Origin of the sequence: Paenibacillus sp. FSL F4-0243, assembly GCF_037963295.1 — a bacterium.
Taxonomy (GTDB): domain Bacteria; phylum Bacillota; class Bacilli; order Paenibacillales; family Paenibacillaceae; genus Paenibacillus_AQ.
In genome coordinates this window covers 5,070,958-5,128,628 of record NZ_CP150151.1, presented here as the reverse complement: position 1 = coordinate 5,128,628, position 57,671 = coordinate 5,070,958, and the positions used below count along the sequence as shown (strand labels likewise).

The window sequence follows — 57,671 nt, the reverse complement described above, 5'->3', positions numbered from 1 at the left end:
CTTCATACTAATCTTAAGCATATAATCTACAGCGCCAAGAACTAATGCTTCACGAACCAATTCATACTCCCCGTGGTTACTTGCCACCAGGATTTTCCCGGCAAACCCTCTGTTATTGAGTTCTTTTATCAGCTGCAAACCATCCATATTAGGCATTTTGAGATCTGTAATGATGATATGGGGATTAAATTTCTCAACAAGGGTTAAAGCTTCAACTCCGTCAGAGGCTGTAGCACAGATCATATATCCAAGCTCTTCCCATGGAATCATGGTTCTGAGCGCGACTTTTACAATAGGTTCATCATCCACCAGCATTACATTATACATTGGATACACTAGTATCACCCCTTATCTTCTTCGTAGGTTTGTTTGGGGATAATCAGGCGGCAACAGGTTCCTTGACCCACCAAGCTTGTGATGAATAGTCCGTAGCTCTCACCATATTGAAGCTTAATGCGATCGGCTACATTAGAAATTCCGATACCGGACAGCGTATCAGCCTTTTCCGATTTTTTCGTATCAAAGCCTTTTCCGTTATCAATGATTTCTATAACAAGTGTGTATTCATTTTTTGCGTAAGCCTTAATGCGGATAAGAACTTTTCCTCCAATATCCGTAACCCCATGGATGATAGCGTTCTCAGCGATCGGCTGCAGAATAAGTTTAGGGATCAGACTATGTAATACCGATTCATCTAGATCATATTCAACGTCAAATCGATCAGCATAACGTATTTTTTGAATAGCAAAGTAATTGTCCAGATTATTAAGCTCTTGTTTGATGGTTATTTCCTCATCTTGATCGATGATGGTACTGCGCAGTAATTCTGCGAGAGAGGAGATACCATCACTTAGCACCGGAACCTGGTTAATCATTGCGAGCCATCGCAAGGAATTTAGAGTGTTGAATAAAAAATGAGGGTTAATCTGTGATTGTAGCATTTGTAATTCAAGCGAACGCTGCCTCTTTTGATCTTTCTGTTGATCCTCTATCAGTTGCTCAATCCGGCTGACCATGCTATTAATCCTATTAGCAAGAACACCCATCTCATCGTTGCTGTGATCTTCTATACGATTGGATAAATTGCCATAAAAAATTTGATTACAGAAGACAATAATTTGTTTGATAGGCTTTAGGATGCTTTTATACAAGACGATGATAATTAGGATACAAAGGATTACAATGATGCTGACGACGATAAGGAGTCCAGTGGTGATTTTACTTGTCTCAGAATTAATATAAGAGAAAGGAACCGTAGAAATCATGTACCAGCCTAATTGATTATTATTGATATAGGAGATCTGATGCATTTTGCCATTGACTAAGCCTTGAAAGGAATGGTTCTTCTGTGCCTCTTGTTCCTTGATTTGCTTAAACAGTTGACCTTTATCATACGCTTCTCCAAGTGTTGTACCCTTTAGGTTGGAGGACATCACTATTCCTTCTCTATTCATGATAAGCAGATTAGAACCTGTTCCTAAGTCCACACTGGAAAGAATGACTTTTGAGAATAACTCCCCACCGATAAAAACAAACACATAACCTAATGGAACGCCAATGTCTTCTTGATCAAAAATTTTACGCCCCAGGACAATCGTATGGGAAGCACGATAGCTTTTTACATAATTAAGACTGTCATAAGGGGCATTCAGATCTACCTGTTTCATGATTTCCCCATACTTTGGATTGGGAATGCCATCATAGCCTAATTCATAAATAGGTTCGTTCTTGGAATCTATGATCCGAACGTTCTGAACATATCCCGGATAAATGGTTCTGTACACATTATCCATAGCGTGGTTAATGGTAGCATTGCTAGGAGCGGGTTCATTAGGTGCTGCCGTTAAACGCTCCTGAATAATAGGATTGGTAGAAACAGATCCGGCAAGATATTGATAGTTATTAAGCTCGCTTAACATCGTTCGATTGAGCAGTGTCAAAGCCTGAAAGGTAGATTTGCTTAATTTATTGTTAATGGATTTGGAGTAGATAGTATAGGAATAGAAACCTATAAAGATGATTGGAATCACGGAAACGATTAAGAAGATAACGGTTAAGCGATTTTGAATTTTAATTTTTCTTATGATTTGTGGGGGACTAGGAAAATACCGCTTCCCTTTGTTATGACTCAGGTGGATGACCTCCCATTCGATATCCTTTACTTACAAGTTAACATAAAAAGAAGAATGGAATATATATGCATGGGCGAAAAGCAAGAATAATCTATGGAATCGTTAGTATTATCCATTCCTTTAACCGCTAAGTTTACAAGTCATGTGATTCTGATAAATAAGCATATCTGAAACCTGAATGAGAGATGGATAAAATAATACATAGGTACGTTTGTATTGTAAATGTAAATAAAACGTAAACACTTCTATACTTAAGTCATCAGATAAAGCGTTTTCAATATTTAATCTGTGGTTGGGTCATTAGTAAGAACATCTTAAGGAGGGCGTTTATGAGAAAGACAATGAGTACGTTATTAGCAGTTTCGCTGCTGGGTGTGGGATTGATTGGCTGTGGGAATAGCACGAATACACCAGCTGCCTCAAAGGATTCGAATTCTACAAAAGCTACGAGTACAGCGGAAGCGACAAGTACAACGAACGCCGAGAATACTTCTAAAGAGGATGCTAAGAAGGATTTTGATAACAAGGAACTGAGTATTGCTGTATTCCAAGGGGGATATGGCGCCGATTATTGGAATGAAATTGTCAGTAAATTCGAGAGTACTTATCCAGGGGTAAAAGTGAATATGACGATCAACCCTAAGGTTGGTGAAGTGATCAGACCACAGATTGTTGCCGGTAATCCTCCTGACTTCCTATCTGTTACGGATACAGAGCAAAGTGGGATTATGCTTTCCCTCATTAAAGAAAAAGGACTTCTAGATATCAGTGATGTATTCGAAAGCAAGGCCTTAGACAAAGATGAGACGCTAAAGGATATGATTCTTCCAGGAATGCTGGACAGCACAAGATTTCAGCCGTATCAAGACGGGAAGATCTATCTGGCACCTTTTAACGCGGGACCGATGGGCTTGATTTACAACAAAACTTTGTTCGCGGAAAAAGGCTGGAGTGTTCCTGAGACTTGGGACGAGTTCTTTGCATTAGGCGATGAGCTGAAAAAAGAAGAGAACTTCTTGGTCAATGCAGATGGAACGAAAACGAAAAGAGCGTTGTTCACTTACCAAGGTATTTATCCGGACTATTTGGAAGAAATTCTGTATCCTGCGATTGCTAGTGCGGGCGGTAAAGAAACGTTGGATAAAGTCTTTGCTTATGAGGAAGGTTCATTTAAGAACGACACGATCAAAAAAGTATTGGATATATTCTACAAAATATCTAAAGACGGATATCTGATGGATGGCACGGTCGCCTTGAACCATACCCAATCGCAGACCGATATGATGATGGGGAAAGCGTTGTTTATTGTAAACGGCAACTGGATGGAAAATGAAATGAAGGATTCACCAAGAGAAAATGGCTTTGAATTTGGGATGACAACCGTCCCTGTATTTAATAAAGGAGATCAGAAGTACGTGCTTTCCAGCTATGAGCAATTCTCCATTCCAGCAAAAGCTAAAAATCCAGAGCTGGCTAAAGAATTCTTAAAGTTCCTGTATACGGATGAGTCCGTTAAATTATTCGCGGAAAAAGCTAATGGTGCGTACGCACTTAATGGTGCGAAGGAGCTGTCGAAGCCATACTTGACCAAAGGTGTATATGACATGTTTGAGGCTTACAATGGTTCCATTTCAATTCTGCAAGGCTGGCAATCCTTACCGAAGGGCTCCAAAGTTAGTGTAGTCACTGAAATGTTCAAAAATACGATGACGCCAGTCATGACAGGTCAAATGACCACTGACCAATGGATGGATAATGTTGAAAAAGCTTTTGCACAGATTCGTAAAGAGAAAGCAGCTAGTAAATAATTTATAGCATCTCATGCCAATGCATCCTGTTAAGAATGGATACAGACATCTATGAACAGGATGCATTTTGCATGAAGAGGAGTGAGAAAGATGTCTGAGATGCAACTAACGGAAGTAGCTCCTAGAAACAGAAAATTAAAGACTAAGTCAACGAAAACTAAAAATCCGAAGCTATTCATAGCCGTATGTACCATTCCTGCGCTCCTGTTGACTCTCGTATTTATGATCATTCCAACCTTTCGGGCATTCTTTATGTCTTTTACGGATGCAACCGGGATGAGTGATGAGAACAAGTTTATCTTTCTGGATAACTATAAATATATGTTCCAAGATGAGATGTTCCTCAAAGCGCTTAGTAATACGTTCAAGCTGATGCTGGTCGTGCCGGTGGTTACCTTAGCCTTTGGCTTAGTGCTTGCTTTTCTATTGACGCAGACGAAGCTGAAAGAGAGAGGCTTTTACCGGACGGTATTCTTTTTCCCCAGCATTATCTCTTTGACGGTAGTCGGGATCATATGGTCCTTTGTGTTTCATCCGAACATGGGGATCTTGAACAATATTCTCTCAAGTATTGGGCTAGATCAACTGACTATGACTTGGCTTGGGGATAGCCGAACTGCATTATGGTGCGTAGCGGTCACTCTGATCTGGCAGGCGGTTGGTTACTATATGGTGATGTATATCGCTGCAATAGATGGGATTTCTGCGGATGTGTTCGAGTCGGCGACCATTGATGGTGCAGGATATTTCCGGAAGCTTGTCAGCATTACGATCCCACTGTTAAAAGAAATCATTGGTATAACCTTCGTGCTGTCCCTGGCGGGTACGATCAATTTAAGCTTTATAGTCGTAACAATCATGACCGGCGGTGGACCGGCAGGTGGTACTACTGTATTACTCCATTACATGTACACTCAAGGGTTCCAAAATGCGAACTTTGGTTATGCCATGGCTATCGCAATCTTTACGCTTGCGTTTGCCTTTGTCCTTTCTTTTCTGTCTAGACTACTTACAAATCGAGCAGAAGGGTAGGGGAGAAGGGTGAATAGTAATCAACAGAGTCTTATAAAAATGAACATTATCAATTGGATCACTCGGCTGTTTCTGATTGTAGCTACTATTGTTTTGTTATATCCGTTTGTATGGAATCTTTTAGCCTCATTTAAGAGCAACACGGAATTTCTAACCGATCCTTTCTCCTTTCCACAAGCCTTACACTTGGATAACTATGTACGTGCTTTTCAGAAATCTAAGATGGGAAGTTATTTCCTGAATTCTATCTTTCTAGTGGTACTTTCCACTGCGATTCTAGTTATTTTTGTGGTCCCTATAGCTTATGTATTAACGAGATTTAAGTTTTGGGGTTCCAAAATGATTCTTAATATTTATATGGCCTGTATCTTTCTCCAAGCTTCTTATATCATGGTTCCTTTATTTATTCAGGTGAATTCTTTCGGGATGCTGGACAATCGCGGGATGCTCGGTTTGATCTATGCTGTCCTTCAGTTTCCTTTTGCGATCTTTGTGTTAAGCGGATTTCTGCGATCTGTCCCTAGAGATTATGAAGAGGCCGCCAAGATTGACGGTTGCGGGAATACAGGGGTACTCGTCAGAATCATTGCGCCACTAGCTAAGCCGGGAATTGTAACGGTCTGTATGCTGGCAGCGATGGGCTTTTGGAATGAGTATCCACTGGCATTAGTTCTAATTCAAACGGATAGCAAAAAAACATTACCGGTGGGTTTAGCCAATCTGTTTGAGGTTCAAAGGTATGCTACAGATTGGAGCGCACTATTTGCCGCATTGATCTTGGTACTCATTCCAACGATTCTCCTATATGTGGTAGGACAAAAACAATTGCTCCAAGGAATAAGCGCTGGTGGAATTAAGGGCTGAACTACAAAGTATGGAGGGAATTTGTGTGGACAAAGGAAGATTTACACTACCTGGTGAAACAGGAATGGAAGAGGTCATAGCCGATCTTGTAGAGAGATGGGGCGTAGATGCTGTACGTGACAGTGATGGCACGAGTCTATCGCAGGACATTCTTGATATGGGTCTGCAAATCTATTCAACGCTTTGTCTGGTACGTGAGGACAACGAGTGGGCAAAGCAGCATCCACAGTATAGACAGCAGATTTATCTGATGTCTGCACCATTGATTGCGACATCGAAGGTGAAGACCATTGATATTATGGCAGATTTTTTTGCAGATCAATTTGTTCCTAACACAGATGTGGATATTAAAAAGTATTGGCAGGTTGTAAACCGGACCACAGGAGAAATAGTACCTTCGGCACATTGGAGTTATGCAGAGGGGATCGTCACGCTTGAGCAGGCGGAACAGTTTCACAAATATACCGTCAGTTTCTTGGCCTATCAGATTTGGGAACCGGTCTCTATGTACAATCACATCACGAATAACTGGACGGAAGAGCATCGCTTACCACTGGATGTTCGTTATCCCGAGGCTCAAGAGCATGTATTGAAGGTGCTGAAAGATTGGCTAGCAAAGCATCCGAAGACTGATATCGTTCGTTTTACTACCTTTTTTTATAATTTCGACCTGATTTTTAATAAGGAAGGTAAGGAGAAGCAAGTGAATTGGTTTGGCTATCTAAGCTGCGTAAGTCCATTAGCTTTAGATCAGTTTGAACAAGCTTATGGATATCGTCTGACTGCGGAAGATTTTGTGGATCAAGGACGATATAACACACCGTTTATGAATCCGACGCCAAGGTATTTGGACTGGATGGAATTTAATCAGAAATTCATTGCAGGTTATGCCAAACAATGTGTTGATATGGTGCATGATTTCGGTAAGAAAGCCATTATGTTCTTTGGGGATCACTGGGCAGGGACAGAGCCTTTTGGTAAATATTTTTCCGAGATTGGGCTAGATGCAGTGGTCGGGGCTGCCGGAGATGGGGTTACGACCCGTATGATCGCGGATATTCCTATTAAGGATACCGAAGCCCGGTTCTACCCTTACTTCTTCCCAGATGTATTCTTTGAAGGTGGAGATCCTGTTGGAGAGTCCATGCCGATCTGGATAAAATGTCGCCGGGCACTTATGCGTAAATCGGTTGGAAGAATGGGGTATGGCGGATATCTAAGTCTGGCGTACCAATTCCCTAATTTTATTGATCATGTGACGGAGATTGCGACTCAGTTTAAAGGAATTCATGCAAATGCTGAAGGGACTCAGCCGTATAAAGCATCGTTTAAAGTGGCGATTCTTAATACTTGGGGCTACATTCGCAGCTGGCAGACGCACCAAGTGGCTCACTCTTTATGGAATCAAAGATGTTATTCCTACATAGGGGCACTGGAGTCACTCGCAGGCTTGCCTTTCGACATTGAATTTATAAGCTTTGATGATATTAGACAACACGGGATTGATCCTAGTATCGGTGTGATCATTAACGCGGGTGATGTCCATACTTCTTGGAGTGGCGGAGAGCATTGGAGCGATCCAAAAGTGGTTTCTAGCATTCGTGAATGGGTGTATCAAGGCGGCGGTTTTATTGGAATTGGTGATCCAACGGCATATGAGCATCAAGGGGTTCTTTTTCAACTAGCGGATATTTTAGGTGTTCAAAAGGAGATGGGTTTTACAGCAAGCGTTAATAAGCCTAAGGTAACGCCAGTAAAGGAGCATTTCATTACGGTAGATCTGGAAGGCGACATTGATTATGGTGAAGGGATGACCATGATTTATCAAGCGGAGATTGGAGCACAAGTCTTGGATGTACACGACAATAGCTGCAATCTTGCCGTGAATTCATTTGGGCAGGGTCGAGGCGTTTATATTGCAGGGCTGCCGTATAGTATCCAGAATACTAGATTACTGAGCCGGGCGATCTTTTGGGCTGCACATCAAGAGGAACAATTGTATTCTTGGTTCTCATTGAATCCGAATGTAGAGTGTCATGCTTACCCTGAAACTGGCCGCTATTGTGCTGTAAATAACACAGCGGAGACCCAAAAGACGACAATCCTGATGGAGAACGATTTGAGAATAGAGCTGGAATTGAACGGAATGGAAAGTGTGTGGCTGGATATGAATATGTAACTTCACTTTAAGACATACATTTAAGGAGTCAGTCGTAACTACGGAGAACATTTGGACTTGCGGCCGCTGTTGTCTCAAACTTTCCTGAATTGTACCGCTTCGATAAGAGTAATTGAGGAATTTCTCCCTGAAATTCCGGGATTTTTGGTCATTAGATTAATAATCAGGGAAAACCTCCCTAAAGTTTTGCTGATTCGATAGCAATTAAAGGAATCCCCCTTATTATTAGGGAGGAATTCCCTGATTTCGTTCGTTTAGAGCGAATTTTGATTATTTTCAGGGAGTTTTTCCCTAATTAGTTTTAGAGCCGCCCCCTTCTTCGATTTTTCAGGGAAGGGGGCTTTTGCTTTTTAATCATAAGCATGAATCCATCAACCGCAATGTTTTTGGCGAGTTCTTCTTACTTGGATTGAGATGTTCTGGGGTTTCCGTATCTAGAGAATCCGGGACAACTTGCGATACGCCCGCGGAGAAATCCCCTCATTCGCCGTGAACACCCTGCTGAAATAATGGATATCGGGATAGCCAACCTGATCGCCCACCCTCTCAATCGGCCAATCCGTTTCTCGCAGCAGCTTACGCGCTTCCCTATGCCGGATCGAGCGGAGATATTCTCCGGGAGGCATACCTGCGACCTCTCGAAAGAGCTTGGCAAAGTGGTCCTCATGCATATTCATGGACGTGGCCATGGATTTATTGGTCCAGCGTTCTGCTAACCGCTCTTCTATCTCGTCTATTAATGCCCTGATCCGCTCGGTGTGAACTGAAGACTTAGCTGCATCTCGGGAGCTTTGCGTTCGAAGCAGCGAAGTCAGAATACCAAGTAGTAGCCCTCGACAGACCCACTCATAGCCGGCAGGCCGCATAGTGAATTCATGAACGAGCTGTTCCATGGCATGAACACATTCGGGTGGCGGGGAGTAGATCGGTTCTTGTGACAATGGCATGAAGGGGACAGTTACGGCTTCAAAGGCGAATTTATCGTGTATGACTTCATCCTCATTAACTACCATATCTTCATCATGTGTAATAATTGATTCCCCAAAGAAATCAAAATGGATTCCAATAAGCTTAGTATCTGAATCTGACAGGATAATATTCTGATGATATACCCCAGATGAGAGGAAAATTAGCTGCCCAGCGTTCAGTATATATTCTTCCGTATCCATCTTTGTTAATAATTTGCCCTGGCGAACATATAGTAGCTCGAAGTCATATAGCCTTCTTCTTTGGAAGGTGCAAGGTGGAAGTGTCTGCAATTGTGCATAGTGAATTCCGGGTGCCCAATCACGAGAGGGTACCTGCTTTCTCAGTGGGTAAGAGGGATCTTTGTCAGACATGTCACTGCCTCCTGAATCTTTAATAGAATAGACCGGAATAATGCAAAAAGTCTCTTCTTCGCCTAAATAAATCGAATTTTAAATCTAGTATAATATAAATAATTAAAGGATACAAAGTGCATCTAAGCCTAGGAAGTGGAAAACGGAAAAGAACAAATAGGAGGAGGATTCAAATGAAAAAGGGAATAAACATCTGGTCGTTTCGCGAAGGAACTGAAATTAAAGAATGCGTACGTCTAGCCAAAGCGGCTGGATTTGAGGGGATCGAGCTGTCATTAAATGAGTCAGGTGAACTTGGCCTGCAAACCACTGAGAAAGAAGCGCGTATCCTTCGTGATTCTATTAATGAAACGGGTCTGGAGATCGCGGGGCTGGCAACAGGTCTATATTGGTCTTATGCGATGACTAGTGAATCTGAAGCGAATCGAACCAAGGCAATCGACGTATGCAAAAAGCAACTGGAGCTGGCGGCTGCGCTAGGTGTAGATACAATTCTTGTCATCCCTGGCGCTGTTGGTGTGGATTTCATCGAGGGCTGTGAGGTTGTTGATTATGAAAAAGCTTATGATAGAGCGCTGGAAGCGATTAGTCATTTAGCCAAGGATGCTGAGCAAGCAGGCGTTTCTATTGGTCTTGAAAATGTGTGGAATAAATTCCTGTTGTCTCCGCTTGAATTACGTACTTTTATTGATACGGTCGGTTCCAGTTATGTAGGTTCCTATCTTGATGTTGGAAATATCGTGCATTCCGGTTATCCAGAGCAGTGGATACGGATTCTAGCCCATAGAATTAAAAAGGTGCATTTCAAGGATTACCGTCGGACGGCTGGTGGGCTTCACGGATTTGTTGATCTGCTCGCTGGGGATGTGGATTATCCAGCAGTCATGAAAGCGCTTGAAGACATTGGATACAACAATTATGTTACCGGTGAAATGATACCGTCATACACACATTATACGGAGCAAATTATTTTTAATACTTCTGCAGCTATGGATGCCATTCTCGGACGTACCACTTTCAAAGCTTAAAGTAAGGGGGAAGGTGATGCTCAGTCTATAGCAATCATTGAGGTTGAGATACAATCCGCTGGGCTGGAAGGTGCTTGGATAGAGCTTGTTTAATTATTAATCATTTAGCTGGGGAGGCTTCACTATGTTGAAAATAGGTTTGATTGGCTTTGGATTTATGGGCCGGATGCATTTTGATAATTATGTTCGCTTAACGGAAGAGGGGCATCCCATCGCCCTTAAAGCCATCTGTGACTTGCGAATTGAGGAATTGAAAGACGGTAAAGCGGACGGCAATATGAGTACCGCTCGAGAAGTGTATGATTTAACAGCTTACAGTCTCTATGATGATCTGGAGAAAATGATAGCGAATGAGGAACTGGATATGATCGATATTGCAGTTCCTACTTACCTGCATGCTGAAATGGCTTGTTCGCTGCTGGAACGAGGATATCATGTCTTTTGTGAGAAGCCGATGGCTAGAACTTCAGTAGAAGCGCAGAAAATGGTAGACGCAGCAGAGCGCAGTGGAAAGAAATTGATGATCGGGCAGTGCCTTCGTTTTTGGCCAGGGTATGAATATTTGAAAGAAGTTGTGGAAACTGAGCAATTTGGTAAAGTGACAGAAGGGTATTTCTACCGTGGTTCAGGGGCTCCTAAAGATTGGTTTCTGGATGAGAAGCTAAGCGGTGGATGCATTGTGGATATGCATATTCACGATACGGATATGATTAACTATCTGTTCGGCAGACCGGATAAAGTATCGACTTTGGGACGGAATGTTCTACCGGGAAGCGGATATGATATTGCTTCTACACACTATTTTTATAAGGATGCAAAGGTGATCAATGCTCAGGTGGACTGGACGCTGGAGGGCGACTTTGGATTCTACATGGGGTACAGGGTTAACTTCGAGCGAGGAAATATTGTATTTGATGGTAGTGGAGTCAAGGTGAATCCCAATGATGGAGCAGGCTTTACGGTAGAGCTTTCCCCGGATGCGGGTTACTACAGAGAGCTGGTCTATTTCTTGGATGCGATTATTCAAGATAAGCCGATTATCATTTGTACGCCTGAGAGTGCAGCAGAATCTTTGGAAATCATAGAGGCGGAAGTACAGTCAGCGAATGCCGAAGGGGAATGGATTGTACTTAACTAGCAGGACATAGAGGATGCAAAGGCGTGACGGGAGGAAAGATCATTGTAGATGATTTCTCCAGTCACGTCTTTTTGGCATGCATTCTCATCTAACCTTTATTGCGCTGGAATTTTGTGTTGTCCCTAGCATAGTGTGATACGGAGCCGTCATATCTTCTAAGGCGTACCTGTAAATCGGAGAACTCTTCAACGATTCCTGAGGCAACCTCAGAATACATTCCATCAGGGTCAAGCTGTAGGGCAGTGATATAAGTTTGGGATAAAGCGGCTATGAAAAAATCAATATTTTTATTAAGTGTATGTGGCATGGTATTCCCTCCGGTGATATCTTCAACATGTATGAATATAAATAATCCTAAGGAACTATTTTACCACGATTTGCGGATGAATTTGAGGAGGAATTACTTGATTTCGGTCGAAAATATGCGAAATTTGGTTGTAATTGTATTAAAATCCGAAGATCATCCGAGGGCAGGTAGCGAAGTTGTTTCGCTGGCTGTCTTTTTTTTACTTTCTGGTTTGAAAAGAAACCTGCGGACGGATATGATTTGTGTAGTGAAAGGATGATCGCCAAATGACTGAACAGCTACAAAGAGCCAAGGAGTTATACACACGATTCCTGGGTCATTTTTTAGATATGCATAAGGCAGGTTTGCTTAAGGAGTATAAGAGTTTTGAAATTCCTAGAGAACAAGAGATAGAATGGCTCAATGAAATGGCCTTGGCGTACGCCGAGCAGTTGTCAATCCGAGATTGGGATGCAATTACTGCACTAGACGCTTTATCGAGAAACTATCAAGACAGCTGGATTGTGGAGAAGGTATCTTCTTTTGCCTCGCGGAATATGATGAGTGCGGATAGTCTGGTTAGATTGATCTACGCAGAGAAACTGGTAGGGATTATTGGTTCTCATAAACAAGTGATCTCAAAAGAACTATTATTTGAGGCCTGTAAAGTTGCTGTGCAAATTCTCGAAAATGTAATCTCACAGCCGCTGGTCATTGACCCTGGACATGAGCTTAAGGAGCTTGGCCTTAAAGATAAGAGAGCTTTGAACAGTCGTGCAGAGCAAAGCTTAGAACAGGTGAAGGTGCTAATTAATTAACCGTTGGAGGGGAAATATGAAATTACTCGTAGCGCAACCTAATCACGAACCCCATTTGGAGCATTTGCTCAAAGAAATGAGCAGACAGGATTCTTTTGACGTGGTGTTGTATCCAGAAGGTTATGTAGCAGATGAAGCCAGTGTGAAGACTTTATGTGAAGTCGCCAAAACATATGAAAAGCTGATCATTACAGGATATAGGAACAGCAATAACAAGGATAGAGCGCTAATGATTCATCCTTCTGGGGACATCATTTTGGAACGAGCCAAATCGCCGATGGATGAACAGTTGTATCGCCCGTCAGTTGCGGAAGCGGATGGCCTTAGTATTGGTTATTTGCTGTGTGTTGAGCTTCTGCAAGGATACGCTGGTTTGGAAGGACAGGCTAAGTCGTTAGATTTCATCGCACATCCGATTGGGGTAGGCATGTTCAGCGAAGAACAATTTGAATTATGGATCGAGGAAGCCACTAGGATTGCTGTGAAATATAACACGATGATTATTGGGACAAGCCATGCTGACGGATCTTACCGAAATTGTGGAATTTCGATTCCCATCTCATATTGGATCGACTCTACCGGACAACCTATTTATATTTCGCGTAATGATACGAGAAGTCGAATGATTAATCTCGATACTAGGCAGGTTTATGTTCTAGATTAGGGAATAGCCGAAGTTGACACACTGTTGTCAAATTGGGTGTGCTACGATTTCATAACAGATTAACTTCTGATGATTTATAGAAGAAAATGAGGGATACACAATGGCTGAACCTTTAAAAGCGATGTACAATGAACAATTTCTGCATGGTTTTGGCGAAAAGATTCGCAGTGTACATAGTGTTTTCGACACTGATGCATTTGTAATTTCGGCTATGGCTGAACCTTGGGATACGCTCGAACTGAAGGCAAGGATGCGGCGGATTACGGAGACACTGGGAAGTCATTTACAGCTTCCTTATGAGGAAGCACTGGCGATTCTGTTCGCTATTACTGAGGATTGTGTGGGATTTCCATACTTGATCTTTCCAGATTTTGTAGAGGTATTTGGTCAAGGGGCTGAGCATTGGGAGCTGTCTATGCAGGCGCTGGAAAGGTTCACACCGAAATCATCAGCAGAATTTGCGGTTAGACCGTTTCTCTTGCGTGAACCGGAGCGGATGATGGCGCAAATGCTAGTATGGTCGAAGCACCCCGATGAGCATGTGCGACGATTAGCAAGTGAGGGTTGTCGCCCTCGTCTACCATGGGGACAGGCGCTCCCAATGTTTAAGGTAGATCCAGCCCCTGTGTTACCTGTACTTGAGCAACTGAAGAAGGATTCCTCCTTATATGTGCGCAAAAGCGTGGCTAACAATCTGAACGATATTGCTAAGGATCACCCGGAGGTGGTACTTGAGACAGCTCGCCGCTGGATAGGTATAGATCCCCTCACAGACTGGATTGTGCGGCATGGTTGTCGTTCTTTAATCCGTAAAGCTAATCCGGAGATTATGGCTTTATTCGGATATGCGGAGCAAGCAGACGAAGCAACACCACTCATAACGAGTGCTTCTATAACGATTGATCCTACCCAATTGCGAATTGGAGAAAACTCTGAATTACAATACGAACTTCAAGTTTGTGAAGGAACTCCTGCCCGTGTTCGAATAGAATATGGCATCTATTTCGTGAAGGCTACAGGTCGAACCTCTCGTAAATCTTTCTTACTATCGGATAAAACAGTACCTGGGGGTACATTTCTGTCAGGCAAACGGACGCATCGCTGGGCGGATTTAACCACTCGTCGTCATTATCCCGGGGAACATCGGATTGTCCTGTTGGTTAACGGGCGGGAAGTTGCAGATACGTTGTTGAAACTTGAGGGGGATCAGTAAATGAAAAAAGAAGTATTGATTTTTATTTCTAATGGATATGCAGATTGGGAAGCTGGCTATATAAGTGCCGAACTAAACAAGCCAGAAAGTGAATACAAAGTTAAGACAGTTTCTTTAAATAGCGACAATGTACAATCTATGGGCGGATTTACTGTTATTCCAGACTATACTATAGATAGTTTACCCGCCCAGTTTGAAATGTTAATTTTAATTGGAGGTACGAGCTGGAAAGATAATTCAGCGATTACTCCAGTGATTGAAAGTTGTATACAGAATAGAACTCCTATAGCGGCTATATGTGACGCATCAACCTTTTTGGCAGAACATGGCTATTTAGATGAGATTCCTCACACTGGAAATTCATTAGATTACTTAAAAGAGTTCGCCCCTAATTATAAAGGACACGCAAATTTTTTAGAAAAACAGACCGTTTCGAGTGACAATATTATTACTGCTAATGGTACGGCTTCTTTGGAATTTACAAGGGAAGTCTTGAAGAAGTTAAAGGTTATGCCATTAGAACAAATCGATGGATGGTATACCTTTTTCAAAAATGGGTTTTATCAAGAATAATGAAGTCATGAAAAAAAGGTGTTCTCAGGTCTTATCGACTTGAGAGCACCTTTTTACTTATTTTTTCACTTCTGTAACACCCGTTACTTTTCCTTGATCCGAGGTATCGAAGGTGGATTGATACTTAGCATCTGCGAAGTAAACATTCCCTTCAACCGTTGCATTTACTAAACTGAAGCCATCTGCTTCGACGTATACATCACCAATAAATGTGCCGCCTTGAATACGGGCGTTTTTACTTTTGATCGTAAGTTTTGGTGCAGTTAGTTTATAGGAGTTAGTGATATTGTGCTCTGCATCTTGTGTGTAGAGAGCGATTTTTCGAGCAGGTTCATCTTTATTCGTGAATTGCCCGTCCAGTACGAGATCTTCGGTGAAGGTTAAGTCTTTCAGCGTAGCAGCAATCCAAGTACCGTCCGCACTGATTGCCTTTTTAAAGGCCTCTTCATTATCCACTACCGACGCTGAGGTTACAGCATCAGTGGTGTTATTAGTGTTGCCAGCGTTATTTGTGTTACCAGGTGTAGTAGTGGCGGTAGGGGGAACGTTGGCATTGTTATTGGTTGAGTTTCCGCATCCGACCAACAGCACAATTGCAAATACTGCGGCTACGCTTGCTATCTTTCTCATCTGTATAACCTCCCTGAGTAATTGTACTGATATCCTACGAGCTTAATATAGACTGATTAGTTAGTATTAATGTGGTGTAAGCACAAACGCTTACCGTCCTTGAGGGAAGCTGAAGGCTTTTCTGCTTGAGTACACAATAATATTTACCGATCATTCTACAAATGGTAATATAGGCCTGGACATCTCTGGCGTATAGTATGACCTGGAAAATATGAATTATTCGAAGGAATTCACGAAAAATAACATTCTTCTTTTGATGAAGAAGCATTTTGGATTACAATAAGTTAAGGTGAAAAAAGGAGCTGTACCAATGGCTAAACAGAAATATTATGTAGTATGGGAAGGCAAGCAGCCGGGAGTCTATAGCACTTGGGCGGAATGCCAGGCGCAGACCGATCACTATACCGGAGCCAAATATAAATCGTATGAATCTAAAGCGGCGGCAGATGCGGCTTACACAGCGGGCTGGAAAGGTAATTGGGGTACAGGGTCATCAGCATCCGGTGCGGCTAAGTCTAAGGGGACAAGTTCTTTTAAACGAAGCGCTACAGTGGAGACCTCAGCAGAGATCGATTACAACAGCATTTCTGTGGATGTAGGAACGCGTGGCAATCCGGGTCCCGTCGAATATAAGGGTGTGGATACGCAAACCGGAGATATTATCTTCTCTTGTGGGCCGATCAAGAAGGGCACTAATAATTTAGGTGAGTTTTTAGCGATTGTGCATGCCTTGGCGCTCCTGAAGAAAGAGGGAAGTAATAAGACAGTCTACAGCGACTCTGTGAATGCAATGAAGTGGGTAAAGCAGAAGAAAGTAGCGACAACCTTGCCACGCGATGCTTCAACAGAGGAAATATGGGTACTTATTGATCGGGCAGAACGTTGGTTGCAAACCAATACATATGACAATAAAGTGCTTAAGTGGCAGACTAAAGAGTGGGGCGAAATTAAAGCAGATTATGGTCGGAAATAGTTAGAGTAAGGTTCTGGGTTTCGGCTAGAGGAGGAGAATTGGGGATGTTCGGCAACGATTGGGATGAGATATTACAAGATGAAATGCAAAAGCCCTATTTTCTGGAGCTAATGGCTAATCTGGAAAGAGAATATAAGGAACATACAGTCTATCCGCCAAAAGAATTACTGTTCACGGCGTTAAAGCATACACCTTATAGTGAGACAAGGGTTGTTATTTTGGGACAGGACCCATACCATGGAGCGGGACAAGCACAAGGTTTAAGCTTCTCGGTAAATCCGGGGGTGCGTATACCGCCTTCACTGCGTAATATATATACGGAGCTATCGGAGGATATCGGTGTACCAATTCCAAATCACGGATCCTTACTGCGATGGGCAGAACAGGGAGTGCTTATGCTCAACTCGGTACTAACGGTACGTGAGGGAGAGCCGAATTCTCATAAAGGTCTAGGCTGGGAGACATTCACAGACACTATAATGAAGAAGTTAAATGAAAGAACTACGCCGATGGTGTTTATTTTATGGGGAAGTCATTCACAGAAAAAGGGTGCCTTCATAGACCAAAGTCGTAATGAGGTTATTCAGTCTCCACATCCGAGTCCGCTCTCGTCGTATCGTGGATTCTTTGGTAGCCGTCCTTTTTCGAAGGTCAATCAGTTTTTGGAGTCGAAGGGAATGAAAGGAATCGATTGGTTCATTTCGGACATATAACTAATGGGATGTTGGGAAGGGGGAGGGAGCAATGAAGCATTGGGTTGGTAAACCGGTTATCATGTACTGCGGGGACGAACCTTACACGATCATGAAAGGCATTCTTCGCAAATGGGATCTTTCCGCTTCTGTAGCGGTCATCGGTCATCAGGAAATTGCTGTGCCATTTCGGGATATTGTGGTCATTAAAGCTTTGGCTCCTAGAGAAAGAGCACTGCCTCCAGTCTTGCATTCTGTGGGTTATGTGATGAGGGAACGGCAGCAATTTGATAATGCAGTATATTTTAAATCGGCTGTAAGTGTTTGGAAAGAAGATCGGCTGATTGCTCTGAATACGACCATCATTTCGCATACCAAAGGTTCAGTTACACTTCAGGATGGACAGAACCTTATGAAAGGCAATCATATATTTGTAGTTCGTTCTTTGCGAGGTTAATTTCAGTAATCCTATAAAGAAGCACGAAAAGGTACATCTCCAATTGGAGACGTACCTTTTTTTATTTATGGAACCTCATTCAGTTCGTAAGTGCTATAGATTCTCATGCTTGAGAGGCTCAGCCTCTTCCTCTCGATCTGCAACAATAATCTCATATACTCGCAGAAAAATAATTTTGGCAATCATGTAGACGGGCAGCGCAATAAGCACACCAATAATACCGTAGAAATCCCCACCTATAAGAACAAGAAGGACCGTGGTCAGAGGATGCACATCTAATGATTTGCCGTAAATGATCGGTGAGAGTACATTATCTTGGATTTGCTGTGCAATGAATATGACGACCAGCGACCATATTGCCATCGTGGGTGATTCAATGAATCCAACAATAACTACCGGTACTCCCGCAAGGAAAGAACCCACATAAGGAATGAAATTGAGCGGTACTGAAATTACTGCGAGCAGCAGTGAATAAGGCAATCCGATGATAAGGAAACCGATATACAACATAATACCGAGTACGACGTTTAGCACCACACGTGTGACGATGAAACTGCTCAATGCGCTGTCGATATCCCCGAACATTTCTTTGCCTTCTTTACGGTACTTTCTAGGGATTAAGCCCTGTAGTTTTGGTGACAGCTTATAGTCATCTTTTAGCATGTAATACAAAATGATGGGCAAGGTAGCGATTAGAATAACAATGCTGGAAACTACGCCGATCAAATTGGACATCGAATTGGTTACCCAAGTAATAGCCTCGCTAAGATATTCTGATATACGGGCAGCTATGTCGGAGTCCCCTTGGAAAAAGCGTGAGAGTGTCGGATTATCCCTTAAAGCATTGAACTGATCCTGTAATCCCTGAACAAGGTAAGGCGTGTTATCAATAAAGTTCTGAATTTGTTCTTGCAGTGTCGGCCAGACTAGAACCCAGAAGAGAATAAACAATCCTGCAAACAAGAAATAAATGAGCAGGATGGAGAATGCCCGGTTTAATTTTCTTTTCTCAAGAACTCTTACTAACGGTCGTAATAAGTAGTACATGAAACCTGATAGTACCATGGGAACGAGTAATAATCTGATAATGGCAGCCAGTGGTGCGAATAGAAACATTACTTTGGAGCCCAAGTACAAAATAAGTAAAAAAGCGATAATAGCAAGACTTGTCCGAAAATACTTCTGTTGTTGCAATAGGAACATCCCCCAAGTTCAAAATATAATCTATGTAGTTTAATAACCCTAATTCACATGACTTGATTCAAAAGAATGGATTACTCTCCTATAGGTAGTTCTTGGCATATCCGTGGAGGATGACCCAATGACTGAGGCTACGCCAAGTAAGTTGTTCACAACACATAACTGTACATCATCATATAAATCACTCGGGGGCTTTGTGGATCATCTTAACTTTCGTCTATAAGGTTTCTTCTTCGTGGAAAGGGTGAATATTTCTGGTACTTCAATCTCGCCTCCGGTTTCCTTCGTAACTTGTCTTGCCTTGACGAGAGATAAAAAAGCAAAAAATTCCCCTAAAGTGGCCAGTGCGGCAGCAATGATTTCATAATCTTCAGCACTTAATTCTGCTGTTTCCTCACTATTACCGTTCCCGTTGTTTTTTCCATTACTATTTCCGTTACTCTTAGCGTTGCTGTTACCGCCCATTTTTTTGTTGTTTCTTCCGTTGGCCATTTCTGATCACCCGCTTTTTCCTATATGTAGTATTAATATGTTTTAAACACCAGTGAGGAGATAGGCAATTGGTATGTAATTTTCTTATGGGCCTGTTTCACCTTGAGCGAAGCATGAAATCATTCCATTTATTACATTTTGCCGGAGTATGATTTTTAATGTTAAAGCGCTTTACAGATGATGAAAACGCTGTTAAAATCATAAACGAGCACAAATGATCAATAACAGTCAGATATAATCAAATAATGGTCATGGATTTCCAAAGATAAGCGCATTTAATAAATGGGATAGCACTGTAACTTAAAGGAGCGAACCACGATGTTGTTTGAGGAAGAGAGAAAACAAAGAATCGTGCTTTTTGTGGAAAAGAATTCAAGAGCTTCGGTACAGGAGCTAAGTCAGGAACTGGGCGTGTCTGAGTCTACTGTGCGCCGTGACCTGAAAGAGCTTGAAGAAGCCAAGTTGCTGAAACGAACGCACGGCGGGGCAGTTTCCCTGCAGAGCGTTAACTTTGAGGCGACTTATCCAGATAAGGAAGATCGATTGTTGGATGAGAAGCAGAGGATAGCACGCAAGGCTGTAGAGATGATTCAGGAAGGCGATGCTATTCTGCTGGATGCTGGAACCACAACGCTACAGATTGCCAAAGAGCTGAGGGCTTTTTCTAATATCAAAGTCATTACGAATTCGATTATGGCGCTTAATGAACTGCGGGATTGTCGCAATATAGAAGTCTCGATTACAGGCGGAATGTTGCGGCCGGATACATTGGCTTTTGTAGGACCGATGACAGAGCGCTCTTTAGAGATGGTAAGAGTTGATAAAACCTTTCTTGCAACCAACGGATTAGACTTACGAGAAGGAATCACTACACCTAATATGCTTGAAGCAGCGACCAAACGTAAGATGATTTCGGTTGCGAAGCAAGTAATTCTTCTGGCTGATCATAGCAAGCTCGGTCAAGTATCCTTCTGTAAGGTTGCCGACGTGACGGAAATGGATCACTGCATTATTGATTCTGGTGCGTCAGATAAGTTCATCCGTGAGATTACGCAAATGGGCGTAGATTTCTCGCTGGTATGACCTTTAGGTGGAGGATGTTCTACGGTTAGAAAATGTCTTAATTTGAGTGGTATGGAATCATTGTAAGATCGTTTGGAGAAATTACATTTGCCGCATGTTTAGCCGGTAATCTATGGCTTAGAAAACCAAAATAATTGAGGGATAATTATGATCTATACAGTAACGCTTAATCCTTCCATCGATTACATCGTGGAAGTTGAAGATTTGAGACTAGGTGGCTTAAACCGGATGAAACGTGATTTGAAGCTTCCTGGAGGTAAAGGGATCAACGTATCACGCGTGTTAAATCAACTTGAGGTTCAGAATAAAGCTATAGGCTTCCTTGGTGGATTCACTGGACGATATATTGAGGAATGGTTGCGGAAAGAGTCGATTTTAAGTGATTTCGTATTTGTTTCTGATGATACCCGAATTAATATCAAGCTTAAGCATGGGGAGGAAACGGAGATTAATGGTGCAGGGCCCGTCATCCGAGATACGGAGGCAGAGGCATTATTACAGAAGATGGCTGTTCTGAATGCAGGCGATGTTGTGATATTGTCCGGAAGTGTTCCTCCTTCACTGGGTGCTGATTTCTATGACAAGTTGATATCTGTATGCAAGCAAAGAGGGGCCGAATTTGTCATTGATACTACAGGTTCAGCGCTGAAAAAGGCACTCCCTCATCAGCCGTTGCTCGTTAAGCCTAATCATCATGAGCTTGCAGAGCTATTCGGCGTTACGATACAGACTAAGGAAGAGATTATTACTTATGGCCGCAAGCTGCTCGAAGCTGGCGCGAAGCATGTGTTAGTTTCAATGGCTGGTGAAGGTGCCTTGTTCATTACGGAACAGGGGGTATATCACGCCAATGCTCCAAAAGGAGCAGTAAAAAATTCTGTAGGCGCAGGCGATTCTATGATCGCTGGATTCGTTGGCACATTTTCTTTGACTGGAGATTTAATGGAAGCTTTCCGTGCAGGTGTTGCCTCAGGTAGCGCAACAGCTTTCTCTGATGACCTGGCAGATAGAGCATTCATTGAGCAGCTGAGACCGCTGATCAACATCTCAGAAGTGTAAGCTAACAGCATTCAAAGTACTCAAGGGAGTTGGAAGATATGAGAATTACGGATTTGATGATAAAAGATACAATGATTATGGATTTAAAAGCAACCACTAAGGAAGGTGCAATTGATGAATTGATTGCCAGTCTTGCCGCAAGTGGTCGTATCAATGATTCTGTTCTATTTAAAGAGATGATCCTCAAGCGTGAAGAGCAGTCCAGTACTGGGATTGGTGGCGGTATCGCAATGCCACATGCCAAGACTAAAGCGGTGAATGAAGCGACCGTTGTGTTTGCCAAGAGTGCGACGGGCGTCGAATTCGAATCGCTTGATGATGAGCCGGCTCGGATCTTCTTTATGATTGCCGCCCCAGAAGGAGCGGGCAACATGCATCTTCGTACATTGGCCTCGCTGTCCAGACTGTTGATCGATAGCGAATTCATTGAACAGCTGATGAATACCCGAACGCCAGATGAGGTATCCGCCTTGTTCGATGCGAAGCAGGCGGAAGGAGAAGCCAAGGAGAAAGAGAGCGAAGCTGCTGAAGCTGTCAAGAAGTCAGAACCTGAAAAGCTAATCGTCGGCAACCCGGATTCCCAAGCATTCGTCGTAGCTGTTACTGCTTGTCCTACTGGAATTGCGCATACCTTTATGGCTGAAGATGCGCTCAAGAAGAAGGCTCTGGAAATGGGTGTTAATATCCGTGTAGAGACAAATGGTTCAGAAGGTGCCAAAAATGTCTTAACACCCGATGAGATTCGGCGTGCAAGTGGTGTAATTGTGGCAGCAGATAAACAAGTGGAAATGGCCCGTTTTGATGGTAAGCCAGTACTGCAAAGACCGGTTAGTGACGGTATTCGCAAATCGGAAGAGCTCATTCGCAAAGCAATGAACGGCGATGCACCGATTTACCATAATGAAGGTCGTAGTGGTAATGAAGGAGAGTCGAAAGAGAAGTCCGGCAGTATCGGGAGTAAAATATACAAGGACTTAATGAACGGTATCTCCCACATGCTGCCGTTTGTAGTCGGCGGTGGTATTCTGCTGGCGATCTCCTTCCTGATTGAACAAGTCGGTGGAGAGAATCACCCTCTGTTCCAACTGCTGCAGACGATTGGTGGCGGTGATGGTGCCTTCCATTTCCTAATTCCGGTTCTTGCTGGATTTATTGCGATTAGTATTGGTGACCGTCCAGCCCTGATGCCAGGTATGGTTGGCGGTTACATGGCCTTGAATTCCAACGCTGGATTCCTCGGCGGTCTGGCTGCAGGTTTCTTGGCTGGTTATGTTGTTATCGGTCTGCGCAAACTGTTTGCAGGTCTGCCAAAAACGCTCGACGGATTAAAGCCGATTCTGTTATATCCGGTATTTGGTCTATTGATAACCGGTGGATTGATGTATTACCTGTTCGATCCGATCTTTAGCTGGATGAACGTAGGACTCATTAATTGGCTTAACGATCTTGGAACCGTTAATGCAGTAATTCTGGGTCTCGTTCTCGGTGGAATGATGGCTATTGATATGGGAGGTCCTTTCAATAAAGCGGCCTACACTTTTGCCATCGGGGTATTCACTACCAGTGGAAATACTAACGGATTCATGATGGCGGCTGTAATGGCAGGCGGTATGGTTCCTCCACTTGCAATAGCGCTGGCTACTACCTTCTTCAAGAACAAATTTACAGAATCAGAACGTAAATCAGGGTTAACAAACTATGTATTGGGCTTATCGTTCATTACAGAAGGGGCGATTCCATTCGCCGCTGCCGATCCACTGCGTGTCCTGACTTCTTGTATCCTAGGTTCAGCTGTAGCTGGTGGTCTCACTCAGTTTTGGAATATCAACGTTCCAGCACCGCATGGTGGGATCTTTGTAGCCGCGCTTTCGAGTCATGCGTTGTTGTTCCTATTGGCCGTTCTGATCGGATCTGTTATTTCCGGATTAATGCTCGGATTATGGAAGAAACCTCTTGAGGCAAAGTAATAAAATAAATAATTTGAACTGCTGGGTGCCAGACGCTTCTTCTGGTGCTCGGCAGTTTTTTTGAAATATAAGAATTTTTATACTTACGCTAAAAACTATTCTTCTATTTTTCGCAGAAAAGATCATCGTCCCTAAGAGGAAGCCGAAGGCGTTCTTCTTACCTAAACTTTGACCACGTATGCCCCTCAACCCTAGCAAGAATAATCTCCTTCATTGAGGTTTATTTTTGTATAATTGAAAATATATATAACAAGAGGGCAAAGGAGCGAGCGAGATGATACTGCACAAGGGGGAAGTCTTGTTCCGTCAAGGGGACAGCTGCGAATTCTTATATAAGGTGAAAAATGGGCTGTTCAAGGTAACAAGGCTTCATGAAAATGGGAACATGGTGTTGTTCAACATCTTGTATCCTGGTGAGATGGTTCCCCATCATTCACTCATTTCGCCAAAGGAGGCGCATGGAACAGCGGTTGCGATGATGAAGAGCGAGGTGGAGGCAGTTCCTTCAGCGGAATGGTATCAACAGGTACGGGATGAGCCAGGTCGAGCGATGGAGATCGCTATCCTTCTTCAGGAGAAGGTACGGTTTATGCAGACTCGGCTTGATCACCTTACTGTTGGAACACCCGCAGAACGTATGGAGCTCTTAACCCGTTGGTTCAATGACTACTCTCATGGCGCAGCGCTAACAGAGCTTTTGACACAGGAAGAAATTGGACAATTGATCGGTGTGAGACGCGAAACAGTCAATCGTTTGTTGCGTACCGTGGAGTGATTCCTGCCTATTTTTATAACGAAGTGTTTAGAGTAGGGGATCTCCGTGGTATAATGTATTCAGAACTTATTAAATTACAGAAAGGATCAGGATACCATGTGTCCCCGAAGGACGATTCCCCAAAGGACGATTTGGAAACGTTATGATCTGTCTTATACTTAGCTTCCCTGTAGAAGGTGCGTGAACCGTTGTTACTCGACGAACCGCCTCTGCGAGGGGAAGGAGTATATATATGCGAAGGAGCAATACCTCCGGTTTTACCCGTCGTAGAGGTTGGTGGGACGTTTAGCCGCCATATACGATAAGGGGAGACCTGTATGAGGAACCACAATTACGGAGTGAATGTACTGCTCCGGTTGACAGTCATTTTGTTTGGAACATTTTTGCTTGCATTTGCTTATTATCACATCAATTTTCAGAACCATTTGTCTGAGGGCGGATTCGTAGGATTATCGCTACTCGGCAAATATGTATTAGGAATTTCACCTTCAATTTCAACTCTGCTTCTAGACGTTCCAGTACTCTTGATTGCATGGATGTTCAAAGGGAAAGCGTTCGTGTGTAACACCTTTGTTTCTGTAGGAGCTTTTACAATCTTTTACGGACTCATGGAACGTTATTCCGGTTTGGTCATCAACTTGCAGGGCAACTTGGCATTAGCAGCCCTTTTGTCTGGCGTACTGACAGGTTTAGGCGCGGGAATTATTCTGCGAAGCGGCGGCGCAAGTGGTGGAGACGATATTTTGTCGCTGCTGATCAGTGAATGGAAGGGAATTAAAGTAGGTACAGTATTCATCATGTTGGACGTAGTCGTTCTGGCATTATCACTCTTTTATATGCCTGTTAGAGAAACGATGTATACGGTGATGGCGGTAGTTGTCGCAGGTTATGTGATCACCTTTACAACCTCTTTAGGCAAACCAAAGTTAGTGAAGGCGCCAAAGATTCAGTCTACGCTGCGTAAACCGCATGATGGTACGGTAATGTGAATAAGGCTGTATAAACAGCTTATTTCGGGGATATACTACATTTAAGGTCAGCCAGAATTTCTGGTTGACTTTTTTTTGTTGGATAAGTGACGTAATTAAAAGGGTTGAAGATCTCAGGGGCGTTGCTTGGACGTTTCGCTCATAACAAAAGGTGGCGTACAGTGAAAATCCTGTGCGCCACCTTTTAGTTAATTTAAGACTCTCTTGTGCTCGTCTTTGAATCGTGTAGAGAAATTTGCGACCAGCTTGCCCTTTTATTTAGCCCACGGCATTCGTGATAGCTTCGCATTCGTCCGAGCAATGACCACTGTGCTGTGCTTCACAGTCCTCACAGCAAATATGCTGAAGATGGCAAGCATCGTTGGCGCAGTTGATGAATTGGTCAGCTGGCTGACCGCAGTGATGGCAACGTCCGACAATGATATCCCCGTCGGTATGATTAATCTGTACGGAGATCCGCTCATCGAAGACATAACATTTTCCATCGAACAGTTCTCCCTGTACCTCAGGGTCTTTACCATAAGTCACAATGCCGCCATCCAGCTGGTACACCTGCTGGAAGCCTTCCTTCATCATAAACCCGCTTAATTTCTCGCAGCGGATTCCACCTGTACAGTAGGTTAGAATTGGTTTATCTTTTAGCTCGCTCATATTCTCGCGAATCCAGTCCGGGAATTCTTTGAAGCTGTCTACTTCAGGGCGGATGGAACCGCGGAAATGACCAAGATCGAATTCGTAGCCGGTACGACCATCCAGAATTACCACATCATCGCGCTGCATCATTTCATAGAAATCTTTAGGCGCCAGATGCTCTCCGGTGATCACGTTAGGGTCCAGTTCATCCTCGACCCGGAACGTCACGAGTTCCTTTTTATAACGAACGAAGATCTTTTTGAAGGCATGACCATCAGCCTCATCGATCTTGAAGACGATATCGCTAAACAGCGGATTTGCGCGCAAATCCTTCATGTATTGCTCGGTTTGGGCAATCGTACCGGACAGTGTCCCGTTAATGCCCTCATCTGAGATGAGAATTCGTCCCTTTACGTCAAGCTCTTTGCAGTAAGCCAAATGCTCCTGAGCGAATTGTTCGGCATCAGGCACTTTTACAAATTTATAGTATAGCAGAATTGCATATTCCGATTGTGGTTTCATTCTTTTCACCTTTATCATTAGAATTAGACTACTAAATAAACGTTTAAGTATAAAAAGTATTGTAACATATTATCAAGACTTGAAAAAGATACTCTTGATTGGGTAATGGTTGAAACTTGGATATTAGTAAGAAAAACAGCGCAATGAATATGTCTGAATCATCATACCTATGGGGGATTAGTCTGCGAAGTGGCGGCGCGAGTGGATAAGACGGTATTTTGTCGCTGCTGATCAGTGGATGTAGTCGTTTTGTCGGCTGGGATAACCTGCATTTTTCGGGGATACTACGATTAAGGTCAGCCAGAATGTTGGTTGACTTTTTTTGCTGGATATAGGCGAATAACATGGATAGTTATGATTGGCGAAACCGTGAATCACAACGCGCGTATTAATTTTCATTCGAAGAGTCACATGGTGACTTTAATAATAAGGAGGAACTGCGGGATGAGTGCTCACGAGATTGATTATGTCATTATGGGCGAGGAAATTCAGTGTGTGGAGGTGCAGCTTGACCCAGGAGAGAGTGTAATTGCCGAAGCTGGAAGCTTCATGATGATGGATCAGGAAATTACGATGGAGACGATCTTTGGTGATGGTAGTGGGGGGACGCGCGGAAGCGGACTGATGGGTAAACTGATGGGTGCGGGCAAGCGTCTGTTGACAGGGGAAAGCTTGTTCATGACCGTATTCACACACAGCGGTTCTTATGGACGAAAAAGTGTCACCTTTGCTGCCCCATATCCAGGGAAAATCATCCCGCTCGATCTTCAGCAATACGCTGGAAAAGTGATCTGTCAAAAGGATTCATTCCTCTGTGCGGCGAAGGGAGTCTCGATCGGTATTGAATTTCAGCGCAAGCTGGGCACCGGATTTTTTGGTGGAGAAGGCTTTATTATGCAAAAGCTGGAGGGCGACGGTCTTGCATTTGTACACTCTGGCGGCTACGTTATGGAACGCACACTGCAGCCGGGAGAGACGCTCAAGTTGGACACAGGTTGTCTTGTCGCTATGACGTCTTCCGTGGATTATAATATTGAATTTGTAAAAGGTGTCAAAACCGCCCTATTCGGCGGAGAGGGCCTGTTCTTCGCCACACTGCGCGGACCCGGTAAGGTGTGGGTGCAGTCACTGCCATTCAGCCGTATGGCTGACCGCATTCTGTCCGCAGCTGGTAACAGCGGACGCAAAGAAGAAGGCAGCGTACTTGGGGGACTCGGCAATCTGCTGGATGGCAGATAGCTTTGGGCGAGGTTGATGGGTAGAACTTTCGAGGCAGAGAATGAGCGGTTTTAGGGAGTGGGCTTATTAGGGGGAGACAAGGGCAGAAGTACCCTTGTCTTGTGCGTGTTGGCCCGAATAGAGCGAAAGAGGGGCAAAAATGCCCTGGATTTGTGGGAATTGGCCCAAATGGAGTGAAAGAAGGGTAAAAATGCCCTGGATTTCTGGGAAATGGCCCAAATGGAGCGAAAGAGGGGTAAAAATGCCCTAGATTTCTGGGAATTGTCCCAAATGAAGTGAAAGAAGGGTAAAAATGCCCTAGATTTCTGGGAATTAGCCCGAATAGAGCGAAAGAGGGGTAAAAATGCCCTGGATTTGCACGGATTGAGTGGATCCGGCCAAATGAACGGTATAAATCCCGTAGAATGGGCCGGATTGAGCGAATCCAGCCAAAAGAACGGTATAAATCCCGTAGAAATGGCCGGATTGAGTGAATCCAGCCAAAAGAACGGTATAAATCCCGTAGAAATGGCCGGATTGAGCGGATCCAGCCAAAAGAACGGCATAAATCCCGTAGAAATGGCTGGATCCAATTCTAATTGCTTCAGCAAAACATTGGTTACTTATGTTCGATGTGATATCACCATTCGACGTTTGTATTATCGACTCTGTGATGTTCACCGCTACTGTATCTGCAACTAACTATATAGTGAGACCCGTGAATGATTATGCTCATTCACGGGTCTTTTTTTAGAGGTTGGGCTTGGGATAGTTTAATTCATAACCATTATATATCTGCCTCACGTTACGCTTGGCGAACTGCCTAGCTTTACGCTGATGATCTATCGCTCAATCCCCTTAACAATTTGACTAACCCTGTCCGCGATGTATATATTATTTGGCAAAGCCCTTATAAGAGGTTGTTCAAAAAGTCCGCTTTTGATCACGAAGTATTCCAAGAAGATTATTCGACATCGAATATTGAATTCAGGCGAAACTTCCGGTGCTCACGTAGCTTCCACTACGCTCCGCTCCTCAGTTTCTACCTTCATCCAATCTTCTCGGTGCTGAAAACCGTACTTTTTGAACACGTACTATAATGTTAAGGCTGTGACCGGAGGCATGATATGTTCAAAATATTTATTATAGAAGATGACCGTGGACTGGTGGCTCTGCTGCAGGATTATTTACATAAGTTTGGATATGAAACACAGGCTGTGAATGATTTTGAGCGGGTTCGTGCTCAGTTTGAGACGTTCGCTCCGCACCTGGTTCTTTTAGATGTTAATTTGCCAAAATACGATGGGTATTACTGGTGCCGCCAGATTCGTGGGATTTCCACCTGCCCTATCCTTTTTATATCTGCCCGCGATGGCAAAATGGATCAGGTGATGGCGCTGGAGAACGGAGCCGACGATTATATTACGAAGCCCTTTGATTACGAAATTGCGATGGCCAAAATTAAAAGCCAGCTGCGACGCGCCTACGGTACCTATGCGGGAAGCAACAATGAGCGTACTCTAACCGTTGCCGGAATGGCACTTGATGTGGAGCGACTAGTCCTTACGCGAGGAGAAGCTAAGGTGGATTTAAGTCACACGGAAGCCAAGATACTAGATGAGCTGATGCAAAAGTCGGGAACTATCGTTACCCGCGACAGACTGCTCGAAAAAATCTGGGATGATCAAGCCTTTGTGGATGAGAATACGCTTAATGTCTATGTCACCCGTGTACGTAAAAAGCTTGCCGCTCTTGAGATTACGGACGGTCTACAAACCGTTCGAGGTCAAGGCTACCGCTTGATTCCGAATTGGGGGGATGAGGATTGAAGCTATTTTTAAGGGAGCAGATCCCTTTAATTGTTGTCTATCTAGCACAGCTCATCTTGATCACACTAGTATATCGGCTGGATGGGGGCAGTGGTGTGAGTGTTAGTCTGTATGCTGCTCTTCTCAGCACTTGTCTGCTGCTTGGCTACCTCGCTTATCGGTATATCAGCAATCGTACGTTCTATGAACGTCTGGAGACTGTACCCACCTCTCTAGATGAAGCTGGTGGTCCATCACAGGATTCTCCGCTTGCCGTGAGTTTACGAGGACTACTAGGGTCACAATTCCGCCTCTACAAAAATGATTTGCACAGCTACCGCCACAAGCTGGAGGAACATATTCACTTTATTAATCAGTGGGTGCATGGGATGAAGACGCCATTGTCTGTCATCCATTTGATGATTCAAGATAAAGACGGACCGCCTTTTACGGCGATAGGTGATGAACTGGATCGTCTGAAAAAAGGACTGGACACTGTACTTTATACGGCTCGGCTAGATACTTTTGAGCATGATTTTTACGTGGAACGTTTGGATTTGGAAACCCTCGTACGTAGTGTGACCTCAGAGCAGAAGCGTCTGTTCATACGTAACCGTATATTTCCTACTATTAAAATAGATGAGCGAATCGCCGTAACCACAGATGAGAAATGGCTAAGTTTTGTGCTTACGCAAATTATTACGAATGCAATACGTTATACGACGGAAGTCGGCAAACATGTATATTTCCATGGGTACATACAAGAAGAAAAGAGAGCAGTACTGGAGATACGAGATGAAGGAGTTGGCATCCCAGCAGGTGATCTGCCGCGTGTGTTTGATCCTTATTTTACAGGTGTGAATGGACGAATATTTCAAGAATCCACGGGGATGGGTCTATATCTTGTGAAACAGATCTGCGGAAAACTTGGTCACGAGGTGAGCATTTGCTCAGAAGAAGGTAAGGGCACGACCGTGCGGATAGTGTTTAGGGAGTCCTACCTTACAAAAATGTAAGGTCATTGTAAGTTAGAGAAATGGCAGCCTGTGTATACACTTTGTATAATGAAGGCAATCCAGTCGAAAGAAGGAGAGGTAACACTTGCCCATTCTAGATGTTCATAATTTATCAAAAATATATGAGGGTAAAGTGTCCACTCAGGCATTGAATCATATCCGTTTTTCTGTTGAAAAGGGGGAGTTTGTTGGCATAATGGGACCTTCGGGGAGTGGGAAAACAACACTGCTCAACACGATCGCCACCATCGACCAGCCGACCTCCGGTCAGATTCTGATCAACGGCCGAGATCCCAATCTGCTTAGCAGACAAGAAAAGGCACTCTTTCGCCGCCATGAGCTTGGTTTCGTCTTTCAGCATTTCAATCTGCTGGATACGCTCACTGTAGAGGAGAACATTGTGCTGCCTCTCACGCTTGCTGGTGTCCGTGTTACGGAAATGGAGAGCAGATTGAAAGAAGTAGCAAGTATGCTGGACATTGAGCATTTGCTGCAAAAACGGACATACGAGATTTCAGGTGGACAGATGCAGCGGACCGCCATCGCCCGGGCGATGATTCATCGTCCTTCATTGATTTTAGCAGATGAGCCTACAGGGAATCTGGATTCCAAAGCTTCAGGTGAAGTCATGAATATGCTGACAGAGGTGAATCAGGAAGAAGGGGCAACCGTGCTGATGGTCACACATGACGCAGTGGCTGCGAGCTTTTGTAACCGAGTCATCTTTATTAAAGACGGACGTTTCTATAGTGAAATGTACAGGGGGAGCAGTAGAGGCGCCTTCTTCCAAAGTATCATTGATATGTTGTCTCTGCTTGGGGGAACTAGCCATGACCTTTCGGCAATTCGCTTATAGGAATGTTACACGTAACAAGCGTAAATATGCGGCTTATTTTGTCGTCAGTGCTTTTTCAGTGATGATCTTTTTTGTGTGCGCATTGTTTATTTACCATCCGGATATTTCTAAGAGCTTGGTTTATAGTACTGCAGCTCATACAATGATGGCGGCAGAAGCCATTATTTATGTGTTTTGCTCCTTGTTCGTTCTTGTATCGGTCGGATCATTCCTGCAGTCACGTAAGATGGAGTTTGGGATTTTATTGATGCATGGAATGACGAAGCGACAGCTGAACATGATGGTATTTTTGGAAAATATGATGATCGGCACCTCTGCCATCCTGACAGGTACTTTACTAGGGTTAATTCTGGGTAAGTTGTTTTTGATGATCGGATCTACTTTTCTAGGAATACCTCTTTTAACGTTTCATCTTCCATGGCAGGCGCTTGTACTAACGATATGTAGCTTTGCGCTGTTATTTATTCTAATCTCGCTAAGCACGTTCTTCTTTATTGGGAATGAATCACTGATGCGGCTGTTTCAGGGAGAACGAAAAGCAGAAGAGGAACCTAAAGTTTCCCTGGTGTTATCTATACTGTCTGCTTTATTGCTGTTAACGGGCTATTTTATGGCAGCTACAGCACAAGCGGCTTCGGTTGAAAAGGTGATGTTCCCCGTCGTTATAATTACGGTTGCGGGTACCTATCTCTTTTATACTCAGCTCAGTATTTACACTGTTAAACTACTTAAGACGATCCGGCGCCTGTATTGGAACCACACGAATATCATTACTTTATCGGGCTTGTCTTACCGCTGGAAAGAGAATGCCCGAATGTTCTTTATGGTGACGATTGTATCCGCAGTATCTTTTACTTCAGTGGGAGTATTCGCATCGATCCATACGCTTTCCAGAGAGTTGAAATTGGACTATCCCGCAGCAGTTGGTTATGTAGCCAAAGGCAATCAATTGCAGGATCCTTTTGATCAGCATTTGGACGAAATTAAGGAAGAGCTTACAACGCTCGGTTTACCCTATGAGACACTTAGTATTCCGATTAAATACGCAGAGGTGGAATCTCAGACCGGGCCAGATCGCACGTTAAGGCTTCCCTTGATTGCTTACAGTGATTATAAGCTTGCTCTGCTTCGTGCAGGGTTTACGACGGATGAGCAGCCTCTAAGTAGAGATGAAGGACTGGTGATGATCGGTTCGCAACGAGACAGGAGTCTGCAAGCGGGTAGAGTAAAGCCGGTATATACCTTGAAGCAAGGTCTTTCCATTCGAGAAATGGGTTATACCCAGCATGTTCCGATTGCCGAATATCTATTGCCGGAGCTGGATGGAAGGGATGGGGGAGATTTCAGTGGTGTTGTGATTAGCGATGAGCTTTACAAGGCTATTCATCCCGTACAGACCGATTTGTATACAGGATTTTACATGGATGATTTCCCGCGAACAGTAGGTATAGCGGCGGATCTTGCTCATAAAGGGAAACGGTCCTATGAAAGTAACTCGCCATACGCGATTGTTGTTAGCGGCACGCTGTTTGAAATACAAAGAACATTGTACAACACGATGCTATTCGCTTCTTTACTGGTGGGTACTGTATTTTTCATTGCAGCAGGCAGCTTCCTTTACTTCCGGCTGTATACAGATCTAGATCATGATCGCCATCAATATTCTACATTGTCCAAAATGGGACTTACAGATCAAGAGCTAAACCGAATTGTAACGATACAATTGTCGTTGTTGTTTTTTGTTCCGGTTGGGGTAGCCATTTTGCATAGTGTGTTTGCCTTTATTGCGCTTCAGCGGTTGTTTTACTTATCTATTGCTGTGGAGACCGGGGCGGTGTTATTGGGATATTTGGCTGTCCAGGGACTTTACTTCTTTTTTATTCGCAGCCGTTATTTACGCAACTTGAAGAAGAACTTGATCTGAATAATGGGGGTTACAAAATGCAAGCATGGATTACAGATTTTATGGAGCAGTTTGGTTACTTTGGTATTTTCCTGATGCTCGCTTTTGAAAATATATTTCCACCGATTCCTTCCGAAGTAATCCTTCCTTTTGGCGGATTCATGACAACCACAACGAATTTGACCATTCCTGGTGTAATTATTGCTGCTACGCTTGGCTCACTGCTGGGTGCAGTGATTCTCTATTATATCGGTCGTTTGTTGGATGTAAATCGCTTGGAAAAGATCGTTGAACGCTGGGGCGGCCTACTCCGAATTAGCAAAAAGGACATCCACAAGGCTGACGCTTGGTTTGACAAATATGGCTATTGGACCGTATTATTTTGTCGGATGGTTCCACTAGTGCGTAGTTTGATTTCGATCCCTGCAGGGATGTCGGGCATGAAATTTGGAGTGTTTATGATCTTCACAACGATTGGTACGCTGGGATGGAATCTATTGCTGGTGCTTATTGGTGCGGCATTGGGTGAGTCCTGGGAAGACATCGCCATGTATATGGATATGTACTCCAACGTAGTGTACGTGCTTCTTGCAGGTGGGGTAGTGATCCTTGGGTATTTGTTCTTCCGCAAGCGCAGCCGGAAAATGAACACCGAAGGTTGAGCCGAGAAGGACTTATAGTTAAAAGTTATGATTAAAAGGAGGAGAACAAATGGAGCTATTAACGATTATTAAAGCTATTATTTTGGGGATTGTTGAAGGATTGACTGAATTTGCTCCGGTATCCTCCACAGGTCATATGATTATTGTTGATGATATGTGGTTAAAATCGACAGAGTTATTTGGACAATATACGGCCAATACGTTCAAAGTGGTTATACAGCTGGGGTCAATATTAGCAGTTGTAGTTATTTTTAGAAATAGGTTCATTGAATTGCTGGGCTTAAAGCGCTTCAGCCGCAAGCAGTTGGATCCTGTAACCGAGCAACAACCACAGCTTGAAAAAGGCGGCCACCTTAAGCTTACACAGGTGCTTGTAGGTTTAGTGCCAGCAGGCGTGCTGGGGGTTCTGTTTAATGATTATATTGACGAGCATTTATTCTCTACATCCACCGTGTTAATCGGTCTAGTAGTCGGTGCTGTATTAATGATTATTGCGGATCTATTCGGACCAAAGAAGATTCAAACGGAGAGTGTCGATCAGATTACATATAAGCAGGCGCTAGGTGTTGGTCTGGTCCAGTGCTTCTCCTTGTGGCCGGGATTTTCTCGTTCCGGGTCGACGATTTCTGGTGGTGTTCTTCTGGGTATGAGTCATCGCGCTGCTGCTGATTTCACGTTTATTATGGCTGTTCCAATCATGGCAGGCGCCAGTTTACTCTCACTGATGAAGAACTGGCAATATTTCACCATCGATGCCCTGCCGTTCTTCATTGCAGGCTTTATCAGTGCCTTTGTATTTGCACTATTATCAATGCGTTTCTTCTTGAAATTGATCAACCGGATTAAGCTTTTACCATTTGCTATATATCGCATAGTACTTGCTGCAGTAGTATATTTCGTGTTTTTCTAAATCCGTTATAAGGAATCGATATAACAGAAGCCCCCGTAATCTATTGCAGATGACGGGGGCTTTCACGTATGATGACATCAGATTTAAGACACTCACTTTATCCTTATAATTCTCGCATAAACGCTTACCGTCCTTAAAAAGATGCTGATGGCGTTTTAGCTTGACAATATCGGAGACAGGTGCTTGCCGGAAATTAGTAATTCGGTAGGCTTAATAGGGAAATTCGGTTTGAAGCCGATGCGGTCCCGCCACTGTAACGGAAGAGTCCATAGCAACATATGTCACTGGCAATTTACTACTGCTGGGAAGACTGCTAAGGATGCTGACACCGCTAGCCAGGAGACCTGCCTGTTTCAACAGCACTGCTTCACCTACGGAGGATAGGAAGGTGTTAGACGTTAACCATAGGTATATTATGGGCGTCTTTCCCTTTGACTTTTTTAGGGAAGGGCGCTCTTTTTTAAAGGAATACAAGTGATATCGAGTCCAAAATAAGAAGATGGAGAAGGGGAGCTGCAAAGTGACGAACAAAGTAAAAGTAAGCAATCTTGGCTATCCAAGAATCGGAAAAAACCGCGAGTGGAAGAAAACGTTGGAAGCCTTCTGGGCGGGAAAAATAAATGAGGAAGCGTTCCGTACTGAAATGACAGGAATTCAGCTTCAGCATTTGAAGACTCAGCAGGAGGCAGGAATTGATTTAATTCCGGTAAATGATTTTACGTTCTACGATCATGTGCTAGATACAGCTGTAATGTTCGGGATCGTACCTCCACGTTATGCGTATGATGGTGGCGATATTGGGCTTGATCTTTATTTTGCGATGGCTAGAGGAAATGCTGAGGCTACCGCTTGCGAGATGACTAAATGGTTCAATACGAACTATCATTACATCGTTCCAGAGATCGGTGCACAAACGCCGCGTCTGACCGAGAATAAACCATTGGCTGCTTATCGTTTTGCCAAGTCCCAAGCGGGAATTGAGGGTAAACCTGTGGTTTTAGGCCTTTATACATTCCTTAAGTTGTCAAAAGGATTTGCATCTGCGGATATTGCGAAGATTGCTGCTCGGTTTCTTCCGGTTTACGTTCAGCTGTTGCAGGAACTGAAGCAAGAAGGAGTAAGCTGGGTACAAATTGATGAACCAGCGATTGTTACAGGAATTAATGAATCAGAATTATCCTTACTTAACTCGATTTACACAGAAATTGCTGAATCCGTGCCTGGATTAAATATTATTCTGCAGACTTACTTTGAAGCTGCTGAACCGCTGGAGGCACTGTTCAAGCTTCCGGTACAAGGTTTAGGTCTTGATTTTGTCCATGATGGCGGGACGAACCTGGCATCGATTGAACGTCTTGGCTGGCCTGAGGATAAGTGGCTGGGAGCGGGTATTATTGACGGACGCAACATCTGGCGCTCGGATCTGGATGCTAAGCTGCAGCTAATCGAGAAGCTGAGTGTACATGTACCGCTTGACCGTCTTCTTCTACAGCCTTCTTGCAGTTTGCTGCATGTTCCGGTTACTGTTCAGGGTGAGGTGAAGCTGAAGGCCACCGTTAAGGCTGCTTTAGCTTTTGCTGATGAGAAGCTTAGAGAGCTTGGCCTGCTTGCTGCAGCCTTAGAGGGTACAGCAGAAGCTGCTGCTGCGTTGACAGCCAGTCGTGAAGCCCTTACTGCCTTCCGTGCACTTCCTGAACGCGGTCGTAAGGATGTGGCCGAGCAAGTTCTCGGACTTACAGATTTACCAGACCAACGTAGCCTACCTTTTGCTGAACGCCTGAAGGTGCAGCAGGAGAAGTGGCAGCTGCCACTTCTGCCAACGACAACAATCGGAAGCTTTCCACAGACTGTAGAAGTGCGCCAGGCAAGGTTGAAATGGCGTAAAGGCGTATGGAATCAAGAGCGTTACGACGGGTTCGTTCGTGAGCAGATTGCAGATGCAATCACTTTCCAAGAAAAGCTGGGTCTGGATGTACTCGTGCATGGTGAGTTCGAAAGAACCGATATGGTGGAGTTTTTCGGTGAGAAGTTGGATGGTTACTTATTTACTAGCAATGGCTGGGTTCAATCCTACGGATCACGCTGCGTTAAGCCACCAGTTATTTATGCGGATATAGCTTTTATCCAGCCTATGACTGTAAAAGAAAGCGTCTATGCTCAGTCGTTAACTTCCCTTCCTGTTAAAGGCATGTTGACTGGTCCTGTTACAATTCTCAATTGGTCTTTTGTACGTGATGATCTTAGTCGGGAAGCAGTAGCGAATCAAATTGCCTTAGCGCTCCGTCATGAAGTTAAAGCTTTGGAGGATGCAGGCATAGAGATGATTCAAGTAGATGAACCGGCTATCCGTGAAGGACTTCCTTTGAAGGCTGAAGATCATGAGGCATACTTGAATTGGGCGGTGAAGTCGTTCCGTATCGCGACGAATCATGTGAAGGCTACGACACAAATTCATACCCACATGTGCTATAGCGAATTTAATGACATGATAGACTCCATTTCAGCGATGGATGCAGATGTTATCTCTATTGAGACTTCACGTAGCCATGGGGAACTGATCGTTAGCTTTGAGGAGCAGGCGTATGATAAAGGAATTGGTCTTGGTGTATATGATATCCATAGTCCACGGGTTCCTGCAGTAGAAGAGATGACAGCTAATATTGATCGTGCGCTGCGGGTGCTTGATCCTGAACAGTTCTGGATTAATCCGGATTGCGGTCTTAAGACACGTGGCTGGCAGGAGACAGAAGATGCACTTCGTAACATGGTAAAGGCTGCCGCTATTGCAAGAGAAAATGCAGGAGTTAGTGCTTCCAAATAACATAAGAGGTATACAATAAATCATAGCCGGGGAATTTCTCCCTGGCTTTTTATTTCAGCCACTTGATAATAATTCTCATTCTTGATAGAATGAGAAAAGAAAAGAAGGAACCGTGGAGGGTCCCTTCAAATCATCACCTTATTTGCTTTCGAAAGTCTTGCAATCTGTTTCTTCTGCACGTGTAGGTTCTTGGGAGCTGTGGAAAGCTACAAAGATAGAATCAGCACTGCATTTGTTCTCTTCTGCCCAGTGGGTGCAGGAGTTAACTTCGCAAATTACGTCTTTTGCCATGAGGGTACACCTCCCCTTTTAGTAATAGACAGCATTATTAAAAAACTTCTCTGTTCAACAAGGTGGAGCTTGTCCGAACAGAACCGTGTTCTGCCCTCATTCATTATGAATAGAGGGTTTTTTGGTATTTTTTTACGTGTTTAGACGTGGTAATTGTACCAAATAAAGTGCTTGTAAGCAAATGGGTTATTCGATAACAGAAATGTGACAAAGTTATACAAAAAATTATAAAAAAGCACAAAAGATACTTATTACTTACATACCTAAAAATAGAAAATAATTCTAAATATCTATATTATTACAAGAATTATATGGTAATATTTTCGATAGGGAACGGCCGCTCCTAATCTGAAATATTGGAGGATGAAGATGTTGAAAAAGTTATTACTATTCCCTTTTGCCTTAATGCTCATCTTGTGCTTACCTATTTATGCAGGTGCAGAAGGTGTACATAATGACCAAGCTCCTCAAATAAGTGAATCAGAAATCATAAAAGTCTACAAAGCCTCAGCTACGGGATTGTCAGAAATTTCAGTAGAGGAGTACAATGAAATTCTTGCACAAGGTCAAGCTTTAGAAGCTGCTAAAGAGGGGCTGATACCAAGTATACCCCTGTTCATAACGGACTCTTCCTTTGATGACGCTTCTGTAATTGCACCTAGAGATGCTTATCAAACAACGATATACTCCTACCAACAAAATGGTTATGTCTCATATGTCACTAGAAGTGGTTTGACTAGAAGAATCTCTCAGCCTGTATATAATAGTGCTTCTGCAAATTCGTTGTTAAACATTAGCTATTCAGTATCTCAAGGCTATATCGCGAATACAAGCTTTGGTGTAACCGCAAAACAAACAGCTGTAAGTACTGGTATTACTGGTGGCTCATCATGGTCTAATACTTATGGTGGCAGTAACACGACAACTGCATCAGTGAATCCTTACAATTATGCTTGGATGGAATACACGCCGATTATGAATAACTCATTTGGTGTGATTACGGAGAAGACCTATGCCAATGTTCAGGGTTCTTCAGTTCTTGTAGGCACTACTAGTTATGATGTTGATATTTACATTGCGAGATTATTAAGCGGTTCGTTACCAGATGGCGTATATGCCATTAAACAAAGCGCTTCTAACCCAGGTTGATTTTTGCTTGAAAAATAACAGCTTAAACTAAAAGAGTTGCAGAAATGCGACTCTTTTTTTTATTTAGAGAACATAATTCATAAGAAACTGTACACAATTCCATTTTTCAGTGCAACCTTCCAAGTTTTGGAACGTCTTAGTAAAGAGTGACGGAAGAGATCTGCTTAGAACAAGACATTCCGTAACGATATTATGATCCGTGCAAGCGGTATCTATTACATTTTTGGAGGAATGAGAATGCGCAAATGGGGTCTGCATTACTTATGTTTATTAATTCTTACGGTAGTCTTGGCGGGTTGTGGCTCAGCGGATAGAAATTCAGCGGCAGATAGTTTGGCAAAAGAAAATGGTAGTACGAGTAACGACGCAGCAGTAGAGGTACAATCGCAAAGCTCGATGGCCTCAACAGCGGATCAAAGCACTTCGGCAGCTCCTGAGGCAGAAGCAACTGGCAGCGAGAATATGGCTGTAAAGGGCTCCACATCAGAAAATACAGATCAAGCAAGTGCGGGATTTACTGGTAGCGATGTAGTAGCGGGCTTGAACAAGAAGCTGATCTATAAAGCGAATCTTAACATGGAAGTAGAAGACTATGGAAAAGCACAGACTGAAATACGTAATTTAGTAACCATGGCCAATGGATATATTATTGAGTTTAATGAAAATATGTCGCAGTACGAGCAAGGCGGGACGTTTATCCTTAAGGTGCCTGCCTCCGGATTCTCACCTTTTCTGAATAAATTAGAACAAGTAAAACACGAATCTCTACAGCGCAGCATTCAAGGTCAAGATGTCTCAGAAGAGTATGTTGATCTGGAGTCACGTTTGAAGGCAAAACAGCTAATGGAAGCACAATATACAGAGTTTATGAAAAAAGCGACGAAATCCACTGATCTGGTCGCCTTCGCGAACGAGCTTGGTTCGATTCAAGAAAGCATTGAGCAGATTAAAGGTAGAATGCGTTATATCAATCAGAATGTATCCTTTTCTACGGTAGAATTGAGAGTGTATCAGACGGATGAAAGTATTGCTGTCAAAGAGAAGAAGGAGCAAGGGCCGTTACTGGAACGTGCTTCAGATGCTCTAAACGGAAGCTTAAATGCACTATCTGTGATGTTTCAGTGGATTGTCGTTATCCTTGCAGGAGCGTTACCGATACTTATCGGGGCTGCCATTATTTTAGCTATTGTATTAGTTTCCCGTAAAAATATCCGCGAGCGTCGGGAGCAGCAGACCGAGAGAATTCGTCAGCGAAATAAGGAGCTGAACAGAGAGCAAGCCATCCCTGCGGCAACAGAGCCTAAGGAGGCAGTTTCAGAGGATAATTCGAAGGCTAATAAGGACTCAGAGGACTCAAAGAAAGAATAGACCTACAAGCATAAGAATAATGTATAACGTGAAACTTATACTTTCTTATATTTTAAGAGAAAAAAACGGTTGTCATCCTAAAAGGACGACAACCGTTTTTTTTATGTGCTGAGGATTGATGTTTAGGCAGGCTGGAAGAGTATGCGATACTCCCCGTATCCTTCCTTCTCCAAATCCTCTTTCGGTACAAATCGTAGCGCCGCCGAATTTATGCAATAGCGTAAACCGTTTTCTCCGGGACCATCGTCAAAGACATGGCCTAGATGGGAATCCGCTACTTTGCTGCGAACTTCTGTCCGAACCATCAAATGGCTGAGATCCGTCTTTTCCTTCACAGCGTAGTCCCGGATCGGACGAGTGAAGCTTGGCCAGCCGCAACCGGAATCGTATTTATCCTGCGAGCTGAATAACGGTTCGCCAGATACGATGTCTACATAAATACCATCTCCATGGTGATCCCAAAAATCATTCCGGAAAGGAGATTCTGTTGCACTGTTCTGAGTGACTTCATATTGAAGAGGGGTTAAACGTTCTTTCAAACTTTGTTTGTCCTCTTTATGTGTCCAGTGGGTTTCGATAAAATCCTCTCGGCCAGAACCTTTGCGATAACGTTTGTAGTGGCCTGGATTCTTATGATGGTAACCTTGATGATATTCTTCGGCAGGAAAGAAGGTGGCTGCCGGGAGAATCGGGGTTACGATCGGACTAGAGAACCGACCGCTTGCTTGCAGAGCTGCCTTGGAAGCTTCTGCTTGTTCTTTTTGTTCCTCCGAATGGGTAAAGATTGCTGTTCCGTAAGAAGTCCCGCGATCATGGAATTGTCCACCTGCGTCGGTAGGGTCAATTTGCTGCCAGAACAGCTCAAGTAACTTGCTATAAGGGAAAATATCTGGGTTGAACGTAATTTGTACAGCTTCAACATGTCCTGTCGTTTCAGAACAAACCTCTTCATAAGTTGGGTTCACTGTATGACCGCCGGTATAGCCAGAGACGACACTAATGATACCTGGCAATTCTTCGAACGGCGAGACCATGCACCAGAAGCATCCACCTGCAAAGGTTGCTTTTTCTGTCTTGGTATTTATATGGTTAGTCTGATGTTCACTCATTGATATCCCTCCATTCACATAATGCAATTAAATAGATCACAATTTAATTATAAAGCAAATACTAACTGCCTGCCAGTTTGTAACCGATAAGTTCTTTCGCTATCGGTTATTCTTCGCTTCTTGAGAGCGCGGACGCAAGCTCAGTCCAGCGATAATTAGCACAGCGACATAGGCGATGATGGCAATAATCGCACTTACAGGGTCCTGGAACAGATGATCCCCGAGGAAAGCGTATAATGCAATCCCCGGTATTTTTCCTATGCCGGAAGCTGCAATATAGCTCCAAAAAGGCAGACCAGCTGCTCCAGCGTAGATGTTAACAGCTGTTTGGGGAATGATAGGCACGAGTCGTGCTAGGACAATCGAAGCGAAAGGTCGCCGCTCAATGCCTACTGTGAACTTTTCGAGTGCGGGAATAGAGGCTAAATAAGCTCTCGCTTGGCTTTGAAACAAGTACTTCACAACGCCAAAAAGGATTGCGGCAGCCAAATTTGTAGCTAGCCAGCAAATCAAGGCACCCGCTAAACTTCCGTATGCATAACCGAAGAATCCGATGACAGCTTTATAAGGGACAACTGGAAACAGGGCCAGTAAAGTTGCAATCCCTATAGAACTGAAAAGATTATGATCCTCTTTCATCCAGCTTAGGATGTCATATCTGTAGATAAACGCAAGGATTGTACCCGAAACATAAAGAATAATCGAGAACCATTTCTTCATAGATAATATGCCCCTTCTTCCACTCATTCATCTCATCATACGGGATAAAGAATAAATATTGAAGTAAAGATCAATTGTCAGAGAAGGAGAAGCAGGTATAATAGCATTTGTAGAGAACAAAGAGAAAAGAACGATATATTGAAGTGTTAAGAGGGGGATGGATCAGTGATTGCACCTGAACGTAAAAGAGTCGCCATAATAGGAATCGGCAATATAGCCCGCAAAGTATATTTACCACTGCTCTCTCAGCATGATTATGCCGAGGTAGTTGGTGTTCTTAGTCATTCACCGACAACGGTAGAGCAGGCCGTTCATACCTACCGTTTTCCTAAAGGGACGACTAATCTGGAAGAGCTGTTATCTTGGGATCTGGATGCAGTATTTGTACATAGCCCAACAACTACTCATTATGATATAGTAACAAAATGTCTCGAACGTGGGATTTCGGTATATGTAGATAAACCACTTTCCTATGATCTAGAAGAGTCCAGAAGGATGGCAGAGCTAGCACAAGATAAGGGGCTTTTGCTAGGAGTGGGCTTTAATCGCCGTTTTGCCCCAATGTATGTCACCGCCAAGCAATGGCTTGAGGAAGTCGGTGGAATTAGTCATTGCAATGCGATTAAACATCGAACGAAGCTTCAAACAGGAAGCAGCCGCGAAACCGTGCATGATGATCTGATCCATCTGCTTGACCTGCTGTTGTGGTTGTGCGGAGATCATTATGAACTGCTTCGTAGTCATCTTCACTCTAGTGGAGAAGGTCGTCTGCTGCAGGCATCTGGAATGTTGGGCTGGAAGCATAGCGCAGTAGGGATGTACAGCATGGTTCGTCAAGCTGGAGTGAATCTGGAGAAGCTTGAGCTGCACGGAAATGGCAGATCGGTGGAAGTAATGGATCTGGACAAGGCCATTCTTTATGAAAAGGATGCCTTACCGCATATTCAAGGCTTTGGAAGCTGGGATACTATACTCGATAGAAGAGGTTTTAGTGGAGTGGTCAATAATTTTCTTAGCAACATAAATACACCAGAGCTTTGCAGCATTGCTGCTTCAGCGGTACTGCCTAGTCATATGCTGGCGGCACAGCTTGCTGAATGAGGTCTCTGAGAAAGGAGAAGAATATATGGAGGATAACCGTAAATTAGTGGAGGAACAGATCATCGAAAGCTATAAACGCGAAGAAGAGATGATGATTCTTGTATTCGCTCAGTGGTGTGTAAATAATGGACTCGATCCACATGCTCTATACTTGCAGGCTTATCCGCAGCAGGAAGGGAATGAAGCCTTGCGTCAGGCACTTGCCCTCACGGTTTCCGCGGAGGAAGCGGGGGACATTTCTGATGACACCGTTCTGGGTGTACTTTCGCTTTTTGGAAATGATGACTTGGCACAAATCGTAACTGAAGCGATTGCTCAAAGGGGATCTTAAGGACCTGTGGGGGATTGACATTGGGGATATAATAATAGAGTCAGATGAACTTTTTTAGGTAAACGATGTTCATCATGGTTAAAATGTGTTAATATTATATATACTAACTAATAGTAAGTTTCGCTAGTGAGAGGTGAGAACAATGGAAGAACATCAATTTGCGATGTGTCCCAGATTTGAGACAGCCTTCTCTTTCTTAGGCAAACGTTGGAATGGACTTATTATTCAGACATTGATGAGTGGACCGAAGCGTTTTAAAGATATCTCCGGCCTCATTCCTTCAATGAGCGATAAGATGCTGTCCGAGCGGATGAAGGATTTGGAAGGTGAGGGTATCCTGGTTAGGCATGTATACCCAGAAACACCCGTACGTATTGAGTACGAATTAACAGACAAAGGCCGTGCATTGCAGCCTGTTATGCAGCAGATTCAGTCTTGGGCTGAGAGCTGGGTAGACTAAAATTCACAGTGATGTTGTGGCCCTTTTTCCGGAATGGTGGAAAAGGGGCTTTTCAATTTCTAAATATTAGACAGTGACAGTTTTGTTCCAATCCTTTATGCTTGAAAAAAACTTGCACAGTTTAAAAATAATTGTAATATAATAGAAAAACATTGTATGATCCTTGAATGGAAGCGCTCGCGTATTGGTTTTTGCTCAAATCTACTCAGCTGGAGTACAGGCATAGCAAAACTATTAGGAGGCGAGGGAGATGAAGACGAAGACGACCCTGTTTTCCCGGGAAATAACGTATGGAAAAAAGGATGTTGCTGAGCTAGAGAACGCTTCTATCAAAGTACAGCTCATCTATGACAAGACGTTGTTCATGCTGCATAGCCATCTTCCTGATTCCTTATGGGATGCGTGGATTGGCGTGCCTTACAGCATTATCTCTTCACTCTACAAAGGAAACAATGATAGTGGGACTATTTTTCAAAAATGGATTCAAAGTCCGACAGGTTGGAAGTGTATTGGTTGTGAACGGCACTGTCTGGAGTCCACGGAACCTCCACAAGATGTAAATGTGGCGAATCATGGGCGACAATATAAGTTTCATAACGGCATTCGCCAGAGTATGGTGCTTCAAGCCTTAATTTGGTCCATGTACGAGAATACCGTATTATTCAAACCCTTTTTAGGCGACGAGCCTTTTTTTGACGATGATGATTTGCATACGATATCCTCTTATTTCGTTCCAACTTATCTTAATGAATTCCACCTTATTGAGCGGTCTAAGCCATGTAAAGAATACAAAGATCAGAATATACGAGTCTTTCAGGAATGGATTTCCGCACCTGATCTTGTCCTTAAATGGAATGGTGGCTTGACGGAAGGCAGATGGATGACCGGTGTTTATATGGATCACTCCCGTTTTGCCGGATTGGGACCTTATTTGAAGGATTCAAAGGGACAGCGGACGTATATGCAGGCTTATGTGCAATAAAGTGAGTTGAAAAAGCACCTTTGTAGGCAAAGGTGCTTTTTTGCGTTTACTTTGCATGTACATCAATCTCCAATTTCGTTCAAAAATAAGATACAATTTCCGTGCGTACAATCACAAGTCAAAGTTCCTTTCAGGGTTAAGGTGAAGAAGTGGATAAGATTTATTCAGAACCTAATCCCATAACCTAATCCCATAACCCAAGGAGGAGCTATAATGGAAACTAAACAACTTAATGATAGTATTTCGGATTCGAAGCAAGCACAATCGGTACAAGCTGGTTTTACCCCAGATGCACTAGTGAGAGATATTGTATTACAGTTCCCTAAAGCGGCAGATTATTTCAAAGCAAAACGGATTGATTTCTGTTGCGGTGGAGCTAAACCTCTTGCTGAAGCAGCTGCTGAGCGTGGTCTGGATCACGAGATAATCATCGGCGATCTAAACAAGCTGTTCGAAGAGTATCCAGTACCCCAAGAGGAAATCGCTTGGAATACTGCACCTTCAGAAGAGTTAATTGACCATATTATTAATAAACACCACCGTTATCTTCGTGAAGAGTTACCCCTCATTAGCCAAAATGTAACTAAGGTATATCGAGTGCATGGCGGAGATTCTCCCCATTTGGTGGAGTTATATAACTTGTTCAACATACTTAAGGAAGATTTACTTGAGCATACGGCTAAAGAAGAAGATGATGAGTTTCCTAAGCTGTTGACATACGCTGCTAATCCTAGTGAAGAAGGCCTGACATCGCTTCGTGAGTCATTGTCTGAGCTGGAGAGTGAGCATGATGGTGCGGGCGATATTTTGAGAAAAATACGTAGTATTACAGATGATTTCACTCCACCGGCGCATGCTTGCACGACCTATCGATTGACATATGCCCGGCTGGAAGAGCTGGAGAGTATGACTTTTGAACACGTACATTTGGAGAATAATATATTGTTCCCTAGGTTTCAGTGAAGATGAATAGTGTTCTAAAGAGTCCTTTAGGGGGCTTTTTTTATAGGGAATTATAGAATGTACAGAAATGTGGATAACTCCGTTGAAAAAGATAGAAGAAATGATCGTAAAAAATATGGGTAAGATCGATTGATGGATAGATGGATGGCAGGCAGGCGGAAGGATTGCTTAAAAGCGGACTACGAGATAGGGCTGAACGAGCAGAAAGAGGGGGATAAATCCCCCAGAATATGCGAAATGACGCCGAATGAGCAGAAAGAGGGGGATAAATCCCCCAAAATATGCGAAATGACGCCGAATGAGCAGAAAGAAGGGGATAAATCCCCCAGAATATGCGAAATGAAGCCGGATGAGCAGAAAGAGGGGGATAAATCCCCCAGAATATGCGAAATGACGCCGAATGAGCAGAAAGAAGGGGATAAATCCCCCAGAATATGTGAAATGGCACCGAGTGAGCAGAAAGAGGGGGATAAATCCCCCAGAATATGTGAAATGGCGCCGGATGAGCAGAAAGAGGGGGATAGAGGTTAGCTTTTTAAAAAGTTTTTGTCAATTTTAGAAGTAAGCTTGTTATTACTTATTTGAGAACATGGCTTGTTTAAGTTATCCTTAAAAAGACAGAATACATAACTTTACAAGCCTGAGACGCTATATGGTCATTAGGCGGGACAAGGCGGTGCCAGGATGCCCATGCGATCTTTGTGGAAATTGATGCTAGGATTAGTCATTGTATTCATAATAGGTGGATGCTCTACTAACAATGACGGCAATAGTAATGCTAATAATGGTGTGGCAGGATCAGAGGGACCGACAATATCAATAAGGGTTGGAGATAATGAACTGCTTACTAAACCATCGGATAGGTTACTTAGTGGGAGTTATAGAAATGGAATATCGATCATGGAGCTACTGAAAGGTAGTAATGTTGCCACATTTGCTGAGGATAACTCAAGCATTGTTTCGGTAAAGGATTTTTCGCTAGAGGCGGGAATGGTTTGGGAGCTTCAGATGGGCGGTCAAATCATTGGGAATGCGGATTGGAATAATACTGTAGGGTATGATTCACAGCTAGTCTTCAACGCGAAGTCGAAGGACCATCAAGCACCACTTCAAACTGTAAGGCTGACCTTGAACGGTGGAAGTGTTGAAGTAGACTTGCATCATACGTATATTATGTTATTTGAAGAGGATTTAACTGTAAGAGATTTGCTCAAAAGCTGTAGTAGCGTACAGTTAGCCGATGACAATAAAAAGGTGCTTTCCGTCGACGATTATACTCCTCTTAGTAATGAAGAATGGAAGCTGAAGGTGAACGGAAAACAACTACTCGATGATGGAATGGATATGAAGCTCAGGGCTCAAGATGAATTGGAGATTTTATTGACTTTACGCTAAAAAATCGTACATTAAGCCAGAGAAACGGTTGTTCAGAATCGTTAATCTGGCTTTTTATGTGGAAAAGATATCTAACAATTATCAGTACACTAAAATGTGAAAATATTCACAATTGAAGTGACTGCAATCACAATGACGAATTGAATTTGAACCGTATAATTCCAATATGTAGAAGAGAAATTGATCAGGTATTCATAAGCTTGAGGAGGCACCTAACCATGACAACGATAAGAGAAAAACTAGTATTAGTCGGCAACGGTATGGCAGGCATAGGTACGATTGAGCAGATATTGAAGCTGGGTGGAGCTTATGACATCACGGTTTTTGGAAGTGAACCTCATCCCAATTACAATCGGATCATGTTGTCTTATGTTCTTGAAGGAAGTAAGACCCTTAATGATATCATCCTAAACGACTGGAATTGGTATGAAGACAATAATATAACTCTACACACGGGAACAACGGTGACACGAATTGATGAAGGTTCGAAGCAAGTTGTTACGGATAGTGGGATGATAGTCCCCTACGACAAGGTAATTATTGCGACAGGCTCGAATTCGTTTATTTTACCTGTACCTGGCAGTGATAAAGAGGGCGTTGTAGGATTCCGGGATATTTCAGACTGTGATGCGATGCTGGCAGCGGCCAAACAATACAGCAAAGCAGCTGTTATCGGCGGGGGGTTGCTTGGGTTGGAAGCGGCAAAAGGTCTTCTGAACCTTGGTATGGATGTTACCGTAGTTCATTTGATGGAAGATCTGATGGAGCGTCAGCTTGATCGGAATGCCTCCTCGATGCTGCAAGCTGAGCTTGAGCGTCAAGGCGTGAAATTTGCTATGGGCAAACAAACGATAGAATTGAGCGGGGAACAGAGAGTAAGTGGATTGCGTTTTAGTGATGGCAGTACGCTTGCTGCAGATTTTGTGGTAATGGCTGTTGGAATCAAACCGAACGTGACATTGGCAAAAGATAGCGGAATCTCCGTAAATCGTGGGATCGTGGTGGATGATTATTTGCAAACTTCCATGCAGAATGTATATTCCATCGGCGAATGTGCTGAGCATCGCGGTATGTGTTACGGACTGGTGGCTCCACTATTTGAACAAGGCATGGTTCTAGCTAAACATTTATGTGGTAGCGATACCAAGCCTTATGAAGGTTCGATTGTTTCCACGAAGCTTAAAATTTCTGGGGTGGATGTATTTTCTGCAGGTGAGTTTTTGGATTGTCCTGAACATACTGTGATCTCAAGCAAAGATGAATGGAAGAAAACTTATAAGAAAATTTTGCTCAAAAATAATGTGATTGTCGGTGCGGTTTTGTTCGGTGATGTAACGGAGTCCGCGAATCTGCAAAAGCTAGTAAAACAAGGCGCAGTAATGACCGATGAGATTTATACGGAGGTTATGGGAACGGGCTGCTGCGGTGGCGGAGCTAAGAAGAGCACATCCGTAGAAGCTATGGCGGACGAAGAAATTGTCTGCGGCTGTAATGGTGTAACTAAAAAAGCGATCGTAGATGCTGTCACTGAACATGGTTTTACTACTGTGGATGAGATCAAAGCATGCACTGGCGCTACTCGCTCTTGTGGTGGTTGTAAACCCGTAGTAGAACAAATCCTGCAATTTGTCTTAGGTGACAGTTTCCAGCAAGCTGCTAAGCAAGGTATTTGTGGGTGCACAACGCTTAGCCGTGATGAGATTGTTGCTGAAATTACAGCTAAAGGTCTTAAAACAACAAAAGAGGTCATGAATGTACTCGGTTGGAAACAAGAGGAAGGTTGCTCCAAGTGTCGTCCGGCGATTAACTATTATCTAGGGATGATGAATCCTGATACCCATCAAGATGAGAAAGAATCCCGATTTGTAAATGAAAGAATGGGTGCCAATATTCAAAAAGATGGAACCTACACCGTGATACCACGCATGTATGGTGGGGTAACTACGCCGGAGGATTTGAAGAAAATCGCCGACGTCTCCCTTAAATATGACGTGAAAGTTGTGAAGGTAACTGGAGGGCAACGCCTGGATCTAATCGGTGTGAAGAAGGAAGATTTGCCTAAGGTATGGGAAGAGCTGGATATGCCTTCAGGCTACGGTTATGCCAAATCCCTGCGTACGGTTAAGACTTGTGTGGGCTCCCAGTTCTGCCGCTTTGGCACACAAGATTCGCTGGGAATGGGCGCGCTCATAGAACGTAAGTATGAACGTCTTGATTTTCCTGCCAAGTTTAAAATAGCTGTCAACGGCTGTCCACGTAACTGTGCGGAATCCTGCACGAAGGATATTGGCATCGTTGGAAATGATGGTGGTTGGGAAGTGTTTATCGGTGGTAACGGTGGGATCAAGCCACGGATCGCAGACTCCTTCTGCAAAATTAAGACCGATGAAGAGTTAATCGAAGTGTGCTCCGCTGTGATGCAATATTACCGTGAGACCGGCAATTATTTGGAGCGAACATCCGAGTGGGTTGAGCGTATGGGACTTGAGCGGATTCAAATGGTTATTTTGAATAATGAAGATAATCGCAAAGAGCTGGCCGCACGGATTGACTTTGCTCTGACTCAGGTTACGGATCCTTGGAAAAAAATGCTCAATGACAGCAGCACTCGTGCTGCGCTTTTTGAAGAAACAAGAGTCTAGCGGATATAACGCACACAGAAGGGGAGAGACCAATGAATAAGACAACACAAACGTATCCAATAGGATCAGTACAGGATTTCCTGCTGCAGATTGGCCGTGTGGTGATTGCTGGAAATGTGGAGCTGGCTGTATTTCGTACCTCTGACGGAGCGATCTATGCACTTGAGAATCGGAGCCCTCATCCAAAAGGGGGGCCGCTTGCGGAAGGGATCGTTTCGGGTCACTTTCTTTATGATCCACTGTATGATTGGAAAATAGATCTTCGCACGGGTGAAGTTCAGGCACCGGATCAAGGTATCGTTATGACTTATCCAGTCTCCCTTGTCGGAGACATTGTGACAGTGAGCTTGTAGACACCGAAGCTTGTAGTAAAGGATGAAATAGAAAACGGTGGGGTGGAGTATTATGTTTACTCAAAGTGTGGAGAACATTGTCGAGGCGGCAGTCAGCAAGCGAGACCAAATGAATGAAAGTTTACCAAGATATTTTCTAGCAGCCCTTTTGGCAGGGGCATATGTAGGCATTGGGATTATCCTTATTTTCTCGCTGGGAGCGCCTCTAGCGGCTGCCAAATCGCCTTTCCAACCCCTCATTATGGGTGCATCCTTCGGTATTGCCTTGACTCTTGTTGTGTTTGCAGGCTCAGAGCTGTTTACCGGAAATAATATGTTCTTTACGGTTAGTACACTTGCTGGTAGAACAAGTATCTGGGATACTGTCAAGAACTGGGTGCTTGTGTTTGTAGGGAATGTGATAGGGGCAGTGATTTTAGCACTTTTGATTCGAGGAACTGGGCTATTCAGTGCGGCTCCCCCAGAGCATCTGATCTTTGCGGCTGCAGCCAAGAAAATGAGCCTTCCGTTTTCAGAGCTATTTTTCCGTGGGATTCTATGTAACTGGCTGGTCTGTCTAGCGCTATGGATGGCCTCACGCGCCAAAAGTGAAACTGCCAAGCTGGTTCTAATCTGGTGGTGTTTATTTGCCTTTATTGCGAGTGGATATGAGCACAGTGTGGCTAATATGACGCTGCTGAGTGTTGCTGTGTTGCTCCCGAATCACCCTGACACCGTTACAATTGCCGGATGGATCCACAATATGATTCCTGTTACCTTAGGAAATATAATTGGCGGTGGCGTATTCGTCGGTATGGCCTACTGGATGATCTCTCCCGTGCGGGGTACTCAGACCAAGCGTTAAGAGTATATTTATGGTTATAGGGCTGACCTAATTTCGGGTTCAGCTCTTTTTCTAAATATAAGAAAGTATAAGTTTCACGCTATAAATTATCCTTATATTTCTCGCATAAACGCTTACCGTCCATTAGGGACGCCGAAGGCGTTTTTGCTTGTCTTGTGGGATAAAAAAAGACGCCTATGTTAGGCGCCTTTGACCACTCTATTTTATAATGTGCAGAATAATTGGGTCATATGTGTTTCATTGAGGAGAATAGAGGGTATATTATAAACGGAAATTAGATGCGGCAGATCTCGTTTGGACACATTTCGCAGTGGCAAATTTCCTGCAGCATGCCAAGATCCTTGATGACAATCATACCGTTCTCGTACTCAACCGCGTCTTTTTTACGCAAGTCGCTCAACATCCGGTTCACACTCTCACGAGTAGCGCCGATCATGTTGGACAGATCTGTATGCGTAATTTTTTTGTTGATGAGGATGTTCTCACCATCGCTGCTCTTCTCACCATAAGTATTACCAAGTCGAATGAGAGTGGAGCAAAGTGCGCCTGGTTTGCCATACATCATCAGATCACGGAATTTCGTTTGAGTTAGACGGTGATGAATGCCCATCCATTTCATAAAGTCGATGGCAAAATCACAATGTTGGCAAATGAGAATTTCTAAATCCTTTTGCTCGATGACGCCAACTTCACTTTCTTCAATCACTTCTGCAGTAAAGCTGTGCTTGGTGCTGAAGAATGGGTCCGCTTGACCTACCATATCGCCAGCTTGGTACATATAAAGAATAAGTTCTTTACCTTCATCCGTTGATTTAGTTAATTTCACACGTCCACGTTTGATATAAAACAATTTATCCGAGTAGTCGCCTTCCCAGAAAAGATGTGAACCCTCTGGAACAACGCGCTCTTTCATAGTAACAAGAAGTCTGTTGAAATTCTGTTCGGAGAAACAGTTTGTATTTCCGTGGGCTTCGATGACATTGTAATGTTCTTTTAGCATAATCGACATCCCCTTTATTCCCTCAGTTTTTCAGTAAATTTTAAATTAATTATACCTCTTTAATCTTCAATTTGGGTAAGAAAAACCATTTAAAAGTGTCGAATTTTCAACATTGTGATTATTTTCACTTCAAAAGTGCTAGATGTAATATGATTTTTAACTAAAAAGGAGTAAGAAGTATATGTTCTTTATATATCAGCAGTGGCAATCCATTATTCTTAAATAATGGGTCTGTCGCTGTTTTTTTGTTCTTATTAGATTCTACATATTTTACTGCAAAAATTCATGATATAGAAATCCGTTCGATTTCAACTCCGTATAAACGCACACATCTTCATTAAGGTCAGACATTGGCGCAACGGGTATGGAACGATATCCTGAGAATGGAGCAAAAACCAGGAGAAGGGGAAATCATACATGGCTAAAGTGGCGGACAAATATCTTAAGGTAGATCCTTGGGCAATTATTGAAGAGGGCTTTGATCCAGAACGAAATCGGACCTCGGAATCTATTTTTTCACTAGGAAATGAGTATATGGGTGTGCGGGGGTATGCTGAGGAAGGTTACTCTGGGGATTCCCTGCAAGGCAGTTATTTCAACGGGCTAAATGAACAATTGGACATTGGCAATCATTATAAGGGGATTATTCGCTCGCTGAGATATATGGTAAATGCGGTGGACTGGCTGTATACGCGGATCACTGTGAATGGTGAACAGCTTGATCTGGCAAAAAGTAAAATATCGGATTATGTGCGCAAACTGGATCTTCGTAGTGGGACCTATCGGCGTGAGCTAATCTGGCACCTAGATGATGGAAAAATCTTAAAAGTTGTCTTTACACGCTTGGTAAGTATGACGATGTCTCATCTGGGACTACAGCGGGTGGAATTTGAGCCCCTTAATTTCTCGGGCAGCGTGGACATTTGTGCAGGTCTTGATTTCAGCATTATTCATGAGGAACGCGGTGAATGTATGTGGAGTAGTCTCCGCAGTGGAGAACAAGGATCTACCACAGCTATTATGGCGAGAACAGTGAATACAGCTAACAAGCTATTCTCTAGCTTTTCTTTACAATCTTCACAGCCGCTTCAGCTTACGCGAGTTGAACATGAGAAATTTATTGGACAAAGCTTTACTATGGATCTTGCTCAGGGAAAAGCGACCCATTTTACAAAGCTGGTTATCAACTATTCGGATAGTGAATCTGCCCATACAGCTGAAGAGCTGTGGAGCAAAGGGCTAGCTCTTGCTGAAAGTGCAAATCAACTGAGCGATACTCAAATATTCGCGGATCAGACGGCATATTGGAATGGTATCTGGGAGACAAGTGATATTCGGATTGAGGGCGATCCTGAGAATCAGCAGGGCATTCGTTTTTGCATTTTCCAGCTTTATCAGACTTATCATGGTGATCATCCAGGGTTCAACATCGGCGCTAAAGGATTGACTGGAGAAGTGTATCGTGGTTTGGCGTTCTGGGATACAGAGTCGTATTGCTTACCATTCTATATGTTTAATAATCCTAAGGCTGCACGGAGTTTACTGGACTTTAGATATAAGACATTACCTCAGGCTATGCAACGTGCTAAAGATGTTGATTGCGATGGCGCTTGCTACCCTATTGCTACAATAGACGGAACAGAAAGCTGTGATCTCTGGCAGCATTCGAATCTTCAGCTTCATGTAGGGACTGCTATTTCCTATGGTATCTGGCATTATGTCAAAAATACTGGGGATAAAGAATTCTTGCACAGTAAAGGCGCTGAAATGCTGATCCAGATCAGTAGATTCTATGCTACACGCGGTCAATGGGGTCAACAGAGTGGGAAATATGGATATTTTGGCGTAATGGGTCCTGATGAGTTCCAATTGATGGTGAATAATAACTGCTATATTAATTTGATGGCCCAAAAATCATTTGAATACACCTTAGACACCCTGAGTGAAATGAAAGAACAGGCACCAGAGGCTTTTGCAATGGTTGCGGAAAAGACGGGACTCCGTGACGAAGAGCTTAGCGATTGGAAAAATAAAGCAGACAATATGAAGATTCCGGTTGACGAAGTGACAGGAGTATTTGAGGAGCATGATGGATTCTTCGATATGCCACATATTGATATTCATTCCATTCCTGTAACAGAGTTTCCGCTCTACTCGAACTGGTCGTATGATCGATTGTACCGTTATGACATGATTAAGCAACCGGATGTTCTCATGTTTATGTTCTTATATAATGGACAATTCTCTAAAGAAGCGAAGCTTGCTAACTATGAATATTACGAGTCTAGATGTATTCATGAGTCTTCACTTTCACCTTCGATCCATTCCATACTGGCAAGCGAAATCGGTAAGCCAGAAGAAGCCTATTCGTTCTTTGAATTTGCGACAAGACTGGATTTAGACAATTACAACCGTAACACACGCGAAGGATTGCACACGACTTCGATTGCAGCCGCTTGGATGAATATTGTGTATGGCTTTGGAGGTATGCGTTCAGATGGGGATCGTTTGTCCTTCCAGCCTTCATTGCCGGAGCGCTGGAACGAGTATAGCTTCCAAGTGATGTATGAAGGGGTATTACTACGTATTTTGGTCAACAAGACTTCAGTAACGCTCACCGCAATTAATGGGGGTAGCACTGATATTACAGTGTATGGGCAGTCAATTACGGTGGACGCATCCGGGACGACGCTTCCGCTAGGTGAAGGGATGTTGGCTCGATGAGCTGGGCGGTTAGGGATAGCTGTTTTGACAAGCAACTTGTGACGACGAACGGGAACAAATATATGTTAGGCAATGGCTATATGGGATATCGCGGGACACTTGAGGAATTCGGTAAAACTGAGTTAGTTGCCGTAACTTTAGCTGGTCTATATGACAAAGCGGGAGATAAGTGGAGAGAACCTGTCAATGCTCCTAATGGATTATGGACCAAGATTGTCTGCAACGGTCAACCTTTAAGTGTGCTAGAGCAAGAACCGAGCTCTCATGTTCAGGAGCTGAATATTCGTAGTGCCATTCATCATCGGAGCACTGGCTATAGTCTATCTGATGGTGGGATGTTGACATTTACAGCAGATCGTTTCGTAAGCCAGGACAATCTTTACCTGCTCGTTAGTAAATACTCTATCCATAGTACACAGGACTGCCAAATTGTGATTGAGACCGGGATTGACGTAGATGTATGGGATATCAATGGTCCCCACCTCTATGGTCAAAAAGTACAGTCACAGGGTGAGGTACTAGTCTCTTCCTCCACTAGTGGAGAATTGAACATTCCGGTAGTTGTGGCGGAGAGAGCCGTATTTAATTTCGGAGATCAGCAACTGGATGAGGGCGCTAGTATTCGCCGGATTTCTTTTGAAGCGCGTGCGGGTGAGACCTATGAATGGTTTAAGTACGTTGCGGTATATACTGGACTTGATGTTAGTGTACCGGAGTCAGAAGCAGTAAAGTCTGTTCTAGCTGCTGAAACGCTCGGTTATGACGAGTTATTACAGGCTCATCGCCAGCAATGGGAAGAAAGATGGTCGCTTAGCGATGTCATTATCGAAGGCGATGAGGATGCTCAGTTTGCTCTAAGATACAGTATTTATCAGCTGTTAATTATTGCACCTACAGTTTCGGAAAAGGTTTCTATCCCGGCTCGAGGTTTATCGGGTCAGGTCTATAAAGGGGCCGTATTCTGGGATACGGAGATGTTTATGCTGCCTTTCTTCCTGCATACTGATCCAACGGTTGCTCGCAACCTGATGATGTACCGGATTCATACCTTGGACGGAGCTCGCCGGAAGGCCGCGGAATATGGTTTTTTGGGAGCATTCTATGCTTGGGAAAGTCAGGATACAGGAGACGATGCTTGTACACTGTTTAATGTGAATGATGTATTTACCGGTCGACCAATGCGGACTTATTTCCGTGATAAGCAGGTTCATATCAGTGGGGATGTTGTACATGGGATCTGGAAATACGTTCAATTTACAGGTGACGAGAGTCTGCTGACTAGCGGAGGGGCGGAAGTGATCTGGGAATGTGCCCGGTTCTTCTACTCTTATGCTTACTATAATTCAGTAAAAGAACGCTTCGAGATTCTAGATGTAACAGGTCCAGACGAATATCATGAGCGTGTGAACAATAATGCTTTTACGAATGCTCTGGTTAAGGAGACACTGGAGATTGCCTTGCGCACAGCAGAATTGCTGCAAGATAAATATCCGGAAGTGTACAACCAACTGTCTACAGAGTTTAGTGAAGGTCCGTTTCTGACAGAGTTCAAAGCTATGCTGGATAGCTTCTATGTTCCGCAGCCAGACCCTGCCAGTCTTGTCATCGAACAATTCGACCGTTACTTCACCTTAGAAGATGTTAGGCTGCCAGATTTGAAATCCCGTGTACTTAACAAAAATGAGTATTTGGGTGGCGGTAATGGATTAGCCACAACCACAACAATACTGAAGCAAGCGGATGTCGTATTGATGTTAAATCTATTCAAACATTCCTTCACCAAGGAAGTGAAACAAGCGAACTGGGAATTCTACGAACCGCGCACCGAGCATGGGTCAAGTCTTAGTCCTTGTATCTACGCTTTGGTAGCTGCCGATATTGGTTCGCCGGATTGGGGATATCCATATTTTATGCGCACGGCTACTGTTGATCTCACGGGAGAATCTAAGCAGTACGTAGGCGATCTTTATATCGGTGGTACCCACCCAGCCGCTAACGGTGGTGCTTGGATGGCTGCGGTGCTTGGTTTTGCAGGGTTGGATTATGATGGGGGAACTGTCCATATCAAACCTTCACTGCCTAAACATTGGCAGTCTGTTGAGCTTCCGGTTACGCTTCGGGGGAATACCTTTAAGCTGCGGATTAGCAAGGATGAAGTTACAGTTACCACAGCAGCCGACTACAGCGGGACTCTGGTGTTCTCGGTACAAGGGGGAGAAGGAAAGTCCTGTGGTGCAGGTGAGAGCTTGCGTCTAACCTTGGCCGAAACAACAGTATAGTCATTAACTAACAACGGAGAGGAAGTAAATCCATGTTGCAAAATATGAAAGGCGCCATTTTCGATCTGGACGGCGTTATTGTAGATACGGCCAAATATCATTATTTGGCTTGGGCGAGTCTTGCTGACGAGCTTGGCTTTACATTTACAGAGGAGGATAACGAACGTCTTAAGGGCGTGAGCAGGATGAGATCGCTCGATATTCTTCTGGAAGTTGGTG

General features: G+C 43.6%; 55 protein-coding genes, 1 pseudogene and 1 riboswitch (2 of these 57 only partly in view). Of the genes and pseudogenes, 43 read left to right on the top strand and 13 right to left on the bottom strand.

Annotated features, from left to right (window positions below):
• Both NSS87_RS22935 and NSS87_RS22930 read right to left on the bottom strand, forming a co-directional pair.
• Positions 1-327, bottom strand: the 5' end (the start) of a protein-coding gene (locus NSS87_RS22935; protein WP_339248637.1) for a response regulator. Its footprint begins 1,281 nt before the window's first position; the window shows 327 of its 1,608 coding nt (coding positions 1-327); the start codon lies at positions 325-327; its stop codon lies off the left edge, out of view.
• Positions 328-341: 14 nt separating this feature from the next.
• The gene (locus NSS87_RS22930; protein WP_042190641.1) at positions 342-2,030 is read right to left on the bottom strand and encodes a sensor histidine kinase; all 1,689 of its coding nucleotides are present in this window, start codon (positions 2,028-2,030) and stop codon (positions 342-344) included.
• A 431-nt stretch (positions 2,031-2,461) separates the two neighbouring features.
• On the opposite strand from NSS87_RS22930, the gene NSS87_RS22925 reads away from it, so the two are divergent.
• From NSS87_RS22925 to gnpA, 4 genes are all read left to right on the top strand, one after another.
• Positions 2,462-3,940 carry a carbohydrate ABC transporter substrate-binding protein gene (locus NSS87_RS22925; RefSeq protein ID WP_339242975.1) on the top strand — a complete coding sequence of 493 codons (1,479 nt, stop codon included), beginning with the start codon at positions 2,462-2,464 and terminating at the stop codon, positions 3,938-3,940.
• A 90-nt stretch (positions 3,941-4,030) separates the two neighbouring features.
• Complete coding sequence (locus NSS87_RS22920) at positions 4,031-4,972, top strand: sugar ABC transporter permease (protein ID WP_339242973.1); 942 nt, start codon at positions 4,031-4,033, stop codon at positions 4,970-4,972.
• Between the two features lie 9 nt (positions 4,973-4,981).
• The gene (locus NSS87_RS22915; protein WP_339242971.1) at positions 4,982-5,836 is read left to right on the top strand and encodes a carbohydrate ABC transporter permease; all 855 of its coding nucleotides are present in this window, start codon (positions 4,982-4,984) and stop codon (positions 5,834-5,836) included.
• A gap of 25 nt (positions 5,837-5,861) precedes the next feature.
• A complete protein-coding gene (gene gnpA, locus NSS87_RS22910) occupies positions 5,862-8,015 on the top strand; it encodes a 1,3-beta-galactosyl-N-acetylhexosamine phosphorylase (RefSeq protein ID WP_339242969.1) in 2,154 nt (717 codons plus the stop codon).
• A gap of 434 nt (positions 8,016-8,449) precedes the next feature.
• Here the strand turns inward: gnpA and NSS87_RS22905 are convergent, their stop codons facing one another.
• Positions 8,450-9,355 (bottom strand): AraC family transcriptional regulator, encoded by a 906-nt coding sequence (locus NSS87_RS22905; RefSeq protein ID WP_339242967.1) that lies wholly within the window; start codon positions 9,353-9,355, stop codon positions 8,450-8,452.
• Positions 9,356-9,528: 173 nt separating this feature from the next.
• Between NSS87_RS22905 and NSS87_RS22900 the strand changes: the two genes are divergently transcribed.
• Positions 9,529-10,383 carry a sugar phosphate isomerase/epimerase family protein gene (locus NSS87_RS22900; protein ID WP_339242965.1) on the top strand — a complete coding sequence of 285 codons (855 nt, stop codon included), beginning with the start codon at positions 9,529-9,531 and terminating at the stop codon, positions 10,381-10,383.
• Positions 10,384-10,507: 124 nt separating this feature from the next.
• Positions 10,508-11,521: a Gfo/Idh/MocA family oxidoreductase gene (locus NSS87_RS22895; RefSeq protein ID WP_339242963.1), complete on the top strand. Its 1,014-nt coding sequence runs from the start codon at positions 10,508-10,510 to the stop codon at positions 11,519-11,521.
• Between the two features lie 88 nt (positions 11,522-11,609).
• Here NSS87_RS22895 and NSS87_RS22890 read toward each other — a convergent pair whose 3' ends face one another.
• Positions 11,610-11,828 carry a hypothetical protein gene (locus NSS87_RS22890; RefSeq protein WP_339242961.1) on the bottom strand — a complete coding sequence of 73 codons (219 nt, stop codon included), beginning with the start codon at positions 11,826-11,828 and terminating at the stop codon, positions 11,610-11,612.
• Between the two features lie 97 nt (positions 11,829-11,925).
• Between NSS87_RS22890 and NSS87_RS22885 the strand changes: the two genes are divergently transcribed.
• From NSS87_RS22885 to NSS87_RS22865, 5 genes are all read left to right on the top strand, one after another.
• The gene (locus NSS87_RS22885; RefSeq protein ID WP_339242959.1) at positions 11,926-12,087 is read left to right on the top strand and encodes a hypothetical protein; all 162 of its coding nucleotides are present in this window, start codon (positions 11,926-11,928) and stop codon (positions 12,085-12,087) included.
• A gap of 7 nt (positions 12,088-12,094) precedes the next feature.
• Positions 12,095-12,625, top strand: coding sequence for a hypothetical protein (locus NSS87_RS22880; RefSeq protein ID WP_339242957.1), 531 nt, complete (start codon positions 12,095-12,097; stop codon positions 12,623-12,625).
• Positions 12,626-12,641: 16 nt separating this feature from the next.
• Positions 12,642-13,289 (top strand): hypothetical protein, encoded by a 648-nt coding sequence (locus NSS87_RS22875; RefSeq protein ID WP_339242955.1) that lies wholly within the window; start codon positions 12,642-12,644, stop codon positions 13,287-13,289.
• 100 nt (positions 13,290-13,389) lie between these two features.
• Entirely contained in the window at positions 13,390-14,502 is a 1,113-nt protein-coding gene (locus NSS87_RS22870; protein ID WP_339242953.1) for a hypothetical protein, read from the top strand.
• Positions 14,503-15,075 (top strand): type 1 glutamine amidotransferase family protein, encoded by a 573-nt coding sequence (locus NSS87_RS22865; RefSeq protein WP_042190618.1) that lies wholly within the window; start codon positions 14,503-14,505, stop codon positions 15,073-15,075.
• Between the two features lie 57 nt (positions 15,076-15,132).
• Here NSS87_RS22865 and NSS87_RS22860 read toward each other — a convergent pair whose 3' ends face one another.
• The gene (locus tag NSS87_RS22860; RefSeq protein ID WP_339242951.1) at positions 15,133-15,705 is read right to left on the bottom strand and encodes a hypothetical protein; all 573 of its coding nucleotides are present in this window, start codon (positions 15,703-15,705) and stop codon (positions 15,133-15,135) included.
• A 310-nt stretch (positions 15,706-16,015) separates the two neighbouring features.
• On the opposite strand from NSS87_RS22860, the gene NSS87_RS22855 reads away from it, so the two are divergent.
• The 3 genes from NSS87_RS22855 to NSS87_RS22845 are packed head-to-tail and all read left to right on the top strand — an operon-like array spanning position 16,016 to position 17,827.
• Positions 16,016-16,678, top strand: a complete 663-nt coding sequence (locus tag NSS87_RS22855; RefSeq protein WP_076284676.1) for a ribonuclease H family protein — start codon at positions 16,016-16,018, stop codon at positions 16,676-16,678.
• A 44-nt stretch (positions 16,679-16,722) separates the two neighbouring features.
• Positions 16,723-17,391, top strand: a complete 669-nt coding sequence (locus tag NSS87_RS22850) for a uracil-DNA glycosylase (RefSeq protein WP_339242947.1) — start codon at positions 16,723-16,725, stop codon at positions 17,389-17,391.
• Between the two features lie 31 nt (positions 17,392-17,422).
• Positions 17,423-17,827 (top strand): hypothetical protein, encoded by a 405-nt coding sequence (locus tag NSS87_RS22845; RefSeq protein ID WP_042190609.1) that lies wholly within the window; start codon positions 17,423-17,425, stop codon positions 17,825-17,827.
• 93 nt (positions 17,828-17,920) lie between these two features.
• Here NSS87_RS22845 and NSS87_RS22840 read toward each other — a convergent pair whose 3' ends face one another.
• Positions 17,921-19,030 (bottom strand): AI-2E family transporter, encoded by a 1,110-nt coding sequence (locus NSS87_RS22840; RefSeq protein WP_339242945.1) that lies wholly within the window; start codon positions 19,028-19,030, stop codon positions 17,921-17,923.
• A 198-nt stretch (positions 19,031-19,228) separates the two neighbouring features.
• Entirely contained in the window at positions 19,229-19,519 is a 291-nt protein-coding gene (locus tag NSS87_RS22835; protein WP_042190603.1) for a hypothetical protein, read from the bottom strand.
• 309 nt (positions 19,520-19,828) lie between these two features.
• Here NSS87_RS22835 and NSS87_RS22830 point away from each other — a divergent pair.
• The 6 genes and pseudogenes from NSS87_RS22830 to NSS87_RS22805 all read left to right on the top strand — a co-directional run.
• Positions 19,829-20,011: pseudogene (locus tag NSS87_RS22830) on the top strand (DeoR family transcriptional regulator); the annotation flags it as partial.
• Positions 20,012-20,062: 51 nt separating this feature from the next.
• A complete protein-coding gene (locus NSS87_RS22825; protein ID WP_331281445.1) occupies positions 20,063-20,602 on the top strand; it encodes a hypothetical protein in 540 nt (179 codons plus the stop codon).
• A gap of 147 nt (positions 20,603-20,749) precedes the next feature.
• Positions 20,750-21,661 carry a 1-phosphofructokinase gene (gene pfkB, locus NSS87_RS22820; RefSeq protein ID WP_339242942.1) on the top strand — a complete coding sequence of 304 codons (912 nt, stop codon included), beginning with the start codon at positions 20,750-20,752 and terminating at the stop codon, positions 21,659-21,661.
• 38 nt (positions 21,662-21,699) lie between these two features.
• Complete coding sequence (locus NSS87_RS22815) at positions 21,700-23,628, top strand: fructose-specific PTS transporter subunit EIIC (protein WP_339242940.1); 1,929 nt, start codon at positions 21,700-21,702, stop codon at positions 23,626-23,628.
• A gap of 274 nt (positions 23,629-23,902) precedes the next feature.
• Positions 23,903-24,403 (top strand): Crp/Fnr family transcriptional regulator, encoded by a 501-nt coding sequence (locus NSS87_RS22810; RefSeq protein WP_042190595.1) that lies wholly within the window; start codon positions 23,903-23,905, stop codon positions 24,401-24,403.
• A gap of 317 nt (positions 24,404-24,720) precedes the next feature.
• A complete protein-coding gene (locus tag NSS87_RS22805; protein ID WP_042190593.1) occupies positions 24,721-25,392 on the top strand; it encodes a YitT family protein in 672 nt (223 codons plus the stop codon).
• Between the two features lie 258 nt (positions 25,393-25,650).
• Here NSS87_RS22805 and NSS87_RS22800 read toward each other — a convergent pair whose 3' ends face one another.
• Entirely contained in the window at positions 25,651-26,547 is an 897-nt protein-coding gene (locus NSS87_RS22800) for a rhodanese-related sulfurtransferase (protein ID WP_042190591.1), read from the bottom strand.
• A 444-nt stretch (positions 26,548-26,991) separates the two neighbouring features.
• On the opposite strand from NSS87_RS22800, the gene NSS87_RS22795 reads away from it, so the two are divergent.
• Entirely contained in the window at positions 26,992-27,786 is a 795-nt protein-coding gene (locus NSS87_RS22795) for a TIGR00266 family protein (protein ID WP_042190589.1), read from the top strand.
• Positions 27,787-28,098: 312 nt separating this feature from the next.
• Here NSS87_RS22795 and NSS87_RS22790 read toward each other — a convergent pair whose 3' ends face one another.
• Positions 28,099-28,446: a hypothetical protein gene (locus NSS87_RS22790; RefSeq protein WP_339242936.1), complete on the bottom strand. Its 348-nt coding sequence runs from the start codon at positions 28,444-28,446 to the stop codon at positions 28,099-28,101.
• 446 nt (positions 28,447-28,892) lie between these two features.
• Between NSS87_RS22790 and NSS87_RS22785 the strand changes: the two genes are divergently transcribed.
• The 7 genes from NSS87_RS22785 to metE all read left to right on the top strand — a co-directional run bounded on the left by NSS87_RS22785 (position 28,893) and on the right by metE (position 37,741).
• On the top strand, positions 28,893-29,594 hold the full coding sequence (locus NSS87_RS22785; protein WP_149646713.1) for a response regulator transcription factor: 702 nt from the start codon (positions 28,893-28,895) through the stop codon (positions 29,592-29,594).
• Positions 29,591-30,589 carry a sensor histidine kinase gene (locus tag NSS87_RS22780; RefSeq protein WP_339242934.1) on the top strand — a complete coding sequence of 333 codons (999 nt, stop codon included), beginning with the start codon at positions 29,591-29,593 and terminating at the stop codon, positions 30,587-30,589. The genes NSS87_RS22785 and NSS87_RS22780 overlap by 4 nt, the downstream gene beginning before the upstream one ends.
• Positions 30,590-30,674: 85 nt before the next feature.
• A complete protein-coding gene (locus NSS87_RS22775) occupies positions 30,675-31,445 on the top strand; it encodes an ABC transporter ATP-binding protein (RefSeq protein WP_076284439.1) in 771 nt (256 codons plus the stop codon).
• Positions 31,420-33,369, top strand: a complete 1,950-nt coding sequence (locus NSS87_RS22770; protein ID WP_339242931.1) for an FtsX-like permease family protein — start codon at positions 31,420-31,422, stop codon at positions 33,367-33,369. Before NSS87_RS22775 ends, NSS87_RS22770 begins: the two co-directional genes overlap by 26 nt.
• Before the next feature lie 17 nt (positions 33,370-33,386).
• A complete protein-coding gene (locus NSS87_RS22765) occupies positions 33,387-34,010 on the top strand; it encodes a DedA family protein (protein WP_042190577.1) in 624 nt (207 codons plus the stop codon).
• Between the two features lie 49 nt (positions 34,011-34,059).
• A complete protein-coding gene (locus tag NSS87_RS22760) occupies positions 34,060-34,920 on the top strand; it encodes an undecaprenyl-diphosphate phosphatase (RefSeq protein ID WP_042190575.1) in 861 nt (286 codons plus the stop codon).
• A 160-nt stretch (positions 34,921-35,080) separates the two neighbouring features.
• Positions 35,081-35,287, top strand: a riboswitch (cobalamin riboswitch).
• A gap of 132 nt (positions 35,288-35,419) precedes the next feature.
• Complete coding sequence (gene metE, locus NSS87_RS22755; protein ID WP_339242928.1) at positions 35,420-37,741, top strand: 5-methyltetrahydropteroyltriglutamate--homocysteine S-methyltransferase; 2,322 nt, start codon at positions 35,420-35,422, stop codon at positions 37,739-37,741.
• A 138-nt stretch (positions 37,742-37,879) separates the two neighbouring features.
• Here the strand turns inward: metE and NSS87_RS22750 are convergent, their stop codons facing one another.
• Entirely contained in the window at positions 37,880-38,032 is a 153-nt protein-coding gene (locus tag NSS87_RS22750) for a DUF1540 domain-containing protein (protein ID WP_076120659.1), read from the bottom strand.
• A gap of 369 nt (positions 38,033-38,401) precedes the next feature.
• Here NSS87_RS22750 and NSS87_RS22745 point away from each other — a divergent pair, with 369 nt between their 5' ends.
• Complete coding sequence (locus tag NSS87_RS22745) at positions 38,402-39,181, top strand: hypothetical protein (protein ID WP_339242926.1); 780 nt, start codon at positions 38,402-38,404, stop codon at positions 39,179-39,181.
• Positions 39,182-39,418: 237 nt separating this feature from the next.
• A complete protein-coding gene (locus NSS87_RS22740; RefSeq protein ID WP_052404385.1) occupies positions 39,419-40,549 on the top strand; it encodes a DUF4349 domain-containing protein in 1,131 nt (376 codons plus the stop codon).
• 122 nt (positions 40,550-40,671) lie between these two features.
• Here NSS87_RS22740 and msrA read toward each other — a convergent pair whose 3' ends face one another.
• A complete protein-coding gene (msrA, locus tag NSS87_RS22735; RefSeq protein ID WP_339242925.1) occupies positions 40,672-41,658 on the bottom strand; it encodes a peptide-methionine (S)-S-oxide reductase MsrA in 987 nt (328 codons plus the stop codon).
• Between the two features lie 99 nt (positions 41,659-41,757).
• Complete coding sequence (locus tag NSS87_RS22730) at positions 41,758-42,378, bottom strand: VTT domain-containing protein (protein ID WP_339242923.1); 621 nt, start codon at positions 42,376-42,378, stop codon at positions 41,758-41,760.
• A gap of 165 nt (positions 42,379-42,543) precedes the next feature.
• Between NSS87_RS22730 and NSS87_RS22725 the strand changes: the two genes are divergently transcribed.
• The 10 genes from NSS87_RS22725 to NSS87_RS22680 all read left to right on the top strand — a co-directional run bounded on the left by NSS87_RS22725 (position 42,544) and on the right by NSS87_RS22680 (position 51,449).
• Entirely contained in the window at positions 42,544-43,479 is a 936-nt protein-coding gene (locus NSS87_RS22725; protein ID WP_339242921.1) for a Gfo/Idh/MocA family oxidoreductase, read from the top strand.
• A gap of 25 nt (positions 43,480-43,504) precedes the next feature.
• Positions 43,505-43,810 carry a hypothetical protein gene (locus NSS87_RS22720; protein ID WP_339242919.1) on the top strand — a complete coding sequence of 102 codons (306 nt, stop codon included), beginning with the start codon at positions 43,505-43,507 and terminating at the stop codon, positions 43,808-43,810.
• A gap of 142 nt (positions 43,811-43,952) precedes the next feature.
• On the top strand, positions 43,953-44,270 hold the full coding sequence (locus NSS87_RS22715; protein ID WP_042129916.1) for a helix-turn-helix domain-containing protein: 318 nt from the start codon (positions 43,953-43,955) through the stop codon (positions 44,268-44,270).
• 250 nt (positions 44,271-44,520) lie between these two features.
• Entirely contained in the window at positions 44,521-45,252 is a 732-nt protein-coding gene (locus tag NSS87_RS22710; RefSeq protein ID WP_339242916.1) for a hypothetical protein, read from the top strand.
• A 213-nt stretch (positions 45,253-45,465) separates the two neighbouring features.
• The gene (gene ric / locus NSS87_RS22705) at positions 45,466-46,215 is read left to right on the top strand and encodes an iron-sulfur cluster repair di-iron protein (protein ID WP_339242915.1); all 750 of its coding nucleotides are present in this window, start codon (positions 45,466-45,468) and stop codon (positions 46,213-46,215) included.
• A gap of 129 nt (positions 46,216-46,344) precedes the next feature.
• Positions 46,345-46,746 carry a hypothetical protein gene (locus NSS87_RS22700; protein WP_339242913.1) on the top strand — a complete coding sequence of 134 codons (402 nt, stop codon included), beginning with the start codon at positions 46,345-46,347 and terminating at the stop codon, positions 46,744-46,746.
• 153 nt (positions 46,747-46,899) lie between these two features.
• Positions 46,900-47,610: a hypothetical protein gene (locus tag NSS87_RS22695; protein ID WP_339242911.1), complete on the top strand. Its 711-nt coding sequence runs from the start codon at positions 46,900-46,902 to the stop codon at positions 47,608-47,610.
• A 218-nt stretch (positions 47,611-47,828) separates the two neighbouring features.
• Positions 47,829-50,252: a nitrite reductase large subunit NirB gene (nirB, locus tag NSS87_RS22690; protein WP_339242909.1), complete on the top strand. Its 2,424-nt coding sequence runs from the start codon at positions 47,829-47,831 to the stop codon at positions 50,250-50,252.
• Between the two features lie 32 nt (positions 50,253-50,284).
• Positions 50,285-50,605 carry a nitrite reductase (NAD(P)H) small subunit gene (locus NSS87_RS22685; RefSeq protein ID WP_042190549.1) on the top strand — a complete coding sequence of 107 codons (321 nt, stop codon included), beginning with the start codon at positions 50,285-50,287 and terminating at the stop codon, positions 50,603-50,605.
• A 52-nt stretch (positions 50,606-50,657) separates the two neighbouring features.
• A complete protein-coding gene (locus NSS87_RS22680; RefSeq protein WP_042190547.1) occupies positions 50,658-51,449 on the top strand; it encodes a formate/nitrite transporter family protein in 792 nt (263 codons plus the stop codon).
• 274 nt (positions 51,450-51,723) lie between these two features.
• Here NSS87_RS22680 and NSS87_RS22675 read toward each other — a convergent pair whose 3' ends face one another.
• Complete coding sequence (locus NSS87_RS22675) at positions 51,724-52,449, bottom strand: Crp/Fnr family transcriptional regulator (RefSeq protein ID WP_042129903.1); 726 nt, start codon at positions 52,447-52,449, stop codon at positions 51,724-51,726.
• 417 nt (positions 52,450-52,866) lie between these two features.
• Between NSS87_RS22675 and NSS87_RS22670 the strand changes: the two genes are divergently transcribed.
• The 3 genes in view from NSS87_RS22670 to pgmB are tightly spaced (at most 32 nt apart) and all read left to right on the top strand, a layout consistent with a single transcriptional unit that may run on beyond the window.
• A complete protein-coding gene (locus tag NSS87_RS22670; protein WP_339242905.1) occupies positions 52,867-55,173 on the top strand; it encodes a glycosyl hydrolase family 65 protein in 2,307 nt (768 codons plus the stop codon).
• Entirely contained in the window at positions 55,170-57,452 is a 2,283-nt protein-coding gene (locus tag NSS87_RS22665; protein ID WP_339242903.1) for a glycosyl hydrolase family 65 protein, read from the top strand. Before NSS87_RS22670 ends, NSS87_RS22665 begins: the two co-directional genes overlap by 4 nt.
• A 32-nt stretch (positions 57,453-57,484) precedes the next feature.
• On the top strand, positions 57,485-57,671 hold the 5' end (the start) of the coding sequence (pgmB, locus tag NSS87_RS22660; protein WP_076300843.1) for a beta-phosphoglucomutase. It continues 449 nt past the right edge of the window; only the first 187 of its 636 coding nucleotides appear in the window; its start codon is at positions 57,485-57,487; the stop codon falls past the right edge of the window.

Excerpts from the sequence above, each read along its gene's own strand:
- NSS87_RS22925 (WP_339242975.1), top strand. The coding sequence starts at position 2,462 with ATGAGAAAGACAATGAGTACGTTATTAGCAGTTTCGCTGCTGGGTGTG.
- NSS87_RS22920 (WP_339242973.1), top strand. The coding sequence starts at position 4,031 with ATGTCTGAGATGCAACTAACGGAAGTAGCTCCTAGAAACAGAAAATTA.
- NSS87_RS22905 (WP_339242967.1), bottom strand. The coding sequence starts at position 9,355 with ATGTCTGACAAAGATCCCTCTTACCCACTGAGAAAGCAGGTACCCTCT.
- NSS87_RS22900 (WP_339242965.1), top strand. The coding sequence starts at position 9,529 with ATGAAAAAGGGAATAAACATCTGGTCGTTTCGCGAAGGAACTGAAATT.
- NSS87_RS22895 (WP_339242963.1), top strand. The coding sequence starts at position 10,508 with ATGTTGAAAATAGGTTTGATTGGCTTTGGATTTATGGGCCGGATGCAT.
- NSS87_RS22890 (WP_339242961.1), bottom strand. The coding sequence starts at position 11,828 with ATGCCACATACACTTAATAAAAATATTGATTTTTTCATAGCCGCTTTA.
- NSS87_RS22880 (WP_339242957.1), top strand. The coding sequence starts at position 12,095 with ATGACTGAACAGCTACAAAGAGCCAAGGAGTTATACACACGATTCCTG.
- NSS87_RS22875 (WP_339242955.1), top strand. The coding sequence starts at position 12,642 with ATGAAATTACTCGTAGCGCAACCTAATCACGAACCCCATTTGGAGCAT.
- NSS87_RS22870 (WP_339242953.1), top strand. The coding sequence starts at position 13,390 with ATGGCTGAACCTTTAAAAGCGATGTACAATGAACAATTTCTGCATGGT.
- NSS87_RS22865 (WP_042190618.1), top strand. The coding sequence starts at position 14,503 with ATGAAAAAAGAAGTATTGATTTTTATTTCTAATGGATATGCAGATTGG.
- NSS87_RS22860 (WP_339242951.1), bottom strand. The coding sequence starts at position 15,705 with ATGAGAAAGATAGCAAGCGTAGCCGCAGTATTTGCAATTGTGCTGTTG.
- NSS87_RS22855 (WP_076284676.1), top strand. The coding sequence starts at position 16,016 with ATGGCTAAACAGAAATATTATGTAGTATGGGAAGGCAAGCAGCCGGGA.
- NSS87_RS22850 (WP_339242947.1), top strand. The coding sequence starts at position 16,723 with ATGTTCGGCAACGATTGGGATGAGATATTACAAGATGAAATGCAAAAG.
- NSS87_RS22845 (WP_042190609.1), top strand. The coding sequence starts at position 17,423 with ATGAAGCATTGGGTTGGTAAACCGGTTATCATGTACTGCGGGGACGAA.
- NSS87_RS22840 (WP_339242945.1), bottom strand. The coding sequence starts at position 19,030 with ATGTTCCTATTGCAACAACAGAAGTATTTTCGGACAAGTCTTGCTATT.
- NSS87_RS22835 (WP_042190603.1), bottom strand. The coding sequence starts at position 19,519 with ATGGCCAACGGAAGAAACAACAAAAAAATGGGCGGTAACAGCAACGCT.
- pfkB (WP_339242942.1), top strand. The coding sequence starts at position 20,750 with ATGATCTATACAGTAACGCTTAATCCTTCCATCGATTACATCGTGGAA.
- NSS87_RS22815 (WP_339242940.1), top strand. The coding sequence starts at position 21,700 with ATGAGAATTACGGATTTGATGATAAAAGATACAATGATTATGGATTTA.
- NSS87_RS22810 (WP_042190595.1), top strand. The coding sequence starts at position 23,903 with ATGATACTGCACAAGGGGGAAGTCTTGTTCCGTCAAGGGGACAGCTGC.
- NSS87_RS22805 (WP_042190593.1), top strand. The coding sequence starts at position 24,721 with ATGAGGAACCACAATTACGGAGTGAATGTACTGCTCCGGTTGACAGTC.
- NSS87_RS22800 (WP_042190591.1), bottom strand. The coding sequence starts at position 26,547 with ATGAAACCACAATCGGAATATGCAATTCTGCTATACTATAAATTTGTA.
- NSS87_RS22795 (WP_042190589.1), top strand. The coding sequence starts at position 26,992 with ATGAGTGCTCACGAGATTGATTATGTCATTATGGGCGAGGAAATTCAG.
- NSS87_RS22785 (WP_149646713.1), top strand. The coding sequence starts at position 28,893 with ATGTTCAAAATATTTATTATAGAAGATGACCGTGGACTGGTGGCTCTG.
- NSS87_RS22770 (WP_339242931.1), top strand. The coding sequence starts at position 31,420 with ATGACCTTTCGGCAATTCGCTTATAGGAATGTTACACGTAACAAGCGT.
- NSS87_RS22765 (WP_042190577.1), top strand. The coding sequence starts at position 33,387 with ATGCAAGCATGGATTACAGATTTTATGGAGCAGTTTGGTTACTTTGGT.
- NSS87_RS22760 (WP_042190575.1), top strand. The coding sequence starts at position 34,060 with ATGGAGCTATTAACGATTATTAAAGCTATTATTTTGGGGATTGTTGAA.
- metE (WP_339242928.1), top strand. The coding sequence starts at position 35,420 with ATGGAGAAGGGGAGCTGCAAAGTGACGAACAAAGTAAAAGTAAGCAAT.
- NSS87_RS22750 (WP_076120659.1), bottom strand. The coding sequence starts at position 38,032 with ATGGCAAAAGACGTAATTTGCGAAGTTAACTCCTGCACCCACTGGGCA.
- NSS87_RS22745 (WP_339242926.1), top strand. The coding sequence starts at position 38,402 with ATGTTGAAAAAGTTATTACTATTCCCTTTTGCCTTAATGCTCATCTTG.
- NSS87_RS22740 (WP_052404385.1), top strand. The coding sequence starts at position 39,419 with ATGCGCAAATGGGGTCTGCATTACTTATGTTTATTAATTCTTACGGTA.
- msrA (WP_339242925.1), bottom strand. The coding sequence starts at position 41,658 with ATGAGTGAACATCAGACTAACCATATAAATACCAAGACAGAAAAAGCA.
- NSS87_RS22730 (WP_339242923.1), bottom strand. The coding sequence starts at position 42,378 with ATGAAGAAATGGTTCTCGATTATTCTTTATGTTTCGGGTACAATCCTT.
- NSS87_RS22720 (WP_339242919.1), top strand. The coding sequence starts at position 43,505 with ATGGAGGATAACCGTAAATTAGTGGAGGAACAGATCATCGAAAGCTAT.
- NSS87_RS22715 (WP_042129916.1), top strand. The coding sequence starts at position 43,953 with ATGGAAGAACATCAATTTGCGATGTGTCCCAGATTTGAGACAGCCTTC.
- NSS87_RS22710 (WP_339242916.1), top strand. The coding sequence starts at position 44,521 with ATGAAGACGAAGACGACCCTGTTTTCCCGGGAAATAACGTATGGAAAA.
- ric (WP_339242915.1), top strand. The coding sequence starts at position 45,466 with ATGGAAACTAAACAACTTAATGATAGTATTTCGGATTCGAAGCAAGCA.
- NSS87_RS22695 (WP_339242911.1), top strand. The coding sequence starts at position 46,900 with ATGCCCATGCGATCTTTGTGGAAATTGATGCTAGGATTAGTCATTGTA.
- nirB (WP_339242909.1), top strand. The coding sequence starts at position 47,829 with ATGACAACGATAAGAGAAAAACTAGTATTAGTCGGCAACGGTATGGCA.
- NSS87_RS22685 (WP_042190549.1), top strand. The coding sequence starts at position 50,285 with ATGAATAAGACAACACAAACGTATCCAATAGGATCAGTACAGGATTTC.
- NSS87_RS22680 (WP_042190547.1), top strand. The coding sequence starts at position 50,658 with ATGTTTACTCAAAGTGTGGAGAACATTGTCGAGGCGGCAGTCAGCAAG.
- NSS87_RS22675 (WP_042129903.1), bottom strand. The coding sequence starts at position 52,449 with ATGCTAAAAGAACATTACAATGTCATCGAAGCCCACGGAAATACAAAC.
- NSS87_RS22670 (WP_339242905.1), top strand. The coding sequence starts at position 52,867 with ATGGCTAAAGTGGCGGACAAATATCTTAAGGTAGATCCTTGGGCAATT.
- NSS87_RS22665 (WP_339242903.1), top strand. The coding sequence starts at position 55,170 with ATGAGCTGGGCGGTTAGGGATAGCTGTTTTGACAAGCAACTTGTGACG.